The sequence below is a fragment of the Streptomyces sp. NPDC049040 genome, assembly GCF_043197715.1.
Lineage (GTDB): Bacteria > Actinomycetota > Actinomycetes > Streptomycetales > Streptomycetaceae > Actinacidiphila.
Window position 1 is genome coordinate 56,396 of sequence record NZ_JBICTO010000018.1, and the last position, 57,671, is coordinate 114,066.

Sequence of the window (57,671 nt, forward strand, 5' to 3'; positions counted from 1 at the left end):
CGGCTCCGCCGGTGCCGCCCTTGTCGGTGTAGCTGGCCTCGATCACGTAGAAGACGTTGTCGCCGTCGCTGTGGCCGTTGGACAGCGTGGTGGTGACGGTGGCGCTGCATCCGCTGTACTGGTCGAGCGGGTGGCCGTGGGTGTCATGGCCCAGGATGGCCTGGATCTTGACTTGGGCGCAGTTGACCGTGCCGTCCTCGGGATCGGTCACGGTGACCGCGAAGTTGACCTTGTCGCCCCAGTCGAACAATCCGCCGTCCGGTGGGGCGCTGATGGTAAGGGTCGGCATGGTGTTGCCCGCGGTGATGTCGATGCTCGCGGTGGAGCTCTTGCCCGCGCTGTTGGTGACGGTCAGTACGGCGGTGTAGTTGCCGACCGCGCTGTAGGTGTGGCTGGGGTTGGCGCTGGTGGAGGTGGCGCCGTCACCGAACGCCCACTTGTAGGTCAGGCTGCCGCCCGCCGGGTCGTTCGAGCCGCTGCTGGAGAAGGTCACCGCCAGTGGTGCCGGGCCGCTGGTGCGGTTCGCGGCCGCCTTGGCGATCGGCAGCGCCCCGCCGTTGAGGTAGTCGATGCGGTAGATGCCCGCGTCGGCGTTGTTGCCGCCGTAGCCGGTGCCCCACTCGACCATGTAGAGGGCGCCGTCGGGGCCGAACTTCATGTCCATCGGCTTCTTGAACGACACCGACGGCAGGAAGGTCTGGATGTCGTCCACGCCGGTGTTGTCCGACTTGACGTGGAAAGTGTAGACCTTGCTGGTGTTCCACTCGGAGAAGATCGCCTGGCCGTCCATCGCGGCCGGCCACTTGCGGTCGGACGCGAGGTTGGCGTCGTAGCGGTAGACCGGTCCGGCCATCGGGGCGCCGCCGCTGAGCAGCGGGAAGTTGTTGGGGTCCGCGCTGTAGTGGTACCAGACGTTGGCCGGGGTGGCCGGCGGCAGCTTGGTCAGGCCGGTGTTGTTCGGGGAGTTGTTGGTCGGACCGCCCGCGCAGTCGAAGGCGGCACCGGAGGTCTTGGTGGCGAAGTTGTAGTCGATGTAGGGGGTGTTGTTGCCGACGCAGTACGGCCAGCCCGCGTTGATCGGCTTGCTCAGCAGGTCCCACTCGACGGTGTTCTGCGGCCCGCGGCCCGCGTTGGCGGCGCCGGCGTCAGGGCCGTAGTTGCCGACCACGGGGAAGCCGGTCTTCGGGTCGAGCGCCAGCCGGAAGGGGTTGCGGTAGCCCATCGCGTAGATCTCGGGCCTGGTCTTGGCGGTGCCGGGCGCGAAGAGGTTGCCTGACGGGATGGTGTAGGTGCCGTTGGACTCCGGGTGGATGCGCAGCACCTTGCCGGACAGGCTGTTGGTGTTGCCCGCGGTGCGCTGGGCGTCCCAGGTGGCCCGGCCGGACTGCTCGTCGATCGGGGCGTAGCCGTCCGAGGCGAAGGGGTTGGTGTTGTCGCCGGTGGAGAGCCACAGGTTGCCGTTCTTGTGGTCCATGGCCATGCCTGCGCCGTGGTGGCAGCACTCGGCACGCTGGACCGGGACGTCCATGACGACCTTCTCGCTGGCCATGTCCATCGTGGATCCGTTGATGGTGAAGCGGCTCAGCCGGTCGACGCTCGTCGCCGCGGGCGAGTAGTACAGGTAGATCCAGTGGTTGGTGGCGAACGCCGGGTCGAGGGCCATCGCGAGCAGGCCGCTCTCGTTCGCCGTGAAGACGTCGAGGTGCCCGGCGGTCACCGTGGTGCCGCTGGTGTTGATGATCCGCACGTCGCCGAGCATGTCGATGAAGAAGACGCGCCCGTCGCTTGCGATGTCCAGCTCCAGCGGATTGCCGCCCGAGTTGTTCAGCAGCACCTTCTGGAAGCTGCTGTCGGGGACACCGGCGACGGCCGGGGCTGCGGCGGCCGCGGGCGCGGCGGCGGTGTGCCGGGCCGCGGCGTCGGCCGGCACGGTGGCGAGCACCGCGAGGACGGGCAGCGTGAGCAGCGCCACCAGCAGCGTCAGCCAGCTGAGCAGGCGTGCGCGCACTCGGGGGCGCAGCCGTGGTCGTGGTCGTACGGACAACACGTGGGTCTCCTCGGTCAAAGGTAATCATGGGCATGACAGACCACCACGGCTGCGGATGGCGGGTGCAGCCGTGCTGCCTGGCGGTTGCGGGCTCAGCGCGTGGTGAGGTCGAACTCCTCCCACGGGCCGATGGCCGTGCGGTTGGCGATCAGGGCCGCCGCGCCGGCGTTCTCCGCCGTCACGTACTTGCCGTTGGCCGCCGCCTTGAGGCTGATGCTGCCGTCGGCGTTGTGGATCAGCTGGAAGGTCTCCCACCCGGCGGCCGCGCCCCGGTTGGCGATCAGCGACGCCGCGCCGGCGTTCTCCGCCGTCACGAACTGGCTGTTGACGTGGGCCCGCAGCGCGACGTTGCCGCCGCCGAGGTCGACCTCGTCGAAGGTCTCCTTGGTGCCGACGGTGCTGCTGGAGGCGATCAGCGGCTGTGTGCTGCTCGGCGCCGTCACGTACTTGCCGTTGGCGTGCGCCTTGAGGCTGACACCGTGCTCGACGGGCGGCGGGGTGGTGGTGACCGAGCAGTCGGCGGGGACGACCCCGGCCGCGGTCTGGATGCCGCCGAGCAGGATGTGCAGGAAGTTCGCCTCGGTGTAGCTCTCGTTGGTGTGGCCCATGCCGGTGTACCAGGCGCGGCCGCCGTCGAAGGCGTGGCACCAGGTGGTGGGGTGGTCGGCGCCCATGGTGGAGCCGGTGTACGAGTTGTCGTCGACCGAGGCCAGGACGTGCACCTTGGAGCGGGGGTTGGTCTGGAAGTCGTACCACTCGTCGGTGTGGGTGTACGTGTTCGGCAGACCCTGGGTCGAGGGGTGGGCATGGTCCTCGACGGTGACGGTGGCCGGCTGGATGGCGGGGTGCTGCTTGAAGTACGCGCCGACCAGGTCGCCGTACCACGACCAGCTGTAGCCGCTGTCCGAGGCGGCGTGGATGCCGACGTAGCCGCCGCCGTGCTCGATGTAGCGCTGGAAGGCGTCCTTCTCCGCCTGGGTGCCCACCGGGTCGCCGGTCGCGGAGAGGAAGACCACGGCTGCGTACTGCGCCAGGTTGGTGTCGTTGAACTGGGAGTCGTCCTCGGTGGCGACGACGGTGAAGTTGTTCTGCCGGCCGAGTTGCTGGATGGCGGCGATGCCGGCCGGGATGGAGTCGTGGCGGTAGCCGGTGGTCTTGGAGAACACCAGGACCTTGAAGGGCGCCGCCGCCGCGGCCCGGCCGGCAGAAGCCGGGGCGGGGGCGGCGTTCACCGCGGGGGCGGCGGCGGTCAGTACGGCTGCCGCGGACAGGCTCAGTGCCGCGAGCAGGGCGAGACGGGTGCGTGGGCGGGGCGTGCGCATGGCGGCTCCTCGTTCGGACGCACTGCGGGGGGATGAACCGCAGGGTGGGGCCGACGGACCGTGTCGGGGCGCGGCGAAGCACGTCTGCTCGCGCCGGGGCGGCGACGGGCCCGTCCTGCGGCGTTGCGGGCATCACCTTGGGACTTGGTGGTGGCAAGGGATGCCTGAGCTCCGTCGTGGCGCGCTGATCAGCGCAAACCGCGAGCGGAGTGATGAATTGGTTCGTTGGTTCAAAAAACTAATTGCCCGAGCGTGGAGCGTCAAGGGTTGTCACAGACAAGTCAATAAGCGCTTCCGTCCCGGCCATCACCACCGGCCCGGTGGCCAACACGGCGCAACCGGGCGGGAGTTGGTGATCCTTCAGAGCACGGGGCTGGTCAGGTCGATGTACGCCGACGGGTCGCGCAGGATCGCCTGCACCCCGGCGCCAGCGGCGCCGCGTACCGCGGCCTCGGTGCCGAGCCCGGAGACCTGGAGCCGGTCGGACCGCCAGCGGCCCGAGGTGACCCGCTCGTGCAACTGCACCTGGAGGCTGGGGACCAGCCACGGTGCCAGCCGGGCGTAGATCCCGCCGATCACCACCTCGGGCGGGTCGAGCAGGTTCACCGCCCCGGACAGCGCGACACCCAGCGCCCGGCCGGCCACCGCGAGCGCCCTGACCGCCGCCTCGTCGCCCTCGGCGGCCAGTGCCGCGAGGCGTTCCACCGGGGCGTTGCCCTCGGTCGGCGCGTCCGGCAGCGCGTGCGGCCGGGGGCCGCCGGTACGGGTCACGGTGGCCGTCGCCGCGGCGGCGGGCGCGGACCCCAGCCGGGTCGCGCTCACCGTGTCGAGTGCTGCGGCCTCGAGGAGCGCGTCCTGGCCCGCGTAGCGCTCCAGGCAGCCGCGCGCGCCGCAGCCGCACTCGGGCCCGTCGGGGATCACCGTGACATGGCCGATCTCCCCGGCGAAGCCGCCGCCACGGAAGAGCGTGCCGTCCACCATCAGCCCGGCCCCGATGCCGATCTCGCCCGACACGTACAGGAAGCTCGCACCCGCGCCGGCCGGCCTGGCCTGGAACTCGCCGATCGCTGCCAGGTTGGCCTCGTTGTCGACCGACACCGCGAGCCGCTGCCGCCCCAGGCCCCGCACCAGCAGTTCACCGGCCGGCACATGGCGCCAGTCCAGGTTGGGGGCGTGCAGCACCCTGTCGTCGTGGACCAGGCCGGGGACGCCGAGCGTCACCTGGACCGGGGTGAGTCCGGCCCGCCTGGCGGCGGCGCATGCCCTGCCCGCGAGCCGGCCCGCGGAGTGCAGCGTCTCCTCCGCGTCCCGGCCGCGGTTGTCGGCGCGCTCGGTGAGGCGCACCCGCGGCGCGCCGGTCAGGTCGGCGACGCAGACCGCGGTGTAGTCGACGTTCACCTCGACGCCGACACCGGCGGCGCCCTGCGGGTTGAGGGCGAGCGCGCCGCCGGGGCGACCGACGCGGCCCTGGTTCTCCGGCACGTGCTCGATGACGAGGCCGGCAAGTCGCAGCTCCTCGACGAGCGAGGAGACGGTCGCCTTGGTGAGGCCCACCCGGGCGGCGACGGTGGCCCGCGAGGCGCTTTCCGTGGCCGCGACCTGACGGAGCACCAGCGCCAGGTTGTGGCGGCGCATGCTCTGCTTGCTCGCCGGCTGCCCGCCGCCGTTCATCACACTGCGACCTTTCTCCGCCGGCGCGGACCACGACGCGTCCGGCACGGCAAACCTCTCTGGCCCATTTATTCATTCACCAAACTAATAGATGCTCCACCGCAGGTCAACGACCTTCAGGACACTCACAGAAAAGCCATTTCGGATCGGTCCAACGCGACGCGGCAGGCGTGGCCGCCCGCCGTGGAGTACCAGGCGGTGATCACTGCGGATGCCGGGGATGCACCTTACGCGCCGACTTCCGCGGACTCGACCCCGCCCCCCGGCGGCGCCGGGGCGTCGCCTCAGGGTTGCCCAAGTCATGTCGCCGCGTGGTGCGTTCGACGGATTCTTGACTGCCTCTTGCCGCACGGCGAAGGGGGTGATTAGTTTATTCGCTGAACTGACGAACAGCTATGTCGGCGCCGTGAGCGCGGGCGAGCCGCCCGTGCCCGGCGGTCCCGGCGGACGCTCGTCCCACTCTCCTTCCCGGCCTCGCAGGCACGCTTCTCCGAACGCTCCGCAGCAGGTGACACACGGAGGTGAAGGCATGGGTTCGGCAACTGCACACGGTCCCCGGCTGGGGGTGTGGATCATCGGCGCACGCGGCTCGGTCGCCACGACCGTCGTCGTGGGCGCCGCCGCCGTCGCCGCAGGACTGACCGCACCGGTCGGCTGCGTGACCGAGCAGGAGGACTTCCGCGGCCTCGGCCTGACCGCCGTGGGCGACCTGGTCTTCGGCGGCTCCGACATCACCGGCACCCCCCTGGTCAAACGGGCGGAACAGCTGGTCACCGCGGGTGTCGTACCCGCGGATCTGCCGGACTCCGTACGGCAGGCACTGGCCGCGGCAGACCGGGAGATCCGGCCGGGCGTCGGCGCCGCGGCCGGCCCGCAGGCACCGCAGGCGACCGCCGTCGCCCGGCAGTTGGCGGACTTCCGCGAACGGCACGAGCTGGACCGGGTGGTGGTGGTCAACCTGTCCTCGACCGCCCCGCAGCCGGCCCCGCACCCGGCCTTCGCGGACCTGGCGGCGCTGCGGGAGGCACTGGCGGGGCCCGAGCCGGTGCTGCCGCCGCACGCCCTCTACGCCTACGCCGCACTCGCCGCGGGTTGCGGCTACATCGACTTCACCCCGTCGGGTGCGATGCTGCTTCCCGCCCTGGACGAACTCGCCCGCACGATCGGTGTCCCTTACACGGGCAACGACGGGAAGACCGGTGAGACGCTGGTCAGAAGTGCGCTCGCACCGATGTTCGCGCACCGGGCGCTGCGCGTACGGGCCTGGTCGGGCACGAACCTGCTCGGCGGCGGTGACGGGGCGACACTCGCGGACCCGTCGGCCGCGGCGAGCAAGACCGCGTCCAAGGCGCGCAGCCTCGCCGAGATGCTCCCCGACCCGGTCGAGGGCGAGGTCCACATCGACGATGTGCCCGCGCTCGGCGACTGGAAGACCGCCTGGGACCACATCGCCTTCGACGGCTTCCTCGGGGTGCGGATGACCATGCAGTTCACCTGGCAGGGCTGCGACTCGGCGCTTGCCGCGCCGCTGGTCATCGACCTGGTCCGGCTGCTCGGCCACGCGATGGCCCGTGGCGCGGTGGGGGTGCAGCCGCAGTTCGCCTTCTTCTTCAAGGACCCGATGGGGGCGCGGGAGCACCGTCTCGTGGCGCAGTACGAGCACCTGCTCGCCTGGACCAGGACACCGGTGTGAGCCCTTCCGCCGGCGCCCCCGGCCCGGCCCCCCGCGGTGGCTGCGTCCGCGCGGCCCCGGATACTTCCCCCCGCCGTCGCGCCCCGGCTGCCGCGCGGCAGAGATCCCGCGCGCGATGCCCCGCGGCCCCGCGGGGCACGACTCCCGCCGCGGGGAGCACCGCCCTTCCGCCGCGGAAGGCGGGCGTCCTCCAGCGGCTCGGGGAGCCGCGAGCCAGGCCCGGACGCACCGCACGCGGGGAGCGCCGTCGCCAATGGCGCCTGCCCGAGGGCCGGGGAAACCGCGAGCCCGGCCGGGGCGCACCGCACGACGCGAGGACCACGGCGGGCGGCACCCGCCCGGGGGCGGCCCCCGGGGACGCCATGGGCGAAGCCCCGCGGCAGGCGCCGCGGGCCGGGGAAGGCCGATGCTGATGCGCCACCTCGACGTGTTCGCCGAGCTGGTCAGGGCGCCCGCCGCCCTCACCGTCCCCGGCGACATCGTGGCAGGGGCGAGCGCGGCGGGCTGGCCGTACGGCGTTCGGGCCGGCGGAGGGCTCGCGGCGGCGTCCGTACTCCTCTACTGGGGCGGCATGGCTCTCAACGACTACGCCGACCGCGAGGTCGACGCCGTCGAGCGGCCGGGCCGGCCGGTCCCCTCGGGCCGGGTGAGCCCGCGCGCCGCGCTGGCCACCGCGGCCGCGCTGACCGCCGCCGGCCTCGGCACGGCCGCCGCGGCGGGCGGCCGGCGGGCGCTCGGCACGGCACTGCCACTGGCCGCGACGGCGTGGGCCTACGACCTGGCACTCAAGGACACCCCGCTGGGCGCCCCCGCGATGGCCGCGGCCCGCGGCCTGGACGTGCTGCTCGCGGCGGGTCCCACGGGCCGCCGGGCCGCGGCGCCCGCGGCGGCGGCCGTCGCCGCGCACACCGGGATCGTGATGGCACTGAGCCGCCGTGAGGCGCAGGGCTCGTCGCACGCGCTGCCCGAAGCGACGCTCGCCGCCACCGCCGCACTCGCGGCCGCGGTCGCACTGGCGCCCGGCGGGCGCGGGGGCCGGCACCGGGCCGCGTCGGCGGCACTGCTGTGCCTGTACGGACGCACCTTCGGCGGTGCCCAGTTCGCGGCGATCCGCAAGCCGGACGCGCGGCGCCTGCAAGGTGCCGTCCGCGCCGGAATCCTCGGTGTGATCCCGCTCCAGGCGGCGCTGGCCGGCCGCGCGGGCGCCACCCGGGCCGCACTCCCCCTGCTGGCGGCGCTGCCGCTGGCCCGCCGGCTCTCACGGAAGGTCTCACCGACGTGACGTCCCGCTCCCCGCTGCGTTTCGGCTACGGCACCAACGGCTTCGCCAACCACCGCTTCGACCAGGCCCTGGACGTGATCGCCGGGCTCGGTTACGAGGGCGTCGCCCTGACCCTCGACCACGCCCACCTCGACCCCTTCGCGCCCGGCCTCGCGGGCCGGCTGCGCACGGTACGGCGCCGGCTGGACGCGCTGGGCCTGGCTGTCGTGGTGGAGACGGGGGCGCGCTACCTCCTCGACCCGTGGCACAAGCACTCCCCCACCCTGCTGCACGAGGACGCCGAAGGCCGGGAGGCCAGAGTCGACTTCCTGGAGCGGGCGATACGGATCGGCGCGGGCCTGGGCGCGGAGGCGGTGTCCTTGTGGAGCGGTGTGCTGCCCGCGGGTACGGCGCCCGAGCGCGGCTGGGATCTGCTGACCGAAGGCTGCGGGCGGCTCGCGCAGACCGCTGCACGCGAAGGCGTGGTGCTCGGCTTCGAACCGGAGCCCGGCATGCTGGTGGCGGACCTGGCGGACTACCGGCGGCTGCGCGACGAGCTGGGCGCTCCGGCGTCCTTCCGGCTCACCCTGGACATCGGCCACTGCCGCTGCCTGGAGCGGGAGCCGGTGGCGGACTGCGTGCGCGCCGCAGCGCCCGACCTGGTGAACGTGCAGATCGACGACATGCGGCGGGGTGTGCACGAGCATCTGGAGTTCGGCGAGGGCGAGATCGACTTCACGCCGGTCCTCGCGGCGCTGGCCGAGGTCGGCTACGGCGGCCTCGTCGCGGTGGAACTCCCCCGCCACAGCCACAGCGCGCCGCAGACCGCCCGCCGCTCGCTGGCCTTCCTGCGCGCGCACGCGCAGCCGCGGCGGCCCTCTCCCGCCGACGCGGTGGACGCCGACCTGGCAGCCGAAGGCCGGGCCTGGCTGGCCGCGGCGGTGGCCAGGGCCGCCGCGGATCCCGCGGCGCTGCTCACCGACTTCCCCGCCGCGGCCCGCGCCTGCGGGCGGGGGCCGCTGACCGCGCCCGGCTGGGAAGGGTGGACGGTGGACGAGGCCGCCCGGGCCGTCCTGCTCGGCGGCGCCTCGGCGGACACGGTGGCCGACGTCTACGCCCGCGGGGACCGCGCGGAACGGCGGGCGGTGCTGCGGGCGTTGCCCTGGCTGGATCTGGGCAGCGCCACGCCCGCGCTGCTGGAGGACGCCCTGCGGACCAACGACGGCGCACTGGTCGCCGCCGCGCTCGGCCCGGCCGCCGCCGCGCTCGACGCCGGCGCCTGGCGGCAGGGGGTGCTCAAGTGCGTCTTCCTCGGCGTGCCGTTGACCGCGGTGGCCGGGCTCGGGGAGCGCACCGACGCCGAACTCGCCCGGATGCTGCTGGACTTCGCCCACGAGCGGGTCGCGGCCGGCCGTGACGTGCCCGCGGACGTCCTGCCGCTGGTGCGGCGCTTCCCCGCACTGCTCGACGCCTCGCCGATCCACGCGGAGGCGGCCTCGCCCGAGCCGCGCAGGGCCGAGGCCGCCCGGCGGGTGCTCGCCGCCCTGCGCTGACCCCAGGAACCCGACCCAGGAGCACGGCATGCGCATCTTCGACCCGCACATCCACATGACCTCGCGCACCACCGACGACTACCGGGCGATGTACGCGGCGGGCGTACGCGCCCTGGTGGAGCCCGCGTTCTGGCTGGGGCAGCCGCGCACGTCCGCCGCCGCCTTCGTGGACTACTTCGACGGGCTGCTCGGCTGGGAGCCGTACCGGGCCGCCCAGTACGGAATCCGGCACCACTGCGCCCTCGCGCTCAACCCGAAGGAGGCCAACGACCCGCGCTGCGCCGAGGTGCTGGACCTGCTGCCGCGCTACCTGGTCAAGGACGGGGTGGTCGCGGTCGGCGAGACCGGCTTCGACTCGATGACCGCGGCCGAGGAGAAGGCCTTCACCGCGCAGCTCGCGCTGGCCGTCGAGCACCGCCTGCCCGCGCTGGTGCACACCCCGCACCGCGACAAGGCCGCGGGCACCGCCAGGTCCCTCGACGTGATCAGGGAGTCGGGCATCCCCGTCGAGCACGTCGTGGTGGACCACCTCAACGAGCTGACCGTCCGCCAGGTGCTGGACTCCGGCTGCTGGGCAGGCTTCTCCGTCTACCCCGACACCAAGATGGAGCCCGACCGGATGGTCGCGATCCTGCGCGAGTACGGCACCGAGCGGGTCCTGGTGAACTCGGCGGCCGACTGGGGCCTCAGCGATCCGCTGCGGACCCGCGCCACCGGTGAGGCCATGCTCGCGGCCGGCTTCTGCGCCGACGACGTCGACCGCGTGCTGTGGCGCAATCCGGTGGCCTTCTACGGCAGCAGCGGGCGGCTGGAGGCGGACGGTCCCGCGCTGGACCCGGCGTCCTCCTTCGAAGGCAATTCGATCCGGCGCGGCGGCAGTTGACCCCAGGAGGAGCCATGCGTCTGCGGCACCCGGACGGCACCGCCGTCCATCTCGGCTACTGCACCAACGTCCACCCGGCGGAGGACCTGGCCGGGATCGTCGGCCAACTCGACCGCTACGCCCGGCCGGTACGCGAGCGGCTGGGCGCCGACCGCCTGGGCCTCGGCTTGTGGCTCGCCCACGACGTGGCCCGCGAACTCGCCTCCTGCCCGGCGGCGGTCGCCCGACTGCGGGCCGAACTCGGCGCTCGCGGCCTCGAAGTGGTGACCCTCAACGGCTTCCCCTACCAGGGCTTCCACGCGCCCGTCGTCAAGCACGCCGTCTACCTGCCGGACTGGGCGTCCGACGAACGGCTCGCCTACACCCTCGACCTGGCCGACGTGCTCGCAGGACTGCTCCCCGACGACGTGCCGCACGGCAGCATCTCGACGCTGCCGCTGGCCTGGCGCGACCCCTGGGACGCGGGCCGCCGGGCGGCTGCGGGGCAGCGGATCCGGGCACTGGAGGAGGGGCTCGCGAAGCGGGCGGCCCGCGACGGGCGGCCGGTCAGGGTCGGCTTCGAGCCGGAACCTGGTTGCGTGGTCGAGACGGTGGGGCAGATCGAGCGGGAACTGACCGGCCTGGGCGGCGATCTGCTGGGGCTCTGCCTCGACGTGTGCCATCTGGCGGTGTCGTTCGAGGACCCGTCCCTGGTGCTGGCCAAGGTGGCGGCCGCCGGGCTCGCGGTGGTCAAGGTGCAGGCCTCCTGCGCGCTGCAGGCCGACGACCCGGCCGATCCCGCCGTACGCGACGCGCTGGCCGCCTTCGTCGAGCCGCGCTTCCTGCACCAGACCCGGGAGTCGGGTGCGGGCGGCGCCGCACACGCCGCGGACGACCTCGCAGAGGCACTCTCCGGTCCCGGCGCGCTGCCGGGGGCGGCGCCCTGGCGGGTGCACTTCCACGTGCCGCTGCACGCACCGCCCGAGCCGCCGCTGGCCGGCACGTCCGCCGTGCTGGAGCAGACCCTCGCGGTGCTCTTCGGCGGTCCCGAGGCGCTGGCCGACCACGTGGAGGTCGAGACGTACACCTGGTCGGTGCTCCCCGCGGCCCTGCGGCCGGCGGGCGCCGACGCGCTGGTCGCCGGCATCGCCGCAGAAGTGGCCTGGGCCGCGGGCACGTTGACCCGTCTCGGACTCCAGGAGGTCGCGGCATGACGCCGTCGTCGCAGCGCCGCAGGACCGTCGTCCTCGACGTGGTCGGGCTCACCCCGCGGCTGCTGGCCCACATGCCGGCGCTGCGCACGGTCGCGGCCGAGGGTTTCACCGCGGCGATGGGCACCGTCTTCCCCGCGCTGACCTGCCCGGTGCAGTCCAGCATCCTGACCGGAGCGATGCCGGACGAGCACGGCATCGTCGCCAACGGATGGTTCTTCCGCGACGCGGGGGAGATATTCCACTGGCGGCAGTCCAACAGCCTGGTGCGGGGCGACAAGCTGTGGTCCGCGGGCCGCCGCCGCGACCCCGGCTACCGCGTCGGCAACATCTGCTGGTGGTACGCGATGGGGATGGACATCGACGTCACGGTCACCCCGCGCCCGGTCTACCACCACGACGGGCGCAAGTCGCAGGACTGCTACGCCCATCCGCAGTCGGTGCACGACGAACTCACCGCGGCGCTGGGCCCGTTCCCGCTGTTCAGCTACTGGGGGCCGGGAGCGGGCATCGCCTCCACGCGGTGGATCGTCGGCGCCGCCGGGCACGTACTCGACACCCGCGCGCCCGACACCCTGCTGGTCTACATCCCGCACCTGGACTACGAGTTGCAGCGGCACGGCCCCGAGGGGCCGCAGGCGCGGGCCGCGGCCCGCGCGGTGGACGACGAGCTGGCCCCGCTGCTGCGCAGGCTTCGCGCGGAGGGCACCACCGTCGTGGCGCTGAGCGAGTACGGCATCACCGCGGCCCGCCGCCCGGTCGACGTCAACCGGGCGCTGCGCCGCGAAGGGCTGCTCAACGTCCACGTGCAGCAGGACATGGAGAACCTGGACCCGTGGACCTCGCCGGCCTTCGCCGTCGCCGACCACCAGGTGGCGCACCTGTACGTCCGCGATCCGGCGGACATCTCCCGGGTGCGGGACGTCGTCACGTCACTGCCAGGCGTGGACCGGGTGCTGGACCGGGGTGAGCAGGCGCAGTTGCGGATCGGGCACGAGCGCTCCGGCGAACTGGTGGCGATCGCCGAGCCGGACGCCTGGTTCACGTACTACTACTGGCTCGACGACGACCTCGCGCCGGACTTCGCGACCGGGGTGGACATCTTCCGCAAGGCCGGTTACGACCCGGCCGAGCTCTTCTTCGACCCGACCGATCCGACGGTCAAGCTGCGGGCCGCGATGTCGGTGGCCAAGCTCAAGCTGGGAATCCGCACCTCGCTGCAGGTCGTCGGCCTCGACCCGTCCTGTGTACGCGGCAGCCACGGGCGGCTGCCGGACGACCCGCGCGACGGTCCGCTGCTGATCTGCTCCGACCCCGCCTACGGCAGGGAGCACTACCACGTGACGGAGGTCAGGGACCTGCTGCTGCGGCTCGCGGGGCTCGGCTCGCCGGGCTGAGGAGTGTCCGGCGGCGGACGGCGCACAGGGTCCTGGCGGCCGCGCCCGCTCAGCTGCCTGCGGCCGGTCCTGAACCGCCGAGCAGGCCGTCGGCCGCCTTGTTGACCTTGGCGAGCGCGGCCATCAGGCAGTTGCGCTCGGCCTCGGTGAGGTCCGCGGTGACCTGCTCCTCCAGGTGCAGCCGCGCCGATTCGACCGGTTCGCGCAGCGCGCGCCCCGCGTCGGTGAGCCACAGCCGGACCAGCCGGTTGTCCCGGTCATCGCGGCGGCGTACCAGCAGTCCCGACGCCGTCATCCGGTCGGCCATCTTGACCACTGTCGGGGTGGTGACGTGCAGGCGCGCGGCGATCTCGCCCGGGGTCCTGCCGTCCTGCTCCCACAGGGCGGCGAGCAGGTGGTGCTGGCCGTAGTGCAGGCCGTTGCGCCGCATCGCCTCGTCGGCGAGCGCGCGCAGCACCTTGGTGGTCCTGCTGTGCAGGTCGAGGAATTCGGGCATCGCGGCCTTCCGCCGGCGGGGGCGGCACGGGACGCTCCCGGAATCGATTGACGGCTAATGATTAGCCGACTAGCGTTCCCCCGGTCAGATCATTAGACGGCAAACGACCCGAGGAGATCCCGATGATACTGGTCACCGGCGCCACCGGAAACATCGGCCGCGAGCTGGTCGGGCAGCTCGACGCGGCAGGCGTCGCCTGCCGCGTCCTGGTGCGCGACCCGGCCCGCGCCGCCGCGCTGCCCCTGAGCGCCGAGCGCGTCACCGGCGACCTCACCGCGCCCGCGACGCTGGCCCCCGCCTTCGCCGGCATCGAGCGGCTGTTCCTGCTCACCCCTGGCATCACCACCGCCACCACGGCACACGCGGTCGCCGCCGCCCGGGCCGCGGGCGTACGGCACATCGTGCACCTGTCGTCCACCAACGTGCTGGGCGACCCGATGCCCGCGATGGGCCGCTGGCACCACGAACGGGAGCGGATCGTGCTCGGCTCCGGCATCCCGGCGACCGTGCTGCGGCCCGGCGGCTTCATGACCAACGCACTGGACTGGCTCCCCACCATCCGCGACGGGGGCTACGTCCTCGACCCGGTCGGCCCCGGCCGGATCGCGCCGATCGACCCCGCTGACATCGCGGCGGTCGCCGCGCTGGTCCTCACCGCTGAGGGGCACGCGGGCGAGCACTACGCCCTCACCGGCGCGGAAGCCCTCACGGTGGCCGAGCAGGTGGCGATCATCGCGGCAGCCGCCGGCCGGCCGATCACCGTCCGCCCGACCGCGACGGCGCAGGAAGCGGTGGCGGCCCGCTTCCCCGGGGGTGCGCCGCCGGCCCTCGCCGAGGCCCTCATCGAGGGCTTCGCACTGCTGCGGGCCGACACCGAGGGCTTCCGCACCGACACCGTGCGGCGGCTGCTCGGCCGCGAGCCGGCCCGCTTCAGCGACTGGTGCGCGCGCCACGCCGACGCCTTCCGCGTCGGCGCCGCGGCCTGAACACACCGACCGGTCCGCCGCCGTGCCGGTCGCAGGCATGGGCGGAAGGCTCGGACCAGGTTTTCGCGAAGGCCCTAATACATCGGACACAGGTCGCGGCGGATGGCTTCGACGATACGGGTGCCCTCCTCCCTGGTCAGCTGGGCCTGCTCGTTGTCCAGGGCAAAGATCGTCTCGGTCAGGATTCGCCCCGGCTCCCGGTGGTTGGCCAGCTCCAGGCACGTGCCCATGCTGTTCGACATGAGGGACGCCTGCGTGGGGCGCCCGGCGACGATGGCGCGGTCGATCGCGTTCAGGTCCGCGAGGTACGCGGCCTGCTGGGCGGGGCTGGGGGTGGGCAGGTCGGCGTACGTGACGCGCTTGCCAGCCGCTGCGGACGGCGTGTCCCCCGGCACCGGGGCCGTGGAGCCGGGATTCCGAGCGGCCGAGGCGCTCACCGCGACCGGAGGCGCCGTTCGATCCTCGGCACCGGCCCGGCCGTCGCCGCTGCCGCATCCGACGGCGGTCATGGACACCATGAGCACGAGGCCGGCACTCGAGGTACGGACACGCAACGGATACTCCTCTGCGGGGACGGGCGAAGGCGGGGCTTCCGGGATTCACCAACCTATCGCCGGTGGATCCCGGGGCCTCGGCCAGGCCCTAGCTCGCCAGTGACGCCGCGTCACCCATCACCACGACCGGATGCAGGGCCGGGTCGAGAGTGGCCAGCAGCTGCTTCATGTGCGGCTCGGACACGCTGACGCAGCCGTGGGTGGGGCCGCCGTGGTCGACGTGCAGCCAGATGCCGCCGCCTCGCGACGCGCCCATCGGGCGGGTCCAGTCCAGCGGGGACACGCCGGTGATGCGGTTGTAGTCGATCGCGACGACGTAGTCGAAGGACCCGGCGAGCCGCTCGCCGCGGAAGCCGCGACCCCCGATGCTGAAACCGCCGGAGTGGTGGTAGGGGAGTTTCGTGCCCGGGTCGGACCGCAGCCCGCCGGCGTCGGAGAGCGTGAACACCCCAATCGGTGAGCGCAGATCGCCCGCGTGGTGGTCGGTGGTCCAGCCGTCCTTGGCGTTGTGGGCGGGCCAGGCGGCGCCCGGCTGCCAGCCGCCGTCGGGGGTCCTGCGGTAGACGACGACGGTCGCGTCGGAGGAGGTCCGCGACCGACCGGTCACCATGACGAGCTGCCCGGTCTGCCGCGGTATCCGCGCCAGCGTCCGCGGCCCGAGGCCGGGCAGCGCCTGCGGCGGGGCGGGCTTCGCCGTCGGCGGCCGCGCCGTCGTGGTGCCGGTGCCCGGCGGCCGGTCGCCGGCCGCGACCGGCGCGACCCGGTCCTGGGCGGGCGTGCCGACGGTGGTGCCGCAGCCGGCGAGCACGGCGATCGCCGCCGCGCTCAGTCCGGACAGCAGGACGCGGGGGGAAGGGGAAGGCATGGGTGGAGCCCTTCGGTGCAAGAGGGTGACACCTGTGCAACCACCTGGCATCGCGTGCGGGTTGCCTTGTGCCCGCGAACCCGTGCGGTGACCCGCGCGGCGGGCCGCCCGGACGGGGCGCGCCCTCGCACCGCCGCCCGGCGGCTCCCCACCGGCCGTGCCCCGCAGACGAGTTCACGTCGAGACCTTGACGCCATGCGCGTACGGCAACGTCGACAACCAGCCGTCCTGCCAGAACCCCGACATCCTGGACATCGGCGACGTGAACCCGTCAGGTCATCTGCCGGTGGCCTTCCCCGCTTCGCTGTCCCGGGTGCCGGCGAACACCGCCGCGCAGTGGCCGGGCACCAACGGCCGGGTCAGCTGCTCGGAGGGCCTCAAGGTCGGCTACCGGTGGTACGACGCGAACAACCTGACCGCGCTGTTCCCCTTCGGCTTCGGGCTGTCCTACACCGGCTTCTCCTTCGGCGGCCTCCGGGTCGGCGCGGTCACGAACGGGCAGGCCACGGTGAAGGCGACGGTGACCAACACCGGCAGCCGGGCGGGCACCGAGGTCGCCCAGCTCTACGTGGCCGGTCCCGGCTCCGCCGGTGAGCCACCGCACCAGCTGAAGGGCTTCCAGCGGATCAGCCTGGCGGCGGGTGCCTCCGGCACGGTCACCTTCACCGTGCCGGTCCACGCGCCGGCGTCCTGGTCCACCACGGCGGGCCACTGGGTGGCCGGCGCGGGCACGTGCCAGATCCTGGTCGGCGACTCGTCGCGCAGCCTCCCGCTGAGCGGCGGCCTCACGCTGCCGTCCGAGGTGACCGCCGACTGACGGCGGCGGTCACCGTGCGTGGCGTCGCCCGCGGCGCCTCGCACCGGCCGGACCCGGCGGGGGCCTTCACAGCCCCCATACGCCCTTGCCGAGCGTGGTCAGGCCGCCGGCGAGGGCGAGCAGCAGGATGGTCAGCCGCGCCCAGCGCTCCGGCACGCGTTCGGCGAGCACCCGGCCGGCCAGGGTGCCGACGGCCATGCCGCCGCAGGCCAGCACCCACACCGGCGTCGCGAGGTGCGGCACCCCCTTGGCGCCCAGCGACAGCGCGTTGACCACGAGGCCGTAGAACTGGGCGTTGGGCACGAACTCGGCAACCGACCACTCCGCGTTGACCGCGTAGAGCGACACGGCGGGGCCGCCGACACCGGCGGAGGCGTTCATGAAGCCGCTGGCCGCGCCCGCGGTCAGGGCTCCCCCGCGGCCGCGCAGCGCGGGCACCCGCACCCCGCTGCCGATCACCGTGACCGCCGCGGTGACCAGCAGGCCCATCCCGGTCAGCAGCACGGCCTCCGGTACGTGCGCGAGCGCCCACGCCCCGGCGGGCACGGTGCAAGCGGCCGCCAGCACCAGCGGCGCCATCGCGGCCAGACGCACCCGGCGCCAGGTGTCGAGCAGCCCCACGGCGCTGATCACCCCTGACGCGCAGTTGGACAGGGCGACCCCGTGCGCGGGGCCGATCAGCAGGACCAGTGCCGGCACGGCCACCAGCGCGAAGCCCATGCCGGACATCCGCTGCACGGTCGAACCGGCCAGGACTATGCCGGCCAGTGCCAGTGCGTCGGCCCATCCGTTCACGCGGCACTTCCGCGGCGCCCGAGCGCCGTCCTGGCCACGGCCGCGTAGCAGGCCAGGCCCACCGCGGCGCCCGCGCCGCCGCCGAAGGCGACGGCCGGCACGAGGTCGAGGATCCCCGCCGAGCGCAGCGGGCCCTGGTCCCAGCGGGCCAGCCGGGCTGCGGCGCCGGCGGCGGCCGCCGCGCCCACCAGGGCGGTCGCCGCGATCCGGGTGCGGGTCGAAAGGCGCGGCCGCGGCGGTGCCTGCACGGGGGCGGCGCGCAGGGTGCGTGCCGCGTACCAGCCGATGACGCCGAGGCCGAGGACGGAGGACCCGAACTGCAGGTCGTAGTAGAGCGGGCGGCCCAGCACGGTGCGGTTCAGCACCGGCAGCAGCCGGGTGCCGGCCCTGCCGCCGTGGGTGAAGGCGTCCCAGGCCACGTGGGTCGCGGCACCCACGGCGGCGGACAGCGCGAAGCGGCCGGCGCCCGCCACCCCCCGGTTCCTGCCGGTCGGTGCGGTCGCCGCGTCGGCGGCCGCCGCCCAGCGGTCGGGCAGCAGGGCGACCAGCGGCTCGCGCAGCAGCCAGTGCCAGCCGGCGGCGAGTGCCGCGGCGATGGCCACGTCGGCGGTCGGCACGCCGAGCGGGCTGTGGGTGAACACGCCGAATCCGAAGGTGCCGTGCACCAGCGAGTCGGTGAAGTAGGGGATGTCGGGAGCCAGCGACCCCGCGACCAGGGCCGAGGCCACCAGCGGTCCGCGGGGTCGGCCGTCGCGCAGCATCGGCAGCACGGCGGCGGGATGACTGAGTGTGAACGGCATTCCGCCATCTTCCCCGCAGCGGCACGCGGCGGGCGGACGGGGGGCAGCGTGTCCCCCCGTCCGCCCGTTCCGGGTCTTCAGCGGGGTCGGGTCAGGGGGTGTAGACCTGCGGGCGGGGCGCGGTCTGCATGCCGTTGCCGAGGAAGAAGCTCGGGTGCGGCGGCTGGTTGTACGCGGTGTTCTGCCACGCGAGGGCGGTGCGGTACTGGGTGTCGTGCAGCAGGGTGGTGATCCGCAGGTCGGTGGTGTCGGGTGTCGCGTAGATCCGCAGCGCCCGGTTGTCGGTGGTGGGCCAGACGACTTCCTCGCGCCAGTCGCCGAAGAGGTCGCCGGACAGGCTGGGCGTCGCCTTGGTGCCGTTGTCGGAGTGCACCCCCGACGCGGTCAGCAGCCGGGTGTCGGAGGAGGTCCCGTACTTGTCGATGTGGGTGGCGTCCACCAGTTCGCGGACCGGGTCGCCGTCCCACCAGGCCAGGAAGTTCGCCGAGCCGGGTTTGCGGCCGATGTTCTGGCCGGTGTCGCTGAACAGGCCGCTGACACCGGACGACCAGGACTCGGCGCCGGGGCTGCCCGCGTAGACGTCGTCCGAGACGCCGCGGCCGTTGTCGCAGCCGCAGCTGGCGTTGGACCACAGGATCCTGCCGGTCTTGGCGTCGGCGAACCAGGCGGCGAGCTTGGAGGTGTCCTCGTCGACCTTGAAGACCTCCAGGCCGGGGTGCGAGGGGTCGAGGTCGCCGACGTGCAGCGCGTCGCCGTGGCCCTGGTTGGTGTTCCACAGTCCGTGGCCGTTGTCGTCCACGGCCATCGAGCCGTACTCGATCTCGTCCTTGCCGTCGCCGTCGAGGTCTGCGGTGACGAGCTGGTGGTCGCCCTGGCCTGCGTAGGCGCTGTTGCCCGAGTCGTTGCTGTCGAAGCGCCAGCGCTCCGTGAGCTTGCCGTCCCGCCAGTCCCAGGCGGCGATCACGGTGCGGGTGTAGTAGCCGCGGGCCATGATGATCGACGGTCGCTTGCCGTCCAGGTAGGCGGTGCCGGCCAGGAAGCGGTCCACCCGGTTGCCGTACGAGTCGCCCCAGGACGACACGGTGCCGCGGGGCGGGTCGTAGTTGACGGTCTGCATGGCGGCGCCGGTCTGCCCGTTGAAGACGCTCAGGTATTCGGGCCCGGACAGGACGTAGCCGGAGGAGTTGCGGTAGTCGGCGCTCGAGCTGCCGATCACCTTGCCGGTGCCGTCGGTGGTGCCGTCGGCGGTCTTCATCACGACCTCGGCCTTGCCGTCGCCGTCGTAGTCGTAGACCTGGAACTGCGTGTAGTGGGCGCCCGAGCGGATGTTGCGGCCCAGGTCGATGCGCCACAGCCGGGTGCCGTCGAGGGTGATGCCGTCCATGATGGTGTCGCCGGTGTAGCCCGACTGGGAGTTGTCCTTGGAGTTGGTCGGATACCACTTCAGTACGAGGTCAAGCCGGCCGTCCCCGTCGAGGTCGCCGACCGAGGCGTCGTTGGCCTCGTAGGTGTAGGCGACGCCGTCGGGGGTCGTGCCACCGGCCGGCGGCGAGATCGGCACATCGTGGTAGCCGTTGGCGAAGGAGAGGGACGCGGGGGACGCGGCCTGCTCGGCGCCGTCGACCACCGCTCGCACGGTGTAGGTCGAGCCGGCGGCGGCACCCGCGTCCAGGTAGTCCGTCGCGCCGGTCAGCGGCGCGGAGTTGACCTTGGTGCCGCCTCGGTAGACGTTGAAGGCGACGTTGTCCGGGTCGGTGCCGAGCCAGCGCCATGACACCAGGTTGCCCGAACCGCTCCTGACCGCGATCACCCCGCGGTCGAGCTTCTCGACCTGGCGGCCTTGGCCGGAGGCCGGCGGCGTCGTGGGAGGCGTGGTCGGCGGCGTGGTGGGGGGTGTGGTCGGCGGTGTGGTGGGGGGTGTGGTCGGCGGTGTGGTGGTCGTACCGCCGGTGCAGGTCACGCCGTTGAGGGTGAAGGAAGCCGGGGCGGTGGGCGTGCCGGAGCCGGAGATGGCCCCGTTGAATCCGAAGGACGCCGAACCACCGGTCGGTATGGCTCCGTTGTAGCTGACGTTCGTCGCCGTGACCTGGCTGCTGTTGAGGGTCACGTCGGCGTTCCACGCCTGGGTGACCGTCTGCCCGGAGCCGAAGGTCCACTTCAGGCTCCATGACGACAGGGCGTCACCGAGGTTGGTGATCTTGACGTCGGCGCCGAAGCCGCCCTGCCAGGTGCTGGTGACGGTGTAGGTGACACCGCATCCCGCCGCCGCGGGTGCCGCGTCGGCGGGCGCCTGTACGGCCCAGGTGGTGCCGGCCGCGACGAGCGCGCCGACCACCGACGCCGCCCAGGCGCGGCGGCGCGATCGTTTCCGACAGGTCGTCATGGATCCTCCAGAGGTGGGGGGAAGGAAACCGGGTTGGAACGATACAAGGAGTGTGGGAGCGCTCCCACAATTTCGTCAACGGTTTTCCCGGGAATTCCTCCTACGTATCGCGGACCGCGGGCGCCCGCGGCGGCCCCGGGCGGTGCCGCCGAACGATCCGCCAGATGTGCCCGAGTCCCCCGCCGAGCAGGGAGAGTTGGGCACCGGATCGGGCCGCCGCCACCGCGGATTTGACAGAAGTCGCGCAGGTCTGGTCGTTTACGGTCAGGCAAGTGCTTGAGTAGGCAACGATCAGACCCCGCACGCGCCGAAGTCGTCGGCGACTCGCCGCGCCGACCGTCGAAAACCACCCGATTCCCTTACCCCGAGCCACCTTCGACCCACCTCGGACCCACCCCCGCCGCACACTCCGCAGAACCGGACGACCGTGACACCGAAGGCACCGTCGCCCGACGGACGCCGACAAGGAGACAGCCCCCGGTCGGATACGATGCACGAACCCCAATAGTTGTATGTCACAACTGCCGCATGGCAGCGCAACAATCAGGGTTGCCCGGTGCAACCCACGGAGGTGGTCATGCCCGCCGAACCGCACGACGTGCTGGAATTGGCGATGGAGGGCTTTTTCAGGCGACGTGGCGTGCTCGACCCGTCCCGTGTCGTGCCGGGGCTCGGCGCCTCGCTCTCGGAGTCGCTGGCACTCGGCTTCCTGGCCGCCGGCGCCTGCGTACAGCACGAACTCGGGGCGTATCTGGGCCTGGAGAAGAGCACCGTGAGCCGGCTGGTGGCCGGCATGACCGAGAAGGGCTGGGTCGAGCGCGGCCGCGACCCGGACAACAGGCGCTTCCAGAAAGTGGTGCTGACCGGCCCCGGGCAGCGGGCGGCCACCCAGATCGCCGATGCGGTGCGGCAGCGGCACGAGCGCTGGCTCGCGGCCCTCAGCCCGGAGGAGCAGCAGGCGCTGGCCATAGGACTGCCCGCGCTGGTGCGGGCGATGACGGCCGAGTTCGGCGAGGACTGAGCGGTCCGCTGCCGGAGGCGGCCGCGGCCAGGGCGCGCCGACGCACGGATCCACGCCGGGCGCGGCGTACGCGTCGGCTGACACACCTGCGGCACGCCCGCGACGCGCGCATCCCGCGGCCCCGCCGATGTCCTGCGTCGAGGCCATACCCGGCAGGGGGTTCGGGGTGGTGGCCACGGCGCCACGGACGGGGTGCCGTGGCGGTCGGCGCGCCGGGCGCGTCCGGCGCGGCGGGGACGAGAGGCGACACGCCCGACTGCGCCGGGGCGCACCTCTGCCGCCGGGGTCCCCGCGGGGGAAGGTATGGATTTCCCAAAACCGATGAACGAGACGATTGCGTGACGGGGGTCACAGGTGCTTCGATTCGTTAAGAAGCTTTACTAACGATCGATGGAGGTCCCCCACCCGCCATGACATCGACCCGTACGCGCCTGACTGCGGCAGCCGCCGCAGCCCTCGCGCTCACCCTGCCTCTCGCCGTCGGGAATGCCGACGCCGCCACGACCCGCACCACCGCCACGGTGGACCCGGCTGCCGCGCAGGCCGCCGCCACGTACACGGCCGCCCAGGTACTGGCCGGCGTCCAGCAGAACTCGACGGCCGCCAACAAGGTCAACAGCAAGCCCCACATCAACACCATGACGCGCGCCCAGAACGTGAACGTCTACCAGGTCGCTCCGGGCGTCTACGCCTACAGCTCCGGCATGGCCATCGACACCGACGGCAGCGACTCCGACCCCGATCCCGACCACCAGGGCGAGACGACCTGGGAGGACAGCAACGGCCAGGCCCTGGGCGCGCACCACGTGCCCTTCTACGTGCTGGGCGACGACTGCTGGGACCGCACCTCCCCCTGCCCGCACTTCTTCTACGAGGAACGCGGCATGAGCGGCCGGCAGTTCGCGCTGATGTTCTACAACGGCAAGGTCATCGGCTCGATCTTCGGCGACACGCAGACCGCGAACAACCAGACCACGTCGGACAACGACTCCCGCGAACTGGGCGAGGCGTCCGTGAAGGCGGCCCAGCTGCTCGGCATCCCCAGCAGCGGCACCACCGGCGGGGTGGACAACGGCGTGACCGTCGTGATGTTCTCCGGCTCCTCCTGGGTCGTGAACGGCACCAACACCAACCTCAACGACCACGCGCAGGCCCTGGTCCAGACGGCGCTGGACAGCCTCGGCGCGAGCATGGCGGGTACCACGCCGCCCACGAACCCACCGCCAGGCGGCACGCGGTTCGAAGCGGAGACCGGCACACTGTCCGCCGGCGGCACCTTCGACTCCGACCACCTCGGCTTCACCGGCAGCGCCTTCGCCAACCCGGCCAACGCGGCCGGCTCGTACCTCGACATCCCGGTCACCGCGGCCGCCGCCGGCACCGTGACCCTGACCTTCCGGTACTCCGACGGCACCACCGCGGCGCGGCCCGCGACCATCACGGTCAACGGCACCTCGCGCGGCACTCTGAACTTCCCGGTCACCACCGACTGGGACACCTGGTCCACCGCGTCCGTCTCGGTGCCCCTGAAGGCCGGTGCCAACACCATCCGGGTCACCGGCACCACCGCGAACGGCCCCGCCAACATCGACTCGGTGACCGTTTCCTAGACGAGCAGGTCCGGTGTCGGTGGTCCGGCCGGCTTCCACCGGCCGTACGCCAGTCGCCCGGCGGCCACCGGCTGCGTGCCCCACCCGGATGGACACTCGGGTGGGACACCCGGCCGGGACCCACCCGGGCCCCCCGGCGCGACCCGGGCCCCTCGGCGGCGCCCCGCTTCCCCGCGCCCGGAGAGCGTCAGCCTGCCGGGTCGGGGGCGGGGGCCGCGCGGTCGGGCGGCGGGGTCGTGACGGTGAGGGGGACGCCCCGCAGGAGCTGGACCAGCACCGTCAGGACGCCGGCCGTGACGCACTGGTCGCTGAGGTTGAAGATGCCGCTGTGCCCGATCTGGATGAAGTCCAGGACGGCGCCCCTTCCGAAGCCGGGGGTGCGGAAGATGCGGTCGGAGAGGTTGCCGCCCGCGCCGGCGAAGATCAGGCCGAGGCCGACGGCCCAGCCCCGGCTGCGTACCGAAGGCGCCGTACGGATGATGAAGCCGAGCACGCCGATCGCCATCAGGGTGAAGACCAGCGTCGCGCGCGGCGCGAAGGAGCCGGCGGCGCCGGAGTTGCGGTAGGCGGTGAAGGTGACGTGGCCGCCGAGTATGTGGCTCGGCCGGTGGCCCTCGACGACCACCGCGGCGATCGCCTTCGTCACCTGGTCGAGGGCGACCCCCGCCACCGCCGTGATCCACAGCGTGCGCTGCGCCACTCCACTGACCGGCATCCGCATCGGCCGCCTCCCGCGTATCCGTGACCGTACGGCGACCGAACCGCCGTCCCGCTCGACCCTACGCCCGGCCGGCGGTGCCACCCATGGGGCCAAAACTCCCATATCACCCCCGAACGGCCCTGCTGCCACGGGCGGCGGGCGGGAAGGCTGGTGCGGACGACACCGTCACCGCCTGGAGGTCACATGTCCGACGCGCCCGCGACCGCACCCGCGGCCCTGCCAGCAGAGGAGCTGCGGGCACTCGACGCCCACTGGCGGGCCTCGAACTACCTTGCCGTCGGCCAGATCTACCTCATGGCCAATCCGCTGCTCACCGAGCCGCTGCGGCCCGAGCACGTCAAGCCCCGGCTGCTGGGCCACTGGGGCACCTCACCGGGGCTGAACCTGGTCCACACCCACCTCAACCGGGTCATCCGCTCCCGCGACCTGGACGCCATCTGCGTCTGGGGTCCCGGCCACGGCGGCCCCGCCGTGCTGGCGAACTCCTGGCTGGAGGGCAGCTACACCGAGACCTACCCCGAGATCACCCGGGACACGGCCGGGATGGCGAGGCTCTTCCGGCAGTTCTCCTTCCCCGGCGGCGTCCCCTCGCATGTCGCGCCGGAGACGCCCGGCTCGATCCACGAGGGCGGCGAGCTGGGGTACTCCCTCTCGCACGCCTACGGTGCCGCGCTGGACAACCCCGGCCTCCTCGTCGCCTGCGTGATCGGCGACGGCGAGGCCGAGACCGGCCCGCTGGCCGCCTCCTGGCACTCCAACAAGTTCCTCGACCCGGTGCACGACGGCGCCGTGCTGCCGATCCTGCACCTCAACGGGTACAAGATCGCCAACCCGACCGTCCTGGCCCGCATCCCCCGGCCGGAGCTCGACGAGCTGCTGCGCGGCTACGGGCACGAGCCGATCCACGTCACCGGCGACGACCCCCTGGCCGTGCACCGGGCGATGGCGGAGGCCATGGACACGGCGCTCGACCGCATCGCCGCCTTCCAGAGCGCCGCCCGCGACCAGGGCGCCACGGCGCGGCCGCGCTGGCCGGTGATCGTGCTGCGCACCCCCAAGGGCTGGACCGGCCCCGCCGAGGTCGACGGACTGCCGGTCGAGGGCACCTGGCGGGCCCATCAGGTGCCGCTCGCCGGGGTGCGCGACAACCCTGACCACCTGCGCAGGCTGGAGGAGTGGCTGCGGTCCTACCGCCCCGCGGAGCTTTTCGACGCCGACGGCCGCCCCCGCCCGGAAGTGCTGGAGCACGTGCCCGCGGGTGACCGCAGGCTCGGCTCGAACCCGCACGCCAACGGCGGCCTGCTGCTGCGCGACCTGCCGCTGCCGCCGCTGGAGGAGTTCGCGGTGCCCGTGGACACCCCGGGCGCCGGCCGCCACGAGCCGACCCGGGTCCTGGGCGCGATGCTGGAGCGGGTCATGGCCGACAGCGCCGAGCGCCGCGACTTCCGGCTGGTGGGCCCCGACGAGACCGCGTCCAACCGGTTGCAGGAGGTGTACGGGGCCACGGGCAAGGCATGGCAGGGCGATGTGCTCGACGTGGACGAGCACCTGGACCGGCACGGGCGGGTCATGGAGATCCTGTCGGAGCACACCTGCCAGGGCTGGCTCGAGGGCTACCTCCTGACCGGCAGGCACGGCCTGTTCTCCTCCTACGAGGCCTTCGTCCACATCGTCGACTCGATGGTCAACCAGCACATCAAGTGGCTGCGCACCACGCGCGAACTCCCCTGGCGCCGCCCCATCGCGTCGCTGAACTACCTGCTCACCTCGCACGTGTGGCGCCAGGACCACAACGGCTTCTCCCACCAGGACCCGGGCTTCATCGACCACGTCCTGAACAAGGCGCCGGAGGTGGTCCGCGTCTACCTCCCGCCGGACACCAACACCCTGCTCTCGGTGGCCGACCACGTCCTGGCCTCCCGGGACTACGTCAACGTCGTCGTCGCCGGCAAGCAGCCGTCGTTCGACTGGCTGTCCATGGACGCCGCCCGCGCGCACGCCGCCCGCGGCGCCGGTCTGTGGGAGTGGGCCGGGACCGAGGACGTCCGGCGCGGCCCCGACGTCGTCCTGGCCTGCGCCGGTGACGTGCCCACCCTCGAAGTGCTCGCGGCGGCACAGCTGTTGCGCCACCACCTGCCGCAGCTCGGGGTGCGCGTGGTGAACATCGTCGACCTCGCCCGGCTGATGCCGCACGACGAGCACCCGCACGGCATGAAGGACGCCGAATACGACGCCCTCTTCACCCCTGACAAGCCGGTGATCCTCGCGTACCACGGCTATCCCTGGCTCATCCACCGCCTCGCCTACCGCCGCACCGGCCACGGCAACCTGCACGTCCGCGGATACAAGGAGATCGGCACCACCACGACGCCCTTCGACATGGTCCTGCGCAACGACCTCGACCGCTACCGGCTGGTCATGGACGTCATCGACCGCGTCCCCGGCCTGCCGGTGACGGCGGCCGCGGTACGCCAGCGCATGGAGGAGGTGCGGCTGCGCCACCACGACTGGATCCGCGAGCACGGCACCGACCTGCCGGAGGTGGCCGACTGGACCTGGCAGGACTGACCGGCCGCCGGTGGCGCGCCGCCTGGCCGCATGATTGTGCGGCCGATATCGGAAGCGGATCGAACGGTATTCCCCGGTCTTCTCCGCTCTGCGTTCCACGCGCGCCGCCGATTCCGGCGGCGCGTCACGCATTTAAAGCGCAGGACATCACCGAGAAACACATCGGCGGGACTCTTCCAACGCCGCCCGGGACACGTCCGGGGCGGCGGATCGCACCCTGTGGACGGAAGAGGGAGTTCTCGTGACGGACACGGTCGACACACCCGCGCCTCCGGGCGGCGCCACCGGTACGACGACCCGCCGGTACAACGGCTGGACGAAGAACACCACACTGGAGGACTACTCGCTGCGCTACGCGCCCAAGTCCTTCCGCCGCTGGACCCCTTACGTGGTGGCCACCACCGCACTCGGCGGCATCGCCTACCTCGCCGACTTCGCGATCGGCGGCTCCATCGCGATCTCGCACGGATTCGGCAGCGCGCTGATCGCGATCCTGGCCGCCGCGGTCACCATCTTCCTGACCGGAATTCCGATCTCGTACTACTCGGCGAAATACTCGATCGACATGGACCTGTTGACCAGGGGCGCCGGTTTCGGTTATCTCGGCTCCACTCTCACGTCCGTCATCTACGCCAGCTTCACCTTCATCTTCTTCGCCCTCGAAGGCTCGATCATGGCCCAGGCGCTCGATCTGGGCCTGCACATCCCGCTGGCGGTGGGCTACCTGATCTGCGCGCTGATCATCCTGCCGCTGGTCTTCTACGGGATGACCGCGCTGTCGACGATGCAGGTGTGGACGCAGCCGGTGTGGCTGGTCCTCATGGTGGCGCCCTTCGTGTCGATCGCGATCCAGGACCCGCACGCCTTCTCGCGGTTCACCCACTTCGCGGGCGACTCGCCGACCGGTTCGTCGGTCAGCCTGATCGGGGTGGGCGCGGGCGCCGGCGTCGCCCTGTCGCTGATCGCACAGATCGGCGAGCAGGTGGACTACCTGCGCTTCATGCCCGACAAGACCCCGGCGAACGCCCGCCGCTGGTGGAGCGCGGTCCTCGCGGCCGGGCCCGGGTGGGTGGTGCTGGGCGCGGCCAAGCAGATCGGCGGCGCCTTCCTGGCCTTCTACATCGCCGGGCACATCGGCCTGGCCAAGGCCAACGAGCCCATCCAGCAGTACGTCTCGGGCATCCACACCTTCGCCGCGCCGGTCGCACTGGGCCTGGCCACCTTCTTCGTCATCCTCTCGCAGATCAAGATCAACACGACCAACGCCTACTCGGGTTCGCTGTCCTGGTCGAACTTCTTCTCCCGGCTGACCCACCGGCACCCCGGCCGGGTCGTCTACATCTTCCTCAACGTCGGCATCGCGCTGGCCCTGATGGAGGGCGGCGTCTTCGGCTTCCTCAACACCGTGCTCGGCTTCTACTCCAACGTGGCCATCGCCTGGATCGGCGCCGTCGTCGCCGATCTGGTGATCAACAAGCCGCTGGGGCTCAGCCCGTCGTACATCGAGTTCAAGCGGGCGCACCTGTACAACTTCAATCCGGTGGGCTTCGGGTCGATGCTGGTCGCCTCCGCGGTGTCCATCGCCGCGTACTTCCACGCCTTCGGCGCGTACGGCAAGGCGTTCTCGCCCTTCATCGCCTTGTTCGTGGCCCTGGCGCTCTCACCGCTGCTCGCGGTCGCCACCAAGGGCCGCTACTACATCGCGCGCACCGACGACCAGCCCGAGCCGCTCTTCCTCGACGACGGCCTGCTGTCGGCGGCGACCATGACCTGCACGGTCTGCGCGGAGGACTTCGAGCGTCCCGACATCGCCGGCTGCCCCTTCCACGGCGGTGCGATCTGCTCGCTGTGCTGCAGCCTGGACAAGGACTGCCACGACGCCTGCAAGCCCGCCGCACGCGGGGCCGGCGGCCCGGTCGACCTCGGGATGCCGACGACCGCGGCCGGGTGACGGCGGGGGGCCACGACGGGGTGCCGGTACGCGCGTGGGGCGCGGACCGGCACTTTCGTGCGTCCTGGGTCTTTACTCCGTCGCCACCGATGGTCTAGAACGACAGTCATCCTATGTTACGTCCACCCGGGGCCATGTTTCCGCATGCCGTAGAGGAGTCACGCATGGAGACAGGCACATACATCGGACTACTACGTCAACACCGTTGACTGAGAGCCGTATCGCCCAGGAGGGCATCGTGCAGAAACTCCCCCGCCGCCGTCGGCGGGTTCCGTACAGACGGGTCGTCGCGCTCTGCTCGGCGGCGCTCACCGCCCTCGCGGGCGCCGCCGTGGCAGACGCCGGCACCGCCGTCGCGGCCACAGGGCCGACCACCGCCTGGCAGCACGGAGACTTCAAACTCGACCCGGCAGGGGTCGTCAGCCGCTCCGACCTCGTGCTCGGCTCGCCGAACGCGGACCCCATCGCGTCCATGCCGCTGGGCAACGGATCCCTCGGCGTGGCGGCCTGGGCCGCCGACGGCTTCACCGCCCAGCTCAACCGCTCCGACACCATGCCGGACCGCAAGTCGCCCGGCCGGCTCAACATCCCCGGCCTGTCCGTCATCTCGCACGCGGCGGACTTCACCGGACGGCTGGACCTCACCGACGGGGTGCTGCGCGAGTCCGGCGGCGGCATGTCGCTGCAGGCCTGGGTCGCGGCGGACAAGGACGAGCTGATCGTCGATGTCGCGGGCGCCGACCCGTCCGTGGCGCAGACGGCGACGATCGACCTGTGGTCGCCGCGCAAGCCGGCCGCCGCGGTGTCCGGCACCGTCGGCACCCTCGCCGAGACCTGGGCCGACGGCAGCCCGCCGATCGGCAGCGGAAAGACCTTCGGTTCGCTCGCCGCGATCACCGCGGGCGGCCGCGGGGTCAGCACCGCGGTCAGCAGCCCGACACAGGTCAAGGTCAGCTTCACCCCGCACGCCGACGGCACCTTCCGGGTCGTCGTCGCCTCGCCCGGCTGGACCGGCGGCAATGCCGCCAAGACCGCGGCCAAGGTCATCGGCAAGGACGCCACCGCGTCCGTACGGGGCCTGATGTCCGCCCAGGACCGCTGGTGGGACGGCTTCTGGTCGCATTCCGGCCTCATCGCGATGAGTTCGGCGGACGGCAGCGCCGAGTACATCGAGAACCTGCGCACGCTCTACCTCTACGAGGAGGCGGCGTCGATGAGGAAGGGCATCTACCCCGGCAGCCAGGCAGGCGAGGCGGACATGTTCGCCTGGAACAAGGACACCCAGACCTGGACGCCGTCGGCGTACTGGCTGTGGAACCTGCGCACCCAGATCGCGGCCAACATGAGCTCGGGCAACTACCAGCTCAACACCCCGATCTTCGACATGTACGCCGACGACCTGCCCGCCATCGAGGCGTGGACCAAGCAGCAGATGGGCGGCCGTCCCGGCGCCTGCGTGTCGGAGACGATGCGCTTCAACGGCAACGGCATCTCCCCCGGGGTCGGCGAGAACGGCTCGTGCAGCGAGCCCGGCAGCCCCAACTGGAACGCCCTGGACATCTCCTCGGGACCGGAGATCGCCCTCTACATGTGGGAGCAGTACCAGGGCACGGGCGACAAGGCCGCACTGAAGCGGTACTGGCCCTTCATCAAGTCGGTCACCGAATTCCAGCTCGCCTACCAGACGCCGGGCGCCGACGGGCTGCTGCACGCCAACGCCAACGCCCACGAGACCCAGTGGGCGGTGCAGGACCCGACCACCGACATCGCGCTCGACCAGGCGGTCTTCCCGCTGATCGGCGAGATCGCGCACCTGCTCGGCACCGACAAGGGCGCCGACAAGGCCCTGGTGTCCCGGGTGGCCACCGCGCAGCGGCAGATCCCGCCCTACCCCCGCACCGACCAGGCCACCCGCAGCCGGCTGCTCAACCCCGGCTACACCGAGGCCGAGACCGCCGCCGCGGACGCCACAGGCACGGACATGCTCGCCATCTCCTACGAGCCCGCGGCCGAGCGCAGGAACGGCGAGAACATCGAACTGGAGCCGCTGTGGCCCTGGAACACCATCAGTGACCAGGACGCCGGCCTCTTCCAGCTGGAGCAGCGCAGCTACGCCCACCGGCCCAACAAGGGCGGCAACGACTGGTCGATGGACGCCATCGACGCGGCCCGGCTGCAGAATCCCGCCGAGGTGCGCAGCAACCTGATCTCGCTGACCGAAGGCCACCAGGTGTATCCCAACGGCTTCGCCGACCTGGGCAATTCGGTCGGCTACCAGCCCTACATCGAGCAGGAGTCCGGCGCCGCCACCGCGGTCAGCGAGGCGCTGGCGCAGGACTTCGACGGCATCCTCCGCTTCGCACCGGCCTGGCCCGCCGAGTGGGACGGCGCTGGCAGCGTCTACATCCAGGGCAAGAGCAAGGTCGACGTGCAGGTGCAGGGCGGGCGGCTGGTCACCGCCGCGATCGAGGCCGGCACCACGGGCACCCAGCGGGTCAAGAACCCGTGGCCGGGGCAGTCCACCGAGGTCGTGGACGGCAAGAACGGCAAGGTCGTCGTCAAGGCGTCCACCGCCGGCCTGCTGGACGTCCCCGTGAAGTCCGGCAAGACCTACCTGGTGCAGCAGGCCGCCGCGCCCACCACCGCCCTGCCGTTCGCGCAGGTCACCGGAGACGCGCCGACCGCGGCCCGGCATCTGGGAGGTGTCCGGCTCGGTCTCGACTCGGCGGTCCGGTCGGGCAGTTCGACCATCGGCACCGTCCTCGGCGGCACCGACCGTGCCTACGGCCTCAGCAGGACCGAGGACGCCGGCTCCCCCGGCACCGCCGGTGACGTGGCCGGGCTCAGCGCCCGTACCGCCGACGGCGACATGTCCTTCGACGTCGCGGACGACGTGGCCGCGACCGGTTCCTACGACGCCAGGGTCACGGTGTCGTACTACGACTCCGGCACCGGCTCGCTGTCCGTGCAGTACGACGCCGGGAGCAAGGACCGCTACCACCAGGCCGGCACCATCGCGCTGACCGGCACCGACACCTGGAAGACCGCCGAGGTCACCCTCAGCGGCGCCTGGTTCGGCGGCCTGCAGAGCAACGGCGCCGACCTGCGGCTGCACTCCGCGGACGGGCCCTTCACCGTGCACAGCGTGGGCCTGACGGTCACCGGCGCCTGGGTGCCTGACCGGCACGCCTTCCCGCCCGCCCCGGTGATCACCACACCGCGCACCGGTGCCACGGTCAAGCTCGCCTCGGCCGTGTCCGGTACCGCGATCCCCGACGGCACGGTGACCGTGCGCGAGGCGTCAGGGGTGCTGTGCACCGCCACCGCGGACGACGCCGGCGCCTGGAGCTGCGCCCCCGCGGCCGGCTTCACCCCCGGACGGCAGACCGCCTCCGCGACGGTCGCCGACCCGGGCGGGATGGTCAGCGACGCCTCGGCCGGGGTCGCCTTCGACGCCTCCGACCTGCCGCCCGGCACCGCCGTGGTCGGTTCGGTCGTCGGCGCCACCGACCACGCCTACGGCATGGGCGAGGACGAGCGGCCCTCGGGCGGCTTCGACGGACCGACGACCGCCTCGGTGGTCGGCGGACTGTCCGCGCGTACCAGCACCCAGGGCAACATCTACTTCGACATCGACGACTCGATCGCCCACGCCGGTTACTACACGGCCACCTTCACCGTCTCCTACTACGACCAGGGCAACGGCTCGTTCTCCGTGCAGTACGACAACGGCAGCTCCGACCCGTACAAGTCGGCTTCCGGGATCCCGCTCACCGGCACCGGCACCTGGAAGACCGCGACGGTGACGGTGACCGACGCCTACTTCGGCGGCCAGCAGCACTCGGCGGCCGACTTCCGGCTGCGCAACGGCGGCGGCCAGGTCACCGTGCACAGCGTCGCGGTGAAGATCAGCGGTGACGGCGTGCCGAACGTCACCGACTTCGCGCCGCCGGTGGCGATCTCCTCGCCCGCCGCGGGCGACACCGTCGCAACCGCGCCCGCCGTCTCGGGTTCCGCGGAGCCCGGCGCGACGGTCACCGTGACCTCCGACGGCACGCCGCTGTGCACCGCCGACGTCGCCGACAGCGGCAGCTGGACCTGCACCGGGTCCGGCGCGCTCGCCGCGGGGCCGCACACGTTCAAGGCCACCGCGGCCGACCCGACCGGCACCCCGGCCGAGGCCGCCACCGTGGCGGTGACCACGGCGTAACAGCGCCACGGGAAGGAGCACCCGGGAGCGGTCCCGCCGAACGGCGGGGCCGCTCCCGCGCGTGGCGGCGGCGTCCGGTGGACCGGGCCCGCCCCCGGTGGACCGGCGCGTGCGGCTACGCGAAGCCGGCGACACCGCGCGGGCTGTAGTGCTCCTCGAGGCGCGCGCACTCCCCGTCGGTCAACCGCAGGCCGACCGACGCGACCGCGTCGTCCAGGTGCTGCGGCTTGGTCGCCCCGACGATCGGCGCGCTCACCCCGGGCCGGCGCAGCAGCCAGGCCAGCGCGACCTGGGCGCGGGAGACGCCGCGCTCGCCGGCGATCTCCGCGACGGCGTCCACGATGTGCCGGTCGGTGTCCTGGTAGAGGGTCTTGCCGAACTCGTCGGTCTCGCTGCGCGCGCTGGTGGTGTCCCAGGCCCTGGTGAGCCGGCCGCGGGCCAGCGGGCTCCACGGGATGACCCCGACGCCCTGGTCGGCGCACAGCGGCAGCATCTCCCGCTCCTCCTCGCGGTAGAGCAGGTTGTAGTGGTTCTGCATGCTGACGAAGCGGGTCCAGCCGTGCCGTTCGGCGACGTACTGGGCCTTGGAGAACTGCCAGGCGTACATCGAACTCGCCCCGATGTAGCGGGCCTTGCCGGCCTTGACCACGTCGTGCAGGGCCTCCATCGTCTCCTCCACCGGAGTCGCGGGGTCCCAGCGGTGTATCTGGTAGAGGTCGACGTAGTCGGTGCCGAGCCGGCGCAGGCTGTGGTCGATCTCGGTCATGATCGCCTTGCGGGACAGGCCGCCGCCGTTGGCGCCCTGGCGCATCCGCCCGTGCACTTTGGTGGCGAGCACGATCTCGTCGCGGCGGGCGAAGTCGGCCAGCGCCCGGCCGACTATCTCCTCGCTGGTGCCGTCGGAGTAGACGTTCGCGGTGTCGAAGAAGTTGATCCCGGCCTCGACGGCCTGCCGCACGAAGGGCCGGCTCGCCTCCTCGTCAAGCGTCCAGCTGTGGTTGCCGCGGTCCGCGGCGCCGTAGCTCATGCAGCCCAGGCAGATGCGGGAGACATCGAGGCCGGTGGTGCCGAGTTTCAGATAGTCCATGGTCGGCAGCGTACGTGGCGGGGCCGGCCGCCCTTCGGCCGCGCCGGTCGCCGGGCTCTGCCGGCGAACGCCCGCCGAGGCGGCGGGCCGCGCGATACCATCCCTCCCGTGATCACCCACGACAACCGCCGCTCCACTGCCGCGTGCCGCTGTCCGCTGCACGGCTGTTGTCGCTGATCCTCCGGACTCCCCCGGCGCCCGCTCCCGCTCGGCGGCACAGCTGCGCCCGTACGCCCCCGTCAGGGCCGCCTTTCCTCGCGCCATCATCCCCCTCCCCCCGAGGAGTCGATGCACATGTCCATGGTCGAGCACGCCTACGATCGCCGCCGTCTGCACCAGTGGCTGGCCGGGCAGGCCCGCGCGGAGGGCGTCTCCCGGCGCGATCTGCTGCGGCTGGCCACCGCCGCCGGCGTGGTGGCCGCGGCCGGATCGCTGCCCTGGGCCGCCGCTGCGGCCGACGCCCCGCCGCCCACGCCCGGGATCGTCAAGCCGCTGCCGCCCGAGCTGTTCACCGTGCGCGGCACCAATGCCGAGACCAACTGGAGCGCGCTGCGCGGCACCGGCCACCACACACCCCTCGACCGCTTCTTCGTCCGGAACCACACCTCGACTCCGGTGCTCGACGCGGACGACTGGAGCCTCAAGCTGTGGGGCAGCGGCCTGCGGGGCGAGCCGGGGCCCGAGGAGGCCGTCGAGTTCGGCTACCGCGACCTGCGCAGGCTGCCGTCCGTCACGGTCGACTCGTTCGTCGAATGCGCGGGCAACGGCCGCGCGTACTACACCTCCCAGCAGGGGGACACCGTCAGCGGCACCGCGTGGACCCTCGGCGCCGTGGGCCAGGCGCGGTGGCGCGGGGTCCGGCTGGCGCGGGTGCTGCAACTGGCCGGCACCCGCCCGCACACCGTGGACCTGCAACCGCGCGGGCTGGACGACCCGTGGGTCTCCAACGGCGCGGACCTCGGCCACGTACGGCGCCCGCTGCCGTACGCCAAGGCGCTCGACGACGTGATCCTGGCCTACGAGATGAACGGCCGCCCGCTGCCGTACGACCACGGCTTCCCGGTGCGCGTCGTGGTGCCCTCGTGGGTGGGCATCGCCAACATCAAGTGGGTCGGTGACATCGAGGTGTCGGCAGAACCGCTCTACTCCCCCTGGAACACCGACTTCTACCGGCTCTTCGGCGCCGCCTACCCGCCGGGCGGCAGCGAGCCGCTGACCCGGCAGACCGTCAAGAGCGCCTTCGAGTTCGCGGACGGGGCGGCCTTCGCCGCCGGCCGCCGGCACCGGCTCACCGGCCGCTCGTGGTCGGGCGCCGGCGGCATCCGCCGGGTCGAGGTGAGCACCGACGCGGGCGCCAGCTGGCGCCCTGCCCGGCTGCACGACGAACCCCGGCCGCACTCCTGGTCGCGCTGGTCGGCCGACTGGCATCCGACAACCCCCGGCCCCACGGCCTTGCTTGCCAGGGCCACCGACACCGCGGGGCGCCGCCAGCCGGACCGCAGCACACCCAACGACCAGGGCTACCTCTTCGGCGCCGTGGTCCACCACCCGGTCACCGTGCACGCCTGACGGGTGCCAGGCCCGCCGCGGCGCCCCGCCGTGCGGGAGGCGTCGCGGCTCAGGAGGCGCCGCCCCGCACGGGCTCGTGGCCGCGGCCCCGCAGCGGTGCGCCGCCCGAGGGGTCGAGGCACCAGTCGAGGACCGAGGGCCAGGGGCCGTACCCGGAGTCCGGGGTGAGGTGGCCGCCGCCGGCCACGATGTCGACCGGCAGGCCCAGGGGCACGCCGAACTCGGTGGCCGCGCCCTCCGGGCAGCAGGGGTCGTCGTCGCCGCAGACGATCCGGGTGCGCCCGGCGGCGGCCGCCCGCCCGGGGGCGAGTGCCGGCGGGGCGAACGCGGCGACCTGCGGGTGCTGCCGCAGGAAGCCCGCGGACGGCGGGGCGACCAGCAGCACCCGCTCGACGGCCAGGGCGGTGTCCTCGCGCGCGACGGCGTGCAGCCACAGCGCGCAGGCCAGGCTGTGGCACACGACGGTGTGCCACCGCCGCGGACCGGCGAGCAGCGCGCGCAGCGCCGCAAGCCACACCGCGAGGTCGGGCTCGTCGGGGTCGGGCAGTTGTGGGTAGGCGACCTCGTGGCCCAGTTCGGCCAGCCGTGCCGCCAGCCAGTGCTGCCAGTGGCCTGGCGGCCTGCGGTTCTGCCAGCCGTGCAGGATGACGAAGCGGTGCCCGCCGGGGACGTCGGTCATGGTCGCTCACCCTCGGATGTCGAAGTGCCGGGTTTCCGGGGAGGGTTCGCCCAGCAGGCGCCCCTCCCGCAGCCACCGGGGCCGACGTCCTTGTCCCGCCTCCGGATACGCCAAGCAGGGTAGCCGACGGGTAGGGCGCCCCGTCAGCCGGCGAGGGCGGCGCGGGCCGCGCCGACCGCTTGGTCCGCGTAGCCGCCGCCGAAGAGCACCGTGTGCACCAGCAGCGGGAAGAGCTGGTGGAGCGGCACCCGGGCGGTGAAGCCGTCGGCGAGCGGTGCCGCCTCCCGGTAGGCGTCGACGACCAGGCCCAGGTGCGGGCAGCCGAAAAGCCGGAGCATGGCAAGGTCGGTCTCCCGGTGCCCGCCGTGGGCGGCCGGGTCGATGAGCCAGACCTGCCCGTCGGCGCCCCACAGGACGTTGCCGTTCCACAGGTCGCCGTGCAGCCGGGCGGGCGGTTCCGCGGGGCCTGCCAGCTCCGGCAGGCGCTCGCAGACCCGTTCGACGACGGCCGCCCCGGCCGGGGTCATGCCGCCGGCGTCCACGGCCTGCCGCAGGTAGGGCAGCACGCGGTGCTCGGCGTACCAGCGCGGCCAGTCGGGACCCGGCGTGTTCCGCATCGGCGCCGCGCCGATGAAGGCGTCCTCGGGTCCGCCGGGCGGCGCGGCACCGAAGGCGGGCGCGCCCGCGGCATGCATCGCGGCGAGGTCCCGGCCGAAGCGGGCCGCCGCCTCCGGGCGGGGGCGGCCGGTCGGGACCAGTTCTGTCACCAGCCACCGGTCGTCGCGGCCGTGGACCGCGGGGACGCGGACCGTACCGGTGGCGGCCAGCCAGCGCAGCCCGGCCGCCTCGGCCCGCAGCGCGCCTGGGCCGTCGGCGTGCTTGGCCATCACCGTCCTGCCGCCGTCGAGGGCGACCTCGGTGAGGTCGCCGGACAGCCGGTGCGCGCCGGTCGCCCGGAGTCCGGTCATCCGGGCCGCCGCGGCGCCCGCGCCGTGGTCCGCGGTCATGCGTCGAGGTCTGCGCGCACCCGGTCGAGCAGCCCGGGCATCGCGGCCTCGATCATGGCCAGCACCTCTTCGAAGCCCTCGGGGCCGCCGTAGTACGGGTCGGGTACGTCGAGGTCGCCGATCGCGTCCGGGTCGAAGGAGCGCAGCAGCCGTACCCGCGCGGGGTCGTCGGCCATCCGGAGCAGCGCCTTCTCGTGACCGCCGTCCATCGCCACCAGCAGGTCGGCGTCCAGGTGGGCGGGGCCGATCCTGGCGGCCACGTGCTCCACCGGATAGCCGTGCCCGGCCAGCGCCTCGGCGGCCCGCGGGTCGATGCCCTCACCGGCGTGCCAGCCGCCCAGTCCCGCGCTGGTGACCCGCACCCGGCCGTCGAGGCCCGCCCTGCGCAGGTGCTCGGCCAGGACGAGAGCGGCGGACGGCGACCGGCAGATGTTGCCCGTACAGACGAAGCAGATGTGCACGGCACCACGGTACGGCCGTGGGCCGCCCCGACGCCGGTCCCCCACCGGTGGAGCACGTAGGAGTGGCCCGGCGGGCGTACCGTGGCGGGGCGACAGGGGAGGCACGGATGGAGTACGCACGGCTCGGGTCCTCGGAATTGACGGTCTCGCGGATCTGCCTGGGCATGATGGGTTTCGGGGACACCCCGGCGCGCGAGTGGCAGCTGAGGGAGGACGGGGCGGAGCCGATCGTCCGGCGGGCCGTCGAGGCGGGGGTGACGTTCTTCGACACCGCGGACAGCTATGCGGGCGGCACCGGCGAGGAGATCACCGGCCGGCTGCTGGCCCGGCTGTTCGGCCGCCGCGAGGATTACGTCCTCGCCACCAAGGTCTACTTCCCCACCGGCCCCGGCCCCGACGACCGCGGCCTGTCGCGCCGGCACATCATGGCGGCCGTGGACGCGTCGCTGACCCGGCTCGGCACCGATTACGTGGACCTGTACCAGATCCACCGCTACGACCCCGACGTCCCGGTCGAGGAGACGATGGGCGCGCTCGACGACGTCGTACGGGCGGGCAAGGCCCGCTGCATCGGCGCGTCGAGCATGTTCGCCTGGCAGTTCGCGAAGGCGCAGTACGCGGCGCGCGCCGCGGGCGGGGCGTGCTTCGTGTCGATGCAGAGCCACTACAACCTCGTCTACCGCGAGGAGGAGCGCGAGATGCTCCCGCAGTGCCTGGACCAGGACGTCGGCGTCATCCCCTACAGCCCGCTGGCCCGCGGGCTGCTGGCCGGCAACCGCACCCGCGACGGTGCCCGGCGGACGGTGCGGGCGGCGTCCGACCCGCTGGCCGACGCCCGCTTCGAGGCGCACGCGGAGGCCGATTTCGAGGTCGTGGACGTGCTGCGTGCCGTCGCCGCGGAACACGGTGTGGCGCCTGCCAGGGTCGCGCTGGCCTGGCTGCTCGGCCGGCCGGGCGTGACCGCCCCGGTCGTCGGCGCCTCAAGACCCGAGCACATCGATGACGCCGTGGCCGCCGTCGGCCTGCGGCTTGCCCCCGAGGAGGACGCCCGGCTGGCGGCGCCGTACCGGCCGCACCCGGTCATCGGCCACTCCTGAGCCGGCCGCGCGCACAGCTCCGCGCGGTCAGCCCGCGGTGTCCCGGCGGGCCCGGAAGGCGGCGGCCTTGGTGCGGTTCTGGCACGCGGTGGAGCAGAACCGGCGGCCCGCGTTGCGCGACGTGTCGACGTAGACGCGGTCGCACTGGGCGGCCCTGCACACGCCGAGCCGCCCGGCGAGTTCGCTGCCGACCGCCACGGCGAGCCCGGTGGCGCACCCGGCGCCCCAGCCCACGGCCAGCGAGTCGTCGGCACCGTGGAAGTGGAGCTGCCAGGGCTCACCGGGTGACCGGTCCAGCTGCGGGCGGGCGCCGGTGGTCAGCAGCAGGGCGTTGATCGCGTCGGCGGCCTCGTCGTGCCGTCCCGCGTCCACGGACACGAACACCCGGCGGATCTCCCGCGCGGTGGCGGCGAGCCGGTCGGCCGACTCCTGGTCGACCCGCCGGCGGGCTCGCTCGCCGGTGTCGCGCCCGCCGTCGTGGCCGTCTGCGCGGCCTGCGCTGCCCGCACGGACCGGCACCGCGGGCAGTGCGGCGTCCACGGCCGCCGGCAGCGCGGCACCGCGGGGCGCGGTGTACGGCTTGCCGCGCGCCTCGCCGTCGGTCAGCGCGTTGACGAGCGAGACGGCCGCGTCGAGCACCACCGTCACATGACTGTCGAACATCACTTGACCAGTCACCCCCTCCGGGATTAGCGTCCGTCACTGGCATCGGTCCATTCAACAGTGATGAGGGTACATGCGCGCCTCCGACCGCGGCAGCCGGCTGCCGCGTACGGTGTGGCTGCTGCTCGCCGCCCGCGCGGTCAACCGGCTCGGCGCCTTCTCACTGCCCTTCCTCACGGTCCTGGTCAGCACCCGCCTGGGCGCGAGCGCGGCCGCGGCCGGAGCCGTCTCGGCCGCCTTCGGGTGCGCGACGATCCCCTCCCGGCTGGTGGGCGGCCGCCTCGCCGACCGGCTCGGGCGCCGCCGCACCATCGTGCTCGGGCTGGCCGGCTGCGCCGCGGCCCAACTCGGCATCGCCGCCGCGGGATCGCTGCCCATGGTCGCCGTCTTCGCGGTGCTGCTCGGCCTCGCCTTCGAGCTCTACGAGCCGCCCAGCCAGGCGATGATCGCCGACGCGGTGCCCCCCGCGGACCGGGCGCGCGCGTACGGCCTGCTCAACGCCGCGCTGGCGGTGGGCGGCATGGGTGCGGGCCTCATCGCGGCGGGCCTGGGGCGCTGGGACCTGCGCTGGCTGTTCGTCGCCGACGCGGTGAGCTGCCTCGCCTGCGCCGTCATCGTGCGCGCGGTCCTGCCCGCCGACCGCGAACGTCCCGGCGGCGGCGCCGAAGCGCGCCCTGGCGGGCCCGGCCCGTGGCGCGACCGCATGCTGCTCGTCATGCTCGCCACCGGAACCGGCTACGCGGTGGTCTACATGACGATCATGACGATGCTGCCGCTGTCCCTGGAACGCCGCGGCATGCAACCCGCCGACGCCGGGCTGCTCTTCACCGCCTCCGCCGCCACCATCGTCGCCGCCCAGCCGCTGCTGCGGCTCGGGCCCCTGGCCCGGCTCAGCGCCCCGGTGGCGCTGGGCCTGGGCGATCTCCTGCTGGCCGCGGGACTTGCCGGCTACGCGGCCTCGGACACCCGGGCCGGCTCCCTGACCGCCACCGTCGTCTGGAGTGCGGGCGATGTCATCGTGATGGGACGCGCCTACGCCCTGGTGTCGAATCTCGCCCCGGCCGGCGGAACCGGCCGCTATCTGGCCGTATACGGCACCAGTTGGGGCATCGCCGGCATCGCGGCACCGGTCGCGGGCACCCAGCTGATCCAGCACGCGGGACCGACGGCGCTGTGGGCGGTGACGGCCGGCTTCTGCGCGGTGCTCGCCGCCGGCCATCTGCTGGCCGCAGGGCCGCTCGCGGACCGGGGCCTGGTGGGAATGCGCGGTGGACCGGCGGAGTTGTCAGCGCCATGACCGAGAACCCCGGATCCGAGATCCTGCACTACACCGCCTTCTCAGCCGACCCCGGGGGCGGCAACCGCGCCGGGGTGGTCCTCGACGCGTCCGGTTTCGACGAGCGGCGGATGCTCGCCGTCGCGGCGGACCTGGGCTACAGCGAGTCGGCGTTCCTGACCGCGCGGCCGGGCGAAGGGGCTTACGCGATCCGCTACTTCAGCCCGAAGGCCGAGGTGTCCTTCTGCGGGCACGCGACCGTCGCGGCCGCCGTCGCGCTGGCCGAGCGGGACGGCCCCGGCGAGCTGGAGTTCGCCACGGCGGCCGGGCCGGTGCCGGTCAGTGTCGTGCGTGAGGACGGCGAGCTGCGCGCCACGCTGACCAGCGTAGAGCCGTACGTCGAGGACGCCGACCCGGCGGACGTGGCGGAGGCACTGGCCGCGCTCGACTGGGCAGCCGCGGACCTCGACCCCGCGCTGCCGCCCAGGATCGCCTACGCCGGCGCCCGCCACCTGGTGCTTGCGGCCGCGACCCGCGCGCGGCTTGCGGACCTGGACTACGACTTCGCGCGGCTCGAAGCGCTGATGCGGCGGCTCGGCCTGACGACCGTGCAGCTGGTGCGGCGCGAGTCGGAGCACACCTTCCACGTCCGCGACCCCTTCCCGGTCGGCGGGGTGGTCGAGGACCCGGCGACCGGCGCCGCAGCGGCCGCCTTCGGCGCGTACGCGCGCGAACTCGGGGCGGTCCCCTCCGCCGCCGTGCTGACCCTGCACCAGGGCGCCGACATGGGGCGCCCCGGCACGCTGACCGTGGAGCTGCGCGACGGCGACGCCAGGGTGCGGGTCAGCGGCACCGCCGCCAGGATCGGCTGAGCGGGCCGGTGCGCCCGGGTCCCACGGGCCGGGCCGGCGGGACCGGCGCCCCTCGGGCGCGCCGGTCCCGCCCGCGGCTCACCTCGCGGTGACCGCGGGGCTGTTGTAGCCCTCCACCCGCAGCTCGGGGCGCCCCGACGGGAGCGCGGCGGCCGGCCAGGACAGCGTGACCGTGCGGGACTCGCCGGGCAGCAGCCACAGGTAGTTGTCGCCGTACAGCGTCGGCAGCACCCGCTCGCCGCTGTGCTGGTCGAGCAGCGACAGCCGCACCATCGCGGCGACAGCCGACCCCCGGTTGCGTACGGTCGCGGTCAGGGCGCGACGCGAGCCCTCGGCGGTGACGCGCCCGATAGAGGCCGAGGTGCGGACCTGCCGGGCGCTGCCGAGCGCGGTCATGGCGGCGGGGGTGCGGTAGCGCCAGTAGGTGTTGCGCGACAGCTCCCGCCCCTTGCCGTCGGACAGGACCAGCCGGAGCAGGTGCAGATCGGGCAGGTCGTCGGTCCACCCCGCGGTGAAGGCCTCGGCGACTGCCGCCGAGCCGACGTCCACCCGGGCGCTGCGGGCGGTGCCGAGCCCGCGCCCGCCGAGGTCGTAGGCCTGCGCCGTGACACGGGCGCCCCGCAGCTCGCGTGAGGTGTGGTTGACGGCGATGACCTGCCAGGTGACCGGATCGGCCTGGACGTGCAGCGGCTCGCACGCCGACCTGGCACCGTAGTAGGTGCCGTTGACGTCGAAGTCGTAGTCGTAGGTCTGCCAGACGGTGCTGTGCCACGCGGGGTGGGACATCCACAGCATCAACCCGCTGGCGTCGTCCCACAGATTGGCGTTCCACGCCTCGAACATCGCGCGGGTGTTCTCGTAGTTGACGAACTGCGCCTTGCGCGCGAAGTCCTCCAGGTCCCGGGCGGCGCCGAGCCTGGCCTCGATCGCCGCCCTGTAGTTCTGCGGGGCCTGATTCCCGTGCTCGCTCCAGTCGTGGTAGTACCAGGCGCCGCCGATCGGCCACTCGGGACCGTCACCGACCATGCGGCGCACGCTCTCGGCGGTGGAGACCACCGGCATGCCGATCTCGGTGTGGAATCCGAAGCTGCCGCCGCCGTAGGTCGAGGGGTCGAAGTAGCGCTCGGGCTCGATCCAGTTGTAGGGGCCGCCGCCGGAGATGATGCCGCCGGCCGAGTTGTTCTGGTACAGGATGCCGGGGGCCTGGGACTGCACGGCGTCACGCATGCCGTCGTCGATCGCCTTGGGCGGGTTGCCCTCGTTGGCGCCGCACCACACCACCACCGAGGGGTGGATGCGGTAGCGCAGCACGGTGTCGCGGGCGATGCCGTTGTAGGCGTCATGGTCCGGCGGGTCCATGCCCCAGGCGTTCGGGAAGTCGTTCCACACCAGGATCCCGTGCTCGTCGCAGCTGGCGAAGAACTCCTCGCGGTCGCTGGAGCCCACCCAGTTGCGGATCATGGTGAAGTTCATGTCGCGGTGCATGCGCACGGCCGCGTCCATCCGCTCCGCCGGCATCCGGCGCAGCAGTTCGTCCCAGCCCCAGTTGCCGCCGCGGCACAGCACCCGGACCCCGTTGACGCTGATCCGCAGCGGATCGGGCGCGTTCTTCACGGACTTCACGTCCGTCCAGGACTTCCCGTCGTCGGACACCTGGATGACGTAGGTCCTGGGGTAGGCCGCCTCCCAGAGGATCACCACCCGGTCGAAGGCCTGGGCGGAGCCGAGGTCGACCTGGATCCACTGGTTGTCGGAGTACTCGGACGACCAGCGCGAACCCGGGTTGCCGTCGGTGGCGTTGGCCGCCGGGTTGGCGGGGTCCTCGCTCGACGCGGTGACGCCGCGGTGCAGCGCAAGGTCGGTGTCGGGCCTGTTGCTGTCGACGACGGACAGCGACCAGAGCGAGTTGCCCCAGCTGGTCTGCCGCAGGCCGCAGCTGATCCGCACATGGCGGGCGGTGAGCGCGGTGAAGTCCTCGGTCTGCAGGCTCGCGTCACCGCTGTTGAAGGGCAGCGGCACCGCGGAGTTGTCCACCGCCGCCGCGTCGGTCCACGTCGAGCCGTCGGTCGAGACCTGCACCACGTAGGTCTTTGCGTAGGCCTGCTCCCAGGTGAGGTCGACCCGGTCGAAGGACCGTACGGCCCCCAGGTCCAGCTGGAGCCACTGGTCGTCCTGGTAGCCGGAGGACCAGCGGGTGGCCGGGTCGCCGTCGGTGGCGTTGCCGGGGCCGTGGTCGTCCCCGTCCACCGAGGAGGCGGTCGCGGCGGCGTGCAGCGCGAGGTCCACCGCCGGCTGCGCGCTGTCGACCACGGCCACCGTCCACAGCGACGCGCCCCAGCCGGTCGCCCTGGTCAGGCAGCGGACCCGCAGGTGGCGTGCGCTCTGCGGGCCGACGTCCACCGACTGGGTGTAGGAGTCGCCGCTGCCGGTGAAGGGCAGCGGCACCGCGTACTCGTAGCCGAACTGGCGGATGCCGAACCGGGTGGTGCGCCGGTCGCTCTCGCGGCCGCCGACAGCCGCGGTCAAGGTGAGGTCGTGCAGGGCTGCGTCGCCCAGGCCGTTGGGCCACCACAGCTTCGGGTCGCGCACCCGCAGCGGGGCGTAGGCGTCGGGGGCGAAGACCACGTCGAGGCTCTGCCCGGCGGGCACGGTGACCGACCGGGAGACGTGGACGCCGTCGAAGGAGGCGGAGACCGTCGCCTCGCGGTCGGCGTCGGCCGCGTTGCGCACCGGCACGGTCAGGGTCAGCTCGGCGACCGAGGTGTCCGGCAGGTTGGGCAGCACGGTGTCCACCCGCGGGTCGCCGATGACCACGTCCCCGGTGGACCGCAGCCTGACGTGGTTCCAGATGCCGGACACCCGGTCGCGCACCGCCGGCATCCAGTCCCAGCCCGAAACCGCGAGATAGGTGGGCGAGTTGAGGTTCATCTGCCCGGCGCCCGCGTCCACCCACGACTCACCGGCCGGGCCCTTGTCGCCGGGGCTGCCGGGGATCGGCATCGGCGTGATCTTCACCGCGAGCGCGTTGCCGCCCTTGGCCGACAGCAGGGCCGTGATGTCGTGCGCCGAGCGGGCGAAGGGGTAGGTCAGGCCGCCGACCCGCTGCCCGTTGAGCCAGATGTCCGCCTGGTGGTTGACGCCGTCGAACTCCAGCCAGACCCTGCGGCCCGCGCCGGCGGGCAGGCCGCGCGGCAGTTCGAAGTCCCGCTTGTACCACCAGGAGTGGCGCGACAGCGCCTCGGGAATGTGCAGGTTGTTCAGACCCGCGACAGGATCGGGCAGTTTGCCCTGGTCGACCAGCGACGCCAGCACCGTGCCCGGCACGGTCGCCGGCAGCCAGCCGCTGGTGTCGACGGTGGTCCGCGACAGGTCCGCCCCCTCGCCGCCGGCCCAGTCGTCCATGGTCAGCGTCCAGCCCGACTCCAGCGGCACGGTCCCATCGGCGCCGACCGCGAGCGCGGGCGCCCGGTGGTCGTGCCGGCCCCAGTCGGTCCAGCCGGTGGCGTCCGCCCGGTGGGCGGGCGGGGTCCCGTAGACCTCGAAGCCGTTGAGACCGAGCGGGTTGGGGTTGGACCGCTTGCGCGAAGTCATCCGCACCCACCGGGCGACCACCGGCTGGTCCAGCACGATGTCCACGGTGCCGCCGGTGCCGGCGGTGGTGCGGTGGACGCTGGTCCACGACCGCCGGTCGCGGGAGGTCTCCACGACGAAGTCGACGGCGTGACTCGACAGGATCTCCTGGCCCGTCGTGCCGTCGGACCAGTTCCCCGAGGTCGGCTTGGTGAAGACCGGGTCGTGCTCGCCGCCCTCGAAGGTCAGCCTGATCGCGGTGACATGGCAGTCCGCCTGGAGGTCGACCGAGATCCACTGCGGGTCGCCGTCGGCCGCGCGCCATCCGCTGCCGCGCACTCCGGGTGAGTTGAGGCCGTCCACGGCGAATTCGGCGGGGGTGGGAGCGTAGTCGGTCGAGGAGACCTCGACCGGGCGGTAGGCGGCCAGTTCACCGGGCGCCGCCGGCTTCCCCTCCGTCCCCGGCCGCGCGCCGGGTGCGGCGGCGGCGCTCACCCCCGGGAGTCCTGCGAGTCCGAACCCGGCCAGCAGGGTCGAGCCGGTTGCGACGACGGACCGCCGGGAAGGGTGCGGCGGTTGCGGCTGATGCGCCATGCGTGAGGTCCAATCACGAGTACGGTTCCTGCCGGCGAGCAGTCAGGGGCGGGGGCCCGCCGCCCTTCTGACAACGTTGCCGTCGTGCGGCTCGGGTGCTGCTCAGAACGATTGACAACGTTGCCACAGGCTGGAACGTCCGCTACCGCTTGTCAAGCCCCGGGAAGGGGCGGACCTCTCTCCCGGGGCTCTCCCCCTTGCTCCCCCGGACCGCGCGCGGGCTGCGAGAAGGCCGCGCGCGGGCCGCCGGCAGGCCGCTGGGCCGCCGGCCCGCGCGGCGTGGCCGCGCACAGGACGCGACGGACGGTCAGGGCGGTGCGGCGCCCGGGCACTTGGCGTCGGACGCCCCGGACTCCGGCAGGCCACCGTCGCCCCGGACCCCCGGCGAGCGCCCACGCCCGGTGCGCGCCGAGCGCCGCGGCCACCGCGGTGGGCGCGAAGACCAGCGTGCCCGCGGCGGCGGCCACCCGGCCGACCAGGGCGGGCTCGGTGCGCTGCTGCACGGCGGTGAAGGCCGCGACGATCACCCAGGGCAGCCCGACGCCGATCGCCAGGGTCCCGGCGAGCACCACCGGCAGCGACGGCACGGCCCGTACGGCGGCGCCCGCGGTGAAGAGCAGCAGGCCCACGGCTGCGAAGGCGTGCTCCGGGAGCCGGCGCATGACGGCGCCGGCCACGGTTCCCGCCATGATCGAGCCCGCGCCCTGGACCGCGTAGAGCACGCCGACGGCGCCCCGGACCCCCGCCATGCGACCGCGGCCGGCGCCCCCGGATCGGCTCCCGAGCAACCGCGTCAGACGCTCAGGGACCCCTCCGCGCGCCCGCCACCGGTCCCCCGGCCCCCCGCGAGCGCCCGCGATCGGGCCCGCACGGCCGACCCGCGCCGTGGCGGGCGCCCCCGTGCGGCGGGGGCTGTCATCCTGCGGTCGGGGCTACCGGCTGGGGCGGATCTGCATGCCGGGGCGGCGGCGGTGGACGGTCAGGTAGTCGAGGCCCGTGTCGCCCGCCGTGATGCTGCGGGTGGAGCCGTGCGGCAGCCAGACGAGGGATCCCTCGGCGAGGGTGTGGGGCTCACCGGGCTCCGCGGTGGCCAGCAGGCCGCCGCCGGACACCACGAGGACCAGGACGTCGAGGTCGGGCTCGGCGTGCGTGGCGATGTGCTCACCCGGCGCCAGGTGGACGAGGTTGGCGTCGAGCTGCCGGCCGCTCTCGGCGAGCTTCCACCTGACACCGGTCGCCCCGGCGGCGTCGGCGGCCAGCGCCCGCGCGTCGGCCAGGACTTGCGCCACCGGCTCGGGCCCGGTCACGACGCGGTCCCGGACACCCGACGGGTCTGCCGGCCGCCGGTCCCGGATACGGCCGTGGAAGCTCGCGTCATCGCCTGCCCCTCGTCTCGGGCGCCCGGTTCTCGGCTCCCGGGCATCCTGGCGGCAATTGTCCCAGGTGGGCCGGCCCCCGAGGCCCCCGGGGCTCAGGCGCGGGTGGGCAGGGCCGCCGCGTCGGCGGCGGTGCGCAGGACGGCGCGGATCATCTCAGGGGTGACGGTGCGGGTCGAGATGTTGCGCCGGCTCGGGTGGTAGCACCCGATGAGGTGCAGCTCGCCGTCGCCCTCGGCCTCGTGCAGGACCACGTTCCTGGCGTGCCCGAAGGCCGGGCGGGGGCGGGGCAGTCGCCAGCCTGCGTCGCGCAGGACGGGGAGCAGGGCCTGCCAGCCGAAGCCGCCGAGGACGACGACCGCCCGCAGGGTCGGGCGCAGCAGCTGGAACTCGCGGGCGAGCCAGGGGCGGCAGGTATCGCGTTCCGCGGTGGTGGGCCGGTTGTCGGGCGGCGCGCAGTGCACGGGTGAGGTGATCCGTACGCCGTGCAGCCGTAGGCCGTCCGCGCGGTCCACGGCGGTGGGCCGGGAGGCCAGGCCGACCGCGTGCAGGGCCGCGTAGAGCACGTCGCCCGACGGGTCGCCGGTGAACATCCGGCCGGTGCGGTTGCCGCCGTGCGCGGCGGGCGCGAGCCCGACGATCGCCAGTGCCGCGTCCTGCGGGCCGAAGCCGGGTACCGGCCTGGCCCAGTAGGTCCAGTCCAGATAGGCCCGCCGCTTGACGCGGCCGACCTCCTCGCGCCAGGCCACCAGCCGGGGGCAGGCACGGCAGGTGCTCACCTCGTCGTCCAGCGCGGGCACCGCTCCCGCGCGGGCGGCGGCGGCCGCCGGGAAGCCGGGGTCGTCCGGCCCGCCGACCGATGCGCTCAGGTCCATGGTCCGCAGTCCGCCTCTCCCCGCGCTGATCCGCGCGGCCGGCACCGGTAAAATGGGACGTCCCGTCAGGGAGAGGTGTCGCCATGGCCGAGTCGATCACGTATCGCCGAGTCTACGAGGAGACCGCGCCCGAGGACGGTACACGGGTGCTGGTGGACCGGGTGTGGCCGCGGGGCATGCGCAAGGCCGACGCCCATCTGGACGAGTGGCTGCGCGACGTCGCGCCCTCGACCGACCTGCGCCGCTGGTACGGCCACGAGCCGGACCGCTTCCCCGAGTTCCGCCGTCGCTATCGCGCGGAGTTGCGCGACTCCGGGCACCGGACGGCGGTGGACCATCTGCGTGACCTCGCGGGCGCGGACGGGCGGCTGACGCTGCTGACCGCCACCAAGGACGTCGACCGCAGCCAGGCAGCGGTCCTCGCGCAGTGGCTGGCCGGGAAGGCCTGAGCCCGCTGCCGGCTGTCCGGGGGCGCGGCCGCCCCGGGCGTCCCGCCGCCGTCAGTGCCGCGGCGGGATGCGGACGACGAGGACCGCGACGTCGTCGTCGAAGACCTGGCCGTGGTTGGCGATGACCTCGTCGCAGAGCACGTCGAGCGCCGCCGTGGACAGGGAGCCCGCCTGCGCCGCAAGCGCGCGCATGCCCTCGTCGATGTCCTGGCCGCGGCGCTCGATCAGGCCGTCGGTGAACAGCAGCAGGGTGCTGCCGGGCGGCAGCGTGTGCTCGTGGTCGGGGCGTGGCAGCCGGGTGTCGATGCCGACCGGGATGCCGTGCCTGAGCGGGGCGAGGTAGCAGACTCCGCCGTCCTCGGTGATCAGCAGCGGCGGCGGGTGCCCGGCGTTGGTCCAGTGGAAGGTGTACTCCCCCGCGCGCCGCTCCTCCAGCCGCCCGAGCACGAGTGTGGCCGCCGGCGGGTCGACGAGGGTGGCGACGACCTCGTCCAGCTTGGAGACGATCACCCCGGGCGGCCCGCCCCGGTCGTGGGCCAGCGCGCGCAGCATGTTGCGGAACTGGCCCATGACGGGTGCGACCCCGGGGTCGTGCCCGGTGACGTCGCCGACCACGATGCACGGCACCCCGTCGGGCAGGATGTGCACGTCGTACCAGTCACCGCCGAGGTTGGGCAGCTCGGAGGCCGGCTGGTAGCGCGCCCGCACCTCGATCGGCCCCAGGTCGGGCAGGGCGGGCAGCAGGCTGCGCTGGAACTGCTCGGTGGTGTATTTGAGCCGCTCGTAGAGCCGGGCGTTCTCGATGCTGACGCTCGCGGCGCTGGCCAGCGCGGTCAGCAGCGTCTCGTCCTCGCCGGTGAAGAGCGTCCCGTCGTTCTTGCCGGACAGGCACAGGTTGCCGTAGACCGTGCCGCGTACGGTCAGCGGCGCGCCCAGCACCTTCATCCCGGCCGGCCGGCCGGCGGGGAAGCAGGCGGCGATCTCGTCCGCGCCCACCCCGCCGACCGTGATCATGTCGACGACCTCGCCGTCCTCGCCGAGCACCCCGAGCGCACCGTAGCGGGCGTTGATCAGTTCGGTGGCCGCCGTCACGATGTGGTGCAGCACGTTGTGCATGTCCATGTCGGCGCTGATGGCCACGACCGCGTCCAGCAGCCGGCGCTGCCTGCGCTGGACCGCGGTGAGCCTGCGCAGCTGCTCCTCGAGGGAGGCGGGCGGCCCGCCCTCGCGCGGGTGGCCCTGCCCGGTGTCCTCGGTCATGCCCGCACCTCCTCACCGGGCCGGTGGCGGGCCCAGGCGGCCGAAGGGCCCGCCGCGGCCGCCGTCACCAGGCGTAGATCCGCGCCATGATCTCCTGCCGGGCGGCGCCGTGCGGCCCGGGGTGGGCGATGACCAGCGGCAGGCCGTCGGGATCGCGCCCCTCGACCACGGTCACGCCGTCCGCCGTCTCCTTGGACGAGATGTGGGCGGAGCGCTCCTTGAGCATCCGCTCGCACCGCAGGAGGTCGTCGGAGCTGTCGGCGGTCCAGATCACGTACTGCACGCCGATGGCGCCGAGCGGGTGCTCGCCGCCCGAGCCCATGACGCGCAGGTACATCTGGGTGTCGGCCGCACCGACGAGCAGCGCGGCCGTGGTGGCACGGACCGCGACCCGCATCAGCAGCAGTTCCCGGTAGAAGTCCACGGCCCGGTCCAGGTCGCGTACGAAGACCACCACGGAGGCGAGCCGGGGGCCGGGGGCGGCCGGCTGCCCGCCGTGCTCGTCGGCCCCCTCGCCGTGCCCGGCCTTTCCGTCGACGTGCCCGTCCCGGCCTGCGCCGGCCGAAGGTCCACCGGCGGCGGGCGCCCCGGCCCCATCCGATCCCATCCAGAGCCCCTCGTCCGCCGGCCGTCGGTCTGCGATTCCGGCATCCCGCCGGAATCCTCCTCTTCACGCTACAGGCCACCAGAACCGGGCGCTCGGCACAGCGCAACGGCGCGTAAAACGCCCAGGTGGTGGCACGGATGGCGCAAGCACGCCGCCCGACCCGGCCGCGGCGGCCACACGGGCCGGGGCGGGCGGGGCCCCGGCAGACCGCACGCCGGCGGGTCCTCGCAGGACCGGCGCCGCCGCCCCGCTGCCACGGCGCGCTACCGTCGATCGTGTACCGCGAGCACGTGCGCGTCCCGGCCGCACCCGGCAGGACGTGTCACCGCCCGCCGACGCCGCCGAGGTGGAGCCGCTCATGACCACACCGCAGGACCTGCTGATCGTCGCCATGGACGTGGAGTCCAGCCGCCCGGTGGAGTCGGGCGACCTGTCGCTCGCCCTCGCGGGCGCCGAGCTGCTCGACCTGCTCGACGGCGGCCTGCTCACGCTGGACGGCGACCTGATCGTGCCGGGTGCCGGGCAGGCACCGGGAGACCGGCTGCTGGCGGAAGCCGCGGCGGCGCTGGTGCGGCAGCGGCCGTACGAGTCGGTCGAGGACTGGCTGTGGCGCAGGGGCCGCGCGCTGTCGACGGCGTATCTGGAGGCCATGGAGTCCGCGGGCGACATCACGCGGCAGCACCGGCGGCTGCTTCCCGGCCGGCCGGGGCCCGCGGAGCTCGCCGACACCCCCGCCCGCCGCCACGCCACCGAGCGGTGGTCCTCCGGCGAGCCGGTCCTCGGCGTCCTCGCGGGCGCGCTCGGCATCCGGGCGGAGCCGGACGGCGAACCGCCTGCCGTCACCGACGAGGGGGTCGTGACGGTGGTCGCGACGGTCAGCGACGCGGTGGTGGAGCTGGACGCGGTACGCCAGCGGCGGAGCATCGAGCAGGCGGCCTTCGACAACATCTGGCGGGGGCCGGGCGGATGACGCGCCCAGCCCCGCCACCCGGATACGGCGGCGGGGCCCGGCGCGGTGCGCGGGTCAGCCCTGGGCCAGCAGTTCCACCTCCGCCAGCGAGGTCGTGTCCTGGTCGCCGTTGCCTGCGGTCACCACCAGCCGGTACGAGGTGTACGAGCCGGGGTGGGCGATCTCGAACGGCCGGGTCTGCAGCCGGTCGGTGAAGACCTGGTCCGACCTGGTGTCGAGGGTCTTCCAGTGCTTGCCGTCGCCTGAGCCCTGGAGCTGCCAGCTCCTCGGGTCCTGGGCGGCGGCGGTGCTGCCCGAGGTGAGCGTGTAGAAGGTGGCCTTCGGCCCGGACTTCCGTGCGGTGTCACCGGTGAAGGTGTACTGCACCGTCGGGTCGGCGGCCGGGAAGGTGACCGCGGTCTTCGAGGTGTTGTCGAAGAGCGCGGCCACGTCGGTGCCGTCGCCGGCCGTCGCGGTGCCCTGGCCGGGACCGGTCAGGTCGGCCAGCGGCTGCGGCGTCTCGCCTGCCTTGGTGAGCGACGGCGGGAGCGCGTCCTTGCCCGAGCCCCACGCGGACGGCTTGGCGCCCATGGTGAAGTCCAGCCGTGCGCCCGACTCCAGTTGGCTTTGCGTCAGGTACACCTTGTTCCACGGCTTGCCGTTGACCTTCAGCGACTGCACGTAGATGTTCTTGCCGCTGTTGTCCGGCGCGTTGACGACGATGCTGCGGCCGTTGTCCAGGTGGACGGTGGCCTTGGTGAACAGCGGGGAGCCGATGACGTAGTTGTCGTTGCCGACCTGGAGCGGGTAGAAGCCGAGCGCGCTGAAGATCTGCCAGGTGGCGGTGGCGCCGTTGTCCTCGTCGCCGGGGAAGCCCTGGCCGATCGAGCTGCCGGTGAACAGCCGCTGCTGGATCTGCCGGACGGCGGCCTGGGTCTTGGCAGGGGCGCCCGCGTAGTCGTACATGTACGGGATGCCGAACGACGGCTGGTTGCTCATGCCGAGCTCGCCCATCCGGACGTCCCTGGCCTCCAGCATCTCGTGGATGGTGCCGCCGTAGCCGCCGGCGTCGCCGTCAGCGGTCTCCTGGGTGCCGAAGAACGCGTCGAGCTTCTTCTCCAGGCCCTTCTGGCCGCCGTAGAGCGCAGCGAGGCCGTCGGGGTCCTGCGGGACGGTGAAGGCATAGTTCCAGGCGTTGGTCTCGGTGTACTCGTTGCCCCACTGCTGCGGGTCGAAGGCGCTGTCGGCGACCCGCCAGGAGCCGTCGGCCTTGCGGCCCTCGAAGAAGCCGACGCCGGAGTTGAACACCGTGGTGTAGTTCCGGGCACGTCCCAGGAAGTACGCCGACTCCTCCTGGTAGCGGTCGCGGTCGGCCTTGGAGGTGTGCGGGGCCTTGGCGAGCTTGGCGGCCATCATGCCGATGCCGTAGTCGTTGATGTAGCCGTCCAGCGTCCAGGAGACGCTGCCGTCCACCGAGGTGTCGGTGTAGCCGTCGAACACCGAGGTGTCCAGGCCCTTGCGGCCGACGCCGCCGGCCGTCGGGAAGACGGTGGCGTTCTTCACGGCCGCCTCGTAGGCCGCCTTGGCGTCGAAGTTGTCGACGCCCTTGGCGAAGGCGTCGGCGAAGGCCACGTCGGAGCTGGTGCCGGTCATCAGGTCGGCGTAGCCCGGCGAGGACCAGCGGGCGGTCCAGCCGCCGTCCTTGTACTGCTGGACGAAGCCGTCGGCGAGTTCACCGGCGGTCTTGGACTCCAGCAGGGAGTAGGCGGGCCACTCGCTGCGGTAGGTGTCCCAGAAGCCGTTGTTGACGTAGACCTTGCCGTCCACGATCTTCGCGCCGGTCTCGGTGGGCGTGCCGGCGCCGGTGGCCGGGGAGAAGGGGCTGGCGTACCGGTAGACCGGCGCCGCTGCCGTCCCGGTGTCCTCCGCACCGGAGTTGGGGTACAGGTTCATCCGGTACAGGTTCGAGTACAGCGTGGTGAGCTGGTCGTCACTGGCGCCCTGGACCTCGACCTTGCCCAGCTTGGCGTTCCACTGGTGCTCGGCGCTGTCCTTGACGGCGTCGAAGGAGGTGCCCTTGGGGATCTCCAGGTCCAGGTTCTTCTTCGCCTGGTCGATGCCGATGAACGAGGTGGCGATCCGCATGGTCACCGTCTTGTCGCCCGAGGTGTCGAACCGGGCGTATCCGGTGACGTTGTCGCGGCCCTGCCCGGTGACCTTGGTGGCCGTGCCCGGTGCCCGGTCGAACTCGCCGTGCACGTACATCCGCGTCGCGGCCTCGCCGCCGCCGGTGTTGACGTCGGAGTAGCCGTCCAGGGTGCCCGCGGCGGCGTCGAAGGTCAGGCCGCCGTTGTTGTTGACGTTGTCGAACAGCAGGTCACCGTTGTCGCCGGGGAAGGTGAAGCGGAATTCGGCGGCGTGGTCGGTGGGCGCGATCTCGGCCTTGATGCCGTTCTTGAACGTCACCCCGTAGTAGTTCGGCTGCGCCACCTCGTCCTTGTGGTCGAAGGCGAGCGCCCGCTTGCCGCGGTTCAGGTCCGGGGTGCCGGACGCCGCGGACGGCATCACCTGGAAGGTGTCGCGGTCCCCCATCCACGGGCTGGGCTCGTGGCTGATGCCGAGCGCCTGCAGCGTCGGCAGGTTGTCGGCGTTGTTCTGTGCGGCGTAGCTGTACTCCCAGCCGGTCGAGCCCGCGTCGGTGACCGGCGTGAAGAAGTTGAAGCCGTTCGGGACGGCCGTCAGCGGCAGGTTGTTGCCGCGCGAGAAGGAGCCCGAGGCGTTGGTGCCGCGCCGGGTGTCGACGTGCTCGGCGTAGCTCGCCGAGGTGTCGCGGGCCGGGGCCGCACCGATGGTGAGGTCGTCGATCCACCCCTTGAACTGGGTGTTCGCGCCCACCTCCGCGCTGCCGGCCGGGTCGTCGTAGCCGAGCAGGATGCGGTCGATCGTCTTGCCCGCGGCCACCTTGCCGATGGCCGAGGCGACGGCGTTCCACTGCGAGGCGTAGAGGATCTTGCCCGCGCCCTGGCCGTTCGGGCTGAGGGTGACGCCGTTCTGGTCCTGCGCCGGCGTCCGCAGCCTGCTGAGGTAGCTGCCGTCGGTGAAGTGCAGGTCGATCGAGGCGTAGGTGCTCGGGTACTTCAGGTCACCGCCGGTCAGCTCCGGGAAGATGTCGTACGAGAGCTGCGTGTCGCGGTGCACGGGTATGTGCACGTCGTAGAGCTTGTTCCAGGCGTGCACGGCGCCCGACCGGGTGTGGCTGCCCGCGTACTCCAGCGCTTTGAGGCCGCTGAAGCCGACACTCGGCTTGACGTTCGGACCCGAGGAGGGGCCGGCGCCGACCGAGCTGGTCATGCCCGACACCGGCGGCGGCGGGGCGGAGCCGTCGGACAGGATCAGGTCGGCGAGCTGGACGATGTCGCCGCTGGTGTTGGCCGTGACGTTCAGCCGGTAGTAGCGGAACGCGGCGGGGTTCGCGACGTCGTAGACGTTGCTCTTGAAGCGGCCGCTGAACTTCACGCCGCTGCGGCTGTCGACGGTGGTCCAGTCGGAGCCGTCGGCGGAGCCCTGGAGGGTGAAGTCCTTCGGGTCGCGCTCCGGGGAGTCGTTCGCGGAGGTGAGCGCGTACTTCTTGACCGTCACGTCCTCGGACAGCTTGTACTGCACCCAGCCGCTGCTCGCGAAGGTGAGCCACTTGGTGTTGGCGTCCTCGTCCGCGGTGTTCCCGGCGACCTCGTTCGGCGGGTTGTCGGAACTGGCCGTGACCTCGGCGATCTTGTCCTTGACGCTGCCGGGCAGCACGGGCAGGGTGCCCGCGGTCACGCCGGAGACGTCCGGGGCGCCCTTGGCGTCGGTCTCCGCGGTGTCGGTCCAGGTCGGCTGCGGGTCACCGGATTCGAATGACGTCGTGAAGGCGGGTGCGCCGTCGCCCTGCTTGGTGGTGTCCGCGTGCGCGAGCGCGGACACGGGCACGATCAGGGCCATCGAGACCGCACCTGCCAGCGCGGTCTTGGTGAGGGTGCGGCGCATTGGGCCACGTCTCATGGGTGTTGCCTTTCTCCTTGCGGCTCCGGGTTGCTGCTCGGAATGCCTCATGCGTTGCGCCCGCTGAGCGCGTAGAGCGACAGGCGCGGGTCGTCGGGCAGGGTGAGCGAGACGGCGGTCTTCGAGCTGTCGAGCGGCACGGTCAGGTGCCAGATGTCGACCGCGACGCCGTCCGGTGCGCCCTGCGCGCTGTAGCGGCTGTCGGCGTGGATCGCCCGGTCCTCGCCGAGGCGCGGCGAACCGGCCGCCCAGTCGGACGCGGTGAGCGCGACGTCGGCGGTGGTGCCGTCGGCGTAGTGGACGGTGGCGGTGGACCGGACGTCGCCGTGGTGGGCGGTGAGCAGGACGTCGAGCGCCGAGTAGCCGCGGGCCACCAGCGGCACGCTCTGGCCGTGGGCGGGCGCGAAGTTGGCCGCGCTGCCCGTGGTGTCGGGGAAGCGGTAGGCGTGCCCGTCCAGGACGCCCGTTCCGGGCGCGGGCAGTTGCTCGGCGGGGAAGCTGGTGCCCGTGCCGTCGAAGTCCGCACCGGTGGTGCCCGCGGTGCCGACTCCGTCGACCGTGTACTGGGCCGACAGGTCCTGCGGGCAGGAGCCGGTCGGGCCCTCGCAGGTCGCCGTCGTCACCGACACCTGCACGGTCCGGGTGACGGCGGGTCCGTGCAGCTGGGCGACCCGGACGGTGACCGGGTAGGTGCCGTCGGGGGTGCCCGCGGGTGCGGTGATGTGCACCGGCACCTCGTGGGTGGCGGGCAGCGTGTCGGAGGTGACGGTGAAGCTGCCGTGCTGCGGGTCCGCGGTGAGCGGGGCGGGCGCGGTCACCGTGACGGTGCCGGAGGCGTCGCCCGGTGCGGTCAGGACGGCGGAGACGGTCACGTCGGCCGCGGTGCCGCCGCCGAGGACGCCGACCGGCGACGGGGCCACCGAGGCGGCGGTGCGTCGCTGGGTGTCCGCGGCGGTGTCGAGGGCGGGCGGCGCGTCGGAGCGGGCGGTGCCCCACGCCGAGGGCGCGTCGCCGAGGGTGAGCGCGATGTCCTTGCCCGCCCTGATGTCGCCTGTGGTGATGTAGGTGTGGCTCAGCTTGCGGCCGCCGAGCCGCGCTGACCGGATGTAGCGGTCGGCCTCCGAGCTGCCGGGGGCGGTGACGGTCAGCCGGCCGTGCGGGTAGTAGTGCCGGTCGAGGGTGAGGTCGACGCGGCTGAAGATCGGGGTGGACAGGCCCCACAGGTCGGTGCCCGGCTCCATCGGGTAGACACCGATCGCCGAGAGCACCTGCCATGCCGACATGGTGCCGAGGTCGTCGTTGCCGGTGACGCCGTTGGGCGCGTCGGTGAACAGGGTCAGCGCGGCGTGCACCACGTCGGTGGTCTTCCACGGCTGACCGGTCGACAGGTAGGTGTAGGGGGCGCTGAGGTCGGGCTCGTTCTGCGGGTTGTACTTGTCCTGGTTGTAGTACGAGTACGGGCCGTTGACCCACACGTCGCGGGCGGTGCCCGCGGGGTCCTTGACCAGCTGGTCGTAGGCGAAGAAGGAGTCCAGCCGGGCGTTGGCCGCCTCCGCGCCGCCGATCAGGCCGACCAGGCCCGGCACGTCCTGCGGGACCAGCCACATGTACTGCCACGAGGTGCCCTCGTGGAAGCCGGTGCTCGCGGCCGGGTCGGCGGGCCCGACGAAGCCGCCGTCGGTGTCGCGGGCGCGGAAGAAGCCGGTGCGCGGGTCGAGGATGTTGCGGTAGTTCTGCCCCCTGGCCAGGTAGCGCCGGGCGTCGGCGGTGTGGCCGAGGTCGCGGGCCATCCCGCCGAGTGCGGCGTCGGCGAGGGCGTACTCCAGCGTCGCCGAGGGGCCGTGCTGGAAGTCGTTGTCACCCGGCTTGCCCGGGTGCGCCGGGTCGTAGGGCACGTAGCCGCCGGCCAGGTACTCGGCGTCGGCCTGCCGCCCGGCCGCGGGCGAGGACGCCGGCGGGACGGTGTCGGCGTGCTTCTTGAGCGCCTGGTATGCCTCCTCCTCATGGCCCTTGAGCAGGCCCTGCCGGTAGGCGTCCACCAGGAAAGGGGTGACCGGGTCGCCGGTCATGATGTTCGTCTCGACGGTGGCGTAGCCCCAGCGCGGCAGGCTCCCGCTCTGCTGGGCGACCCGGAGCAGGGACAGCGCCATGTCACGGGACTCGGCGGGCGCCAGCAGCGAGAGCAGTTGCTGCTGGGTGCGGTAGGTGTCCCACAGCGACCAGTTCTGGTAGTACGTCGAGCCGCCGCCGGAGTGCACCTTGTCGTCCCAGCCGGTGTAGCGGCCGTCGACGTCGCTGCCGATGTTCGGTGCGAGGAAGGAGCGGTAGAGCGAGGAGTAGAAGGTGCGCTGCTGCTCGTCGCTGCCGCCCTGGACGCGGATCCCGGACAGCCGGTCCTGCCAGGCCCGCTTGGCGGCGGCCGCGGTGGCGTCGAAGGTGCCGCGG

The 57,671-nt window shown here is 73.1% G+C and carries 41 protein-coding genes and 1 pseudogene (2 of these 42 running past the window's edge); 19 read left to right on the plus strand and 23 right to left on the minus strand.

Annotated features, from left to right (window positions below; translation table 11 throughout):
* From ACGFMP_RS30780 to ACGFMP_RS30790, 3 genes are all read right to left on the minus strand, one after another.
* Positions 1-2,044: the 5' portion of a PQQ-dependent sugar dehydrogenase gene (locus tag ACGFMP_RS30780; RefSeq protein ID WP_393676482.1), read on the minus strand. 899 nt of this gene lie to the left of the window's left edge; only the first 2,044 of its 2,943 coding nucleotides appear in the window; its start codon is at positions 2,042-2,044; its stop codon lies beyond the left edge, outside the window.
* Between the two features lie 95 nt (positions 2,045-2,139).
* Positions 2,140-3,369, minus strand: coding sequence for a ThuA domain-containing protein (locus tag ACGFMP_RS30785; RefSeq protein ID WP_393676484.1), 1,230 nt, complete (start codon positions 3,367-3,369; stop codon positions 2,140-2,142).
* Positions 3,370-3,729: 360 nt separating this feature from the next.
* On the minus strand, positions 3,730-5,040 hold the full coding sequence (locus ACGFMP_RS30790; RefSeq protein WP_393676485.1) for an ROK family protein: 1,311 nt from the start codon (positions 5,038-5,040) through the stop codon (positions 3,730-3,732).
* 529 nt (positions 5,041-5,569) lie between these two features.
* Between ACGFMP_RS30790 and ACGFMP_RS30795 the strand changes: the two genes are divergently transcribed.
* From ACGFMP_RS30795 to ACGFMP_RS30820, 6 genes are all read left to right on the plus strand, one after another.
* The gene (locus ACGFMP_RS30795; RefSeq protein WP_393676487.1) at positions 5,570-6,733 is read left to right on the plus strand and encodes an inositol-3-phosphate synthase; all 1,164 of its coding nucleotides are present in this window, start codon (positions 5,570-5,572) and stop codon (positions 6,731-6,733) included.
* A 406-nt stretch (positions 6,734-7,139) separates the two neighbouring features.
* Complete coding sequence (locus ACGFMP_RS30800) at positions 7,140-8,015, plus strand: SCO3242 family prenyltransferase (RefSeq protein WP_393676489.1); 876 nt, start codon at positions 7,140-7,142, stop codon at positions 8,013-8,015.
* Positions 8,012-9,547, plus strand: a complete 1,536-nt coding sequence (locus tag ACGFMP_RS30805) for an EboA domain-containing protein (protein WP_393676490.1) — start codon at positions 8,012-8,014, stop codon at positions 9,545-9,547. The genes ACGFMP_RS30800 and ACGFMP_RS30805 overlap by 4 nt, the downstream gene beginning before the upstream one ends.
* 28 nt (positions 9,548-9,575) lie before the next feature.
* Positions 9,576-10,430, plus strand: a complete 855-nt coding sequence (locus ACGFMP_RS30810) for a TatD family hydrolase (protein WP_393676492.1) — start codon at positions 9,576-9,578, stop codon at positions 10,428-10,430.
* 14 nt (positions 10,431-10,444) lie between these two features.
* Positions 10,445-11,623, plus strand: a complete 1,179-nt coding sequence (gene eboE, locus ACGFMP_RS30815) for a metabolite traffic protein EboE (RefSeq protein ID WP_393676493.1) — start codon at positions 10,445-10,447, stop codon at positions 11,621-11,623.
* Complete coding sequence (locus ACGFMP_RS30820) at positions 11,620-13,017, plus strand: alkaline phosphatase family protein (protein ID WP_393676494.1); 1,398 nt, start codon at positions 11,620-11,622, stop codon at positions 13,015-13,017. The genes eboE and ACGFMP_RS30820 overlap by 4 nt, the downstream gene beginning before the upstream one ends.
* A gap of 49 nt (positions 13,018-13,066) precedes the next feature.
* Here the strand turns inward: ACGFMP_RS30820 and ACGFMP_RS30825 are convergent, their stop codons facing one another.
* On the minus strand, positions 13,067-13,513 hold the full coding sequence (locus ACGFMP_RS30825) for a MarR family winged helix-turn-helix transcriptional regulator (protein WP_393676495.1): 447 nt from the start codon (positions 13,511-13,513) through the stop codon (positions 13,067-13,069).
* A 122-nt stretch (positions 13,514-13,635) separates the two neighbouring features.
* Between ACGFMP_RS30825 and ACGFMP_RS30830 the strand changes: the two genes are divergently transcribed.
* Positions 13,636-14,499: an NAD(P)H-binding protein gene (locus ACGFMP_RS30830; RefSeq protein ID WP_393676496.1), complete on the plus strand. Its 864-nt coding sequence runs from the start codon at positions 13,636-13,638 to the stop codon at positions 14,497-14,499.
* A 74-nt stretch (positions 14,500-14,573) separates the two neighbouring features.
* Here the strand turns inward: ACGFMP_RS30830 and ACGFMP_RS30835 are convergent, their stop codons facing one another.
* Together ACGFMP_RS30835 and ACGFMP_RS30840 are read right to left on the minus strand one after the other, a co-directional pair.
* A complete protein-coding gene (locus ACGFMP_RS30835) occupies positions 14,574-15,053 on the minus strand; it encodes a hypothetical protein (protein ID WP_393676497.1) in 480 nt (159 codons plus the stop codon).
* An 88-nt stretch (positions 15,054-15,141) separates the two neighbouring features.
* On the minus strand, positions 15,142-15,918 hold the full coding sequence (locus ACGFMP_RS30840) for a L,D-transpeptidase family protein (protein ID WP_393676499.1): 777 nt from the start codon (positions 15,916-15,918) through the stop codon (positions 15,142-15,144).
* Positions 15,919-16,105: 187 nt separating this feature from the next.
* Here ACGFMP_RS30840 and ACGFMP_RS30845 point away from each other — a divergent pair, with 187 nt between their 5' ends.
* Positions 16,106-16,735, plus strand: coding sequence for a fibronectin type III-like domain-contianing protein (locus ACGFMP_RS30845; RefSeq protein ID WP_393676501.1), 630 nt, complete (start codon positions 16,106-16,108; stop codon positions 16,733-16,735).
* A gap of 66 nt (positions 16,736-16,801) precedes the next feature.
* Here the strand turns inward: ACGFMP_RS30845 and ACGFMP_RS30850 are convergent, their stop codons facing one another.
* The 3 genes from ACGFMP_RS30850 to ACGFMP_RS30860 form a co-directional block, all read right to left on the minus strand.
* Complete coding sequence (locus tag ACGFMP_RS30850; protein WP_393676560.1) at positions 16,802-17,464, minus strand: TSUP family transporter; 663 nt, start codon at positions 17,462-17,464, stop codon at positions 16,802-16,804.
* 62 nt (positions 17,465-17,526) lie between these two features.
* Positions 17,527-18,330 (minus strand): DUF4184 family protein, encoded by an 804-nt coding sequence (locus tag ACGFMP_RS30855; RefSeq protein ID WP_393676502.1) that lies wholly within the window; start codon positions 18,328-18,330, stop codon positions 17,527-17,529.
* A gap of 91 nt (positions 18,331-18,421) precedes the next feature.
* A complete protein-coding gene (locus tag ACGFMP_RS30860) occupies positions 18,422-20,713 on the minus strand; it encodes a cellulose binding domain-containing protein (RefSeq protein WP_393676504.1) in 2,292 nt (763 codons plus the stop codon).
* 577 nt (positions 20,714-21,290) lie between these two features.
* On the opposite strand from ACGFMP_RS30860, the gene ACGFMP_RS30865 reads away from it, so the two are divergent.
* On the plus strand, positions 21,291-21,734 hold the full coding sequence (locus ACGFMP_RS30865; RefSeq protein ID WP_393676506.1) for a MarR family winged helix-turn-helix transcriptional regulator: 444 nt from the start codon (positions 21,291-21,293) through the stop codon (positions 21,732-21,734).
* Positions 21,735-22,144: 410 nt separating this feature from the next.
* Positions 22,145-23,344 carry a glycoside hydrolase family 75 protein gene (locus ACGFMP_RS30870; RefSeq protein ID WP_393676508.1) on the plus strand — a complete coding sequence of 400 codons (1,200 nt, stop codon included), beginning with the start codon at positions 22,145-22,147 and terminating at the stop codon, positions 23,342-23,344.
* A 187-nt stretch (positions 23,345-23,531) separates the two neighbouring features.
* Here ACGFMP_RS30870 and ACGFMP_RS30875 read toward each other — a convergent pair whose 3' ends face one another.
* Positions 23,532-24,059: a signal peptidase II gene (locus ACGFMP_RS30875; RefSeq protein ID WP_393676510.1), complete on the minus strand. Its 528-nt coding sequence runs from the start codon at positions 24,057-24,059 to the stop codon at positions 23,532-23,534.
* Between the two features lie 189 nt (positions 24,060-24,248).
* Here ACGFMP_RS30875 and ACGFMP_RS30880 point away from each other — a divergent pair, with 189 nt between their 5' ends.
* From ACGFMP_RS30880 to ACGFMP_RS30890, 3 genes are all read left to right on the plus strand, one after another.
* Complete coding sequence (locus tag ACGFMP_RS30880) at positions 24,249-26,633, plus strand: phosphoketolase (protein ID WP_393676512.1); 2,385 nt, start codon at positions 24,249-24,251, stop codon at positions 26,631-26,633.
* Between the two features lie 241 nt (positions 26,634-26,874).
* Positions 26,875-28,584: a purine-cytosine permease family protein gene (locus ACGFMP_RS30885; RefSeq protein ID WP_393676514.1), complete on the plus strand. Its 1,710-nt coding sequence runs from the start codon at positions 26,875-26,877 to the stop codon at positions 28,582-28,584.
* Between the two features lie 205 nt (positions 28,585-28,789).
* A complete protein-coding gene (locus ACGFMP_RS30890) occupies positions 28,790-32,794 on the plus strand; it encodes an Ig-like domain-containing protein (protein ID WP_393676516.1) in 4,005 nt (1,334 codons plus the stop codon).
* Positions 32,795-32,909: 115 nt separating this feature from the next.
* Here the strand turns inward: ACGFMP_RS30890 and ACGFMP_RS30895 are convergent, their stop codons facing one another.
* Entirely contained in the window at positions 32,910-33,881 is a 972-nt protein-coding gene (locus ACGFMP_RS30895; protein WP_393676518.1) for an aldo/keto reductase, read from the minus strand.
* 294 nt (positions 33,882-34,175) lie between these two features.
* Here ACGFMP_RS30895 and ACGFMP_RS30900 point away from each other — a divergent pair, with 294 nt between their 5' ends.
* Complete coding sequence (locus tag ACGFMP_RS30900) at positions 34,176-35,450, plus strand: sulfite oxidase (RefSeq protein WP_393676520.1); 1,275 nt, start codon at positions 34,176-34,178, stop codon at positions 35,448-35,450.
* 49 nt (positions 35,451-35,499) lie between these two features.
* On the opposite strand, the gene ACGFMP_RS30905 is transcribed toward ACGFMP_RS30900, so the two are convergent.
* The 3 genes from ACGFMP_RS30905 to ACGFMP_RS30915 all read right to left on the minus strand — a co-directional run bounded on the left by ACGFMP_RS30905 (position 35,500) and on the right by ACGFMP_RS30915 (position 37,597).
* A complete protein-coding gene (locus ACGFMP_RS30905) occupies positions 35,500-36,129 on the minus strand; it encodes an RBBP9/YdeN family alpha/beta hydrolase (protein WP_393676522.1) in 630 nt (209 codons plus the stop codon).
* A gap of 143 nt (positions 36,130-36,272) precedes the next feature.
* Positions 36,273-37,136 carry a fructosamine kinase family protein gene (locus ACGFMP_RS30910; protein WP_393676523.1) on the minus strand — a complete coding sequence of 288 codons (864 nt, stop codon included), beginning with the start codon at positions 37,134-37,136 and terminating at the stop codon, positions 36,273-36,275.
* Positions 37,133-37,597 (minus strand): low molecular weight protein-tyrosine-phosphatase, encoded by a 465-nt coding sequence (locus tag ACGFMP_RS30915; RefSeq protein WP_393676525.1) that lies wholly within the window; start codon positions 37,595-37,597, stop codon positions 37,133-37,135. Before ACGFMP_RS30915 ends, ACGFMP_RS30910 begins: the two co-directional genes overlap by 4 nt.
* A gap of 107 nt (positions 37,598-37,704) precedes the next feature.
* On the opposite strand from ACGFMP_RS30915, the gene ACGFMP_RS30920 reads away from it, so the two are divergent.
* Entirely contained in the window at positions 37,705-38,694 is a 990-nt protein-coding gene (locus ACGFMP_RS30920) for an aldo/keto reductase (RefSeq protein WP_393676527.1), read from the plus strand.
* A gap of 27 nt (positions 38,695-38,721) precedes the next feature.
* Here the strand turns inward: ACGFMP_RS30920 and ACGFMP_RS30925 are convergent, their stop codons facing one another.
* Complete coding sequence (locus tag ACGFMP_RS30925; protein WP_393676529.1) at positions 38,722-39,357, minus strand: CGNR zinc finger domain-containing protein; 636 nt, start codon at positions 39,355-39,357, stop codon at positions 38,722-38,724.
* Positions 39,358-39,430: 73 nt separating this feature from the next.
* Here ACGFMP_RS30925 and ACGFMP_RS30930 point away from each other — a divergent pair, with 73 nt between their 5' ends.
* The gene (locus ACGFMP_RS30930; protein ID WP_393676531.1) at positions 39,431-40,654 is read left to right on the plus strand and encodes an MFS transporter; all 1,224 of its coding nucleotides are present in this window, start codon (positions 39,431-39,433) and stop codon (positions 40,652-40,654) included.
* A complete protein-coding gene (locus ACGFMP_RS30935; RefSeq protein ID WP_393676533.1) occupies positions 40,651-41,505 on the plus strand; it encodes a PhzF family phenazine biosynthesis isomerase in 855 nt (284 codons plus the stop codon). The genes ACGFMP_RS30930 and ACGFMP_RS30935 overlap by 4 nt, the downstream gene beginning before the upstream one ends.
* A 78-nt stretch (positions 41,506-41,583) precedes the next feature.
* Here ACGFMP_RS30935 and ACGFMP_RS30940 read toward each other — a convergent pair whose 3' ends face one another.
* From ACGFMP_RS30940 to ACGFMP_RS30955, 4 genes are all read right to left on the minus strand, one after another.
* The gene (locus ACGFMP_RS30940; RefSeq protein WP_393676534.1) at positions 41,584-45,669 is read right to left on the minus strand and encodes a discoidin domain-containing protein; all 4,086 of its coding nucleotides are present in this window, start codon (positions 45,667-45,669) and stop codon (positions 41,584-41,586) included.
* Positions 45,670-45,821: 152 nt separating this feature from the next.
* Entirely contained in the window at positions 45,822-46,418 is a 597-nt protein-coding gene (locus tag ACGFMP_RS30945; RefSeq protein WP_393676536.1) for a hypothetical protein, read from the minus strand.
* A 183-nt stretch (positions 46,419-46,601) separates the two neighbouring features.
* Positions 46,602-46,976 (minus strand): cupin domain-containing protein, encoded by a 375-nt coding sequence (locus ACGFMP_RS30950; RefSeq protein WP_393676538.1) that lies wholly within the window; start codon positions 46,974-46,976, stop codon positions 46,602-46,604.
* Positions 46,977-47,140: 164 nt separating this feature from the next.
* Positions 47,141-47,920 carry a uracil-DNA glycosylase gene (locus ACGFMP_RS30955; protein WP_393676540.1) on the minus strand — a complete coding sequence of 260 codons (780 nt, stop codon included), beginning with the start codon at positions 47,918-47,920 and terminating at the stop codon, positions 47,141-47,143.
* Between the two features lie 83 nt (positions 47,921-48,003).
* Here ACGFMP_RS30955 and ACGFMP_RS30960 point away from each other — a divergent pair, with 83 nt between their 5' ends.
* Positions 48,004-48,369, plus strand: a complete 366-nt coding sequence (locus ACGFMP_RS30960) for a DUF488 domain-containing protein (protein WP_393676542.1) — start codon at positions 48,004-48,006, stop codon at positions 48,367-48,369.
* A 51-nt stretch (positions 48,370-48,420) separates the two neighbouring features.
* Here ACGFMP_RS30960 and ACGFMP_RS30965 read toward each other — a convergent pair whose 3' ends face one another.
* Both ACGFMP_RS30965 and ACGFMP_RS30970 read right to left on the minus strand, forming a co-directional pair.
* On the minus strand, positions 48,421-49,629 hold the full coding sequence (locus tag ACGFMP_RS30965; RefSeq protein WP_393676544.1) for a PP2C family protein-serine/threonine phosphatase: 1,209 nt from the start codon (positions 49,627-49,629) through the stop codon (positions 48,421-48,423).
* A 64-nt stretch (positions 49,630-49,693) separates the two neighbouring features.
* Positions 49,694-50,236, minus strand: coding sequence for a VOC family protein (locus ACGFMP_RS30970; RefSeq protein ID WP_393676545.1), 543 nt, complete (start codon positions 50,234-50,236; stop codon positions 49,694-49,696).
* A gap of 358 nt (positions 50,237-50,594) precedes the next feature.
* On the opposite strand from ACGFMP_RS30970, the gene ACGFMP_RS30975 reads away from it, so the two are divergent.
* Positions 50,595-51,206, plus strand: a complete 612-nt coding sequence (locus ACGFMP_RS30975) for a GPP34 family phosphoprotein (protein ID WP_393676547.1) — start codon at positions 50,595-50,597, stop codon at positions 51,204-51,206.
* A 54-nt stretch (positions 51,207-51,260) separates the two neighbouring features.
* On the opposite strand, the gene ACGFMP_RS30980 is transcribed toward ACGFMP_RS30975, so the two are convergent.
* On the minus strand, positions 51,261-55,226 hold the full coding sequence (locus ACGFMP_RS30980; protein WP_393676548.1) for a GH92 family glycosyl hydrolase: 3,966 nt from the start codon (positions 55,224-55,226) through the stop codon (positions 51,261-51,263).
* Positions 55,227-56,185: 959 nt separating this feature from the next.
* Positions 56,186-57,671 (minus strand): annotated as a pseudogene (locus ACGFMP_RS30985) (GH92 family glycosyl hydrolase) (its annotated part continues 851 nt past the right edge of the window); the annotation flags it as partial.

What these genes read in the sequence shown, in the direction of transcription:
- ACGFMP_RS30785 (WP_393676484.1), bottom strand. Translation starts at nt 3,369, where the DNA reads ATGCGCACGCCCCGCCCACGCACCCGTCTCGCCCTGCTCGCGGCACTG.
- ACGFMP_RS30790 (WP_393676485.1), bottom strand. Translation starts at nt 5,040, where the DNA reads ATGAACGGCGGCGGGCAGCCGGCGAGCAAGCAGAGCATGCGCCGCCAC.
- ACGFMP_RS30795 (WP_393676487.1), top strand. Translation starts at nt 5,570, where the DNA reads ATGGGTTCGGCAACTGCACACGGTCCCCGGCTGGGGGTGTGGATCATC.
- ACGFMP_RS30800 (WP_393676489.1), top strand. Translation starts at nt 7,140, where the DNA reads ATGCTGATGCGCCACCTCGACGTGTTCGCCGAGCTGGTCAGGGCGCCC.
- ACGFMP_RS30810 (WP_393676492.1), top strand. Translation starts at nt 9,576, where the DNA reads ATGCGCATCTTCGACCCGCACATCCACATGACCTCGCGCACCACCGAC.
- eboE (WP_393676493.1), top strand. Translation starts at nt 10,445, where the DNA reads ATGCGTCTGCGGCACCCGGACGGCACCGCCGTCCATCTCGGCTACTGC.
- ACGFMP_RS30820 (WP_393676494.1), top strand. Translation starts at nt 11,620, where the DNA reads ATGACGCCGTCGTCGCAGCGCCGCAGGACCGTCGTCCTCGACGTGGTC.
- ACGFMP_RS30825 (WP_393676495.1), bottom strand. Translation starts at nt 13,513, where the DNA reads ATGCCCGAATTCCTCGACCTGCACAGCAGGACCACCAAGGTGCTGCGC.
- ACGFMP_RS30830 (WP_393676496.1), top strand. Translation starts at nt 13,636, where the DNA reads ATGATACTGGTCACCGGCGCCACCGGAAACATCGGCCGCGAGCTGGTC.
- ACGFMP_RS30840 (WP_393676499.1), bottom strand. Translation starts at nt 15,918, where the DNA reads ATGCCTTCCCCTTCCCCCCGCGTCCTGCTGTCCGGACTGAGCGCGGCG.
- ACGFMP_RS30850 (WP_393676560.1), bottom strand. Translation starts at nt 17,464, where the DNA reads ATGTCCGGCATGGGCTTCGCGCTGGTGGCCGTGCCGGCACTGGTCCTG.
- ACGFMP_RS30855 (WP_393676502.1), bottom strand. Translation starts at nt 18,330, where the DNA reads ATGCCGTTCACACTCAGTCATCCCGCCGCCGTGCTGCCGATGCTGCGC.
- ACGFMP_RS30860 (WP_393676504.1), bottom strand. Translation starts at nt 20,713, where the DNA reads ATGACGACCTGTCGGAAACGATCGCGCCGCCGCGCCTGGGCGGCGTCG.
- ACGFMP_RS30865 (WP_393676506.1), top strand. Translation starts at nt 21,291, where the DNA reads ATGCCCGCCGAACCGCACGACGTGCTGGAATTGGCGATGGAGGGCTTT.
- ACGFMP_RS30870 (WP_393676508.1), top strand. Translation starts at nt 22,145, where the DNA reads ATGACATCGACCCGTACGCGCCTGACTGCGGCAGCCGCCGCAGCCCTC.
- ACGFMP_RS30875 (WP_393676510.1), bottom strand. Translation starts at nt 24,059, where the DNA reads ATGCCGGTCAGTGGAGTGGCGCAGCGCACGCTGTGGATCACGGCGGTG.
- ACGFMP_RS30880 (WP_393676512.1), top strand. Translation starts at nt 24,249, where the DNA reads ATGTCCGACGCGCCCGCGACCGCACCCGCGGCCCTGCCAGCAGAGGAG.
- ACGFMP_RS30895 (WP_393676518.1), bottom strand. Translation starts at nt 33,881, where the DNA reads ATGGACTATCTGAAACTCGGCACCACCGGCCTCGATGTCTCCCGCATC.
- ACGFMP_RS30900 (WP_393676520.1), top strand. Translation starts at nt 34,176, where the DNA reads ATGTCCATGGTCGAGCACGCCTACGATCGCCGCCGTCTGCACCAGTGG.
- ACGFMP_RS30905 (WP_393676522.1), bottom strand. Translation starts at nt 36,129, where the DNA reads ATGACCGACGTCCCCGGCGGGCACCGCTTCGTCATCCTGCACGGCTGG.
- ACGFMP_RS30910 (WP_393676523.1), bottom strand. Translation starts at nt 37,136, where the DNA reads ATGACCGCGGACCACGGCGCGGGCGCCGCGGCGGCCCGGATGACCGGA.
- ACGFMP_RS30920 (WP_393676527.1), top strand. Translation starts at nt 37,705, where the DNA reads ATGGAGTACGCACGGCTCGGGTCCTCGGAATTGACGGTCTCGCGGATC.
- ACGFMP_RS30925 (WP_393676529.1), bottom strand. Translation starts at nt 39,357, where the DNA reads ATGTTCGACAGTCATGTGACGGTGGTGCTCGACGCGGCCGTCTCGCTC.
- ACGFMP_RS30930 (WP_393676531.1), top strand. Translation starts at nt 39,431, where the DNA reads ATGCGCGCCTCCGACCGCGGCAGCCGGCTGCCGCGTACGGTGTGGCTG.
- ACGFMP_RS30935 (WP_393676533.1), top strand. Translation starts at nt 40,651, where the DNA reads ATGACCGAGAACCCCGGATCCGAGATCCTGCACTACACCGCCTTCTCA.
- ACGFMP_RS30940 (WP_393676534.1), bottom strand. Translation starts at nt 45,669, where the DNA reads ATGGCGCATCAGCCGCAACCGCCGCACCCTTCCCGGCGGTCCGTCGTC.
- ACGFMP_RS30945 (WP_393676536.1), bottom strand. Translation starts at nt 46,418, where the DNA reads ATGGCGGGGGTCCGGGGCGCCGTCGGCGTGCTCTACGCGGTCCAGGGC.
- ACGFMP_RS30955 (WP_393676540.1), bottom strand. Translation starts at nt 47,920, where the DNA reads ATGGACCTGAGCGCATCGGTCGGCGGGCCGGACGACCCCGGCTTCCCG.
- ACGFMP_RS30960 (WP_393676542.1), top strand. Translation starts at nt 48,004, where the DNA reads ATGGCCGAGTCGATCACGTATCGCCGAGTCTACGAGGAGACCGCGCCC.
- ACGFMP_RS30965 (WP_393676544.1), bottom strand. Translation starts at nt 49,629, where the DNA reads ATGACCGAGGACACCGGGCAGGGCCACCCGCGCGAGGGCGGGCCGCCC.
- ACGFMP_RS30970 (WP_393676545.1), bottom strand. Translation starts at nt 50,236, where the DNA reads ATGGGATCGGATGGGGCCGGGGCGCCCGCCGCCGGTGGACCTTCGGCC.
- ACGFMP_RS30975 (WP_393676547.1), top strand. Translation starts at nt 50,595, where the DNA reads ATGACCACACCGCAGGACCTGCTGATCGTCGCCATGGACGTGGAGTCC.
- ACGFMP_RS30980 (WP_393676548.1), bottom strand. Translation starts at nt 55,226, where the DNA reads ATGAGACGTGGCCCAATGCGCCGCACCCTCACCAAGACCGCGCTGGCA.